The organism is Streptomyces sp. NPDC001348, assembly GCF_053597535.1.
On record NZ_JBSFIK010000039.1, the window covers coordinates 1 to 56463 of the forward strand.

The 56463-nt window shown below is 72.1% G+C and carries 54 protein-coding genes (1 of these 54 only partly in view); 29 read left to right on the forward strand and 25 right to left on the reverse strand.

Translation table 11 applies throughout. The annotated features are described in order from the left end of the window. Positions 1-207 precede the first annotated feature (207 nt). Positions 208-960, forward strand: coding sequence for a nucleotidyltransferase domain-containing protein (locus ACWC21_RS31710; protein ID WP_450886789.1), 753 nt, complete (start codon positions 208-210; stop codon positions 958-960). Here the strand turns inward: ACWC21_RS31710 and ACWC21_RS31715 are convergent. Together ACWC21_RS31715 and ACWC21_RS31720 are read right to left on the reverse strand one after the other, a co-directional pair. Further along, positions 886-1629 carry a nucleotidyltransferase domain-containing protein gene (locus ACWC21_RS31715; protein WP_450886791.1) on the reverse strand — a complete coding sequence of 248 codons (744 nt, stop codon included), beginning with the start codon at positions 1627-1629 and terminating at the stop codon, positions 886-888. The two genes, ACWC21_RS31710 and ACWC21_RS31715, sit on opposite strands and share 75 nt — an antisense overlap. Before the next feature lie 22 nt (positions 1630-1651). After that, a complete protein-coding gene (locus tag ACWC21_RS31720) occupies positions 1652-2056 on the reverse strand; it encodes a Rieske (2Fe-2S) protein (protein ID WP_450886792.1) in 405 nt (134 codons plus the stop codon). A gap of 217 nt (positions 2057-2273) precedes the next feature. On the opposite strand from ACWC21_RS31720, the gene aroH reads away from it, so the two are divergent. From aroH to der, 5 genes are all read left to right on the forward strand, one after another. Further along, a complete protein-coding gene (gene aroH / locus ACWC21_RS31725; RefSeq protein ID WP_450886794.1) occupies positions 2274-2636 on the forward strand; it encodes a chorismate mutase in 363 nt (120 codons plus the stop codon). Then, positions 2633-3718 (forward strand): prephenate dehydrogenase, encoded by a 1086-nt coding sequence (locus ACWC21_RS31730; RefSeq protein WP_450886795.1) that lies wholly within the window; start codon positions 2633-2635, stop codon positions 3716-3718. The genes aroH and ACWC21_RS31730 overlap by 4 nt, the downstream gene beginning before the upstream one ends. A 122-nt stretch (positions 3719-3840) precedes the next feature. Next, the gene (gene cmk, locus ACWC21_RS31735; RefSeq protein WP_450886797.1) at positions 3841-4527 is read left to right on the forward strand and encodes a (d)CMP kinase; all 687 of its coding nucleotides are present in this window, start codon (positions 3841-3843) and stop codon (positions 4525-4527) included. Then, positions 4485-5192: a lysophospholipid acyltransferase family protein gene (locus tag ACWC21_RS31740; protein ID WP_450886799.1), complete on the forward strand. Its 708-nt coding sequence runs from the start codon at positions 4485-4487 to the stop codon at positions 5190-5192. The genes cmk and ACWC21_RS31740 overlap by 43 nt, the downstream gene beginning before the upstream one ends. Positions 5193-5258: 66 nt before the next feature. After that, positions 5259-6740, forward strand: a complete 1482-nt coding sequence (gene der / locus ACWC21_RS31745) for a ribosome biogenesis GTPase Der (RefSeq protein ID WP_450886801.1) — start codon at positions 5259-5261, stop codon at positions 6738-6740. A 54-nt stretch (positions 6741-6794) separates the two neighbouring features. Here der and ACWC21_RS31750 read toward each other — a convergent pair whose 3' ends face one another. Next, positions 6795-7196, reverse strand: coding sequence for a hypothetical protein (locus ACWC21_RS31750; RefSeq protein ID WP_450886803.1), 402 nt, complete (start codon positions 7194-7196; stop codon positions 6795-6797). A 62-nt stretch (positions 7197-7258) separates the two neighbouring features. Continuing rightward, positions 7259-8044, reverse strand: coding sequence for a hypothetical protein (locus ACWC21_RS31755; RefSeq protein ID WP_450886805.1), 786 nt, complete (start codon positions 8042-8044; stop codon positions 7259-7261). Positions 8045-8582: 538 nt separating this feature from the next. On the opposite strand from ACWC21_RS31755, the gene ACWC21_RS31760 reads away from it, so the two are divergent. The 3 genes from ACWC21_RS31760 (at position 8583) to ACWC21_RS31770 (ending at position 10808) form a co-directional block, all read left to right on the forward strand. Continuing rightward, positions 8583-9275, forward strand: a complete 693-nt coding sequence (locus ACWC21_RS31760) for a LysM peptidoglycan-binding domain-containing protein (protein WP_450886807.1) — start codon at positions 8583-8585, stop codon at positions 9273-9275. 96 nt (positions 9276-9371) lie between these two features. Then, positions 9372-10367, forward strand: a complete 996-nt coding sequence (locus tag ACWC21_RS31765; protein ID WP_450886808.1) for a helix-turn-helix transcriptional regulator — start codon at positions 9372-9374, stop codon at positions 10365-10367. A gap of 225 nt (positions 10368-10592) precedes the next feature. Next, positions 10593-10808 (forward strand): I78 family peptidase inhibitor, encoded by a 216-nt coding sequence (locus ACWC21_RS31770; protein ID WP_389147513.1) that lies wholly within the window; start codon positions 10593-10595, stop codon positions 10806-10808. A gap of 109 nt (positions 10809-10917) precedes the next feature. On the opposite strand, the gene ACWC21_RS31775 is transcribed toward ACWC21_RS31770, so the two are convergent. Then, entirely contained in the window at positions 10918-11952 is a 1035-nt protein-coding gene (locus tag ACWC21_RS31775) for a phosphatase PAP2 family protein (protein WP_450886810.1), read from the reverse strand. A 238-nt stretch (positions 11953-12190) separates the two neighbouring features. Next, positions 12191-13435 (reverse strand): mannosyltransferase family protein, encoded by a 1245-nt coding sequence (locus tag ACWC21_RS31780; protein ID WP_450886812.1) that lies wholly within the window; start codon positions 13433-13435, stop codon positions 12191-12193. Between the two features lie 260 nt (positions 13436-13695). On the opposite strand from ACWC21_RS31780, the gene ACWC21_RS31785 reads away from it, so the two are divergent. Both ACWC21_RS31785 and ACWC21_RS31790 read left to right on the forward strand, forming a co-directional pair. Further along, positions 13696-15297 carry an MFS transporter gene (locus ACWC21_RS31785; RefSeq protein WP_450886814.1) on the forward strand — a complete coding sequence of 534 codons (1602 nt, stop codon included), beginning with the start codon at positions 13696-13698 and terminating at the stop codon, positions 15295-15297. Positions 15298-15527: 230 nt separating this feature from the next. Then, the gene (locus ACWC21_RS31790) at positions 15528-16712 is read left to right on the forward strand and encodes an acyl-CoA dehydrogenase family protein (protein ID WP_450886816.1); all 1185 of its coding nucleotides are present in this window, start codon (positions 15528-15530) and stop codon (positions 16710-16712) included. Positions 16713-16749: 37 nt separating this feature from the next. On the opposite strand, the gene ACWC21_RS31795 is transcribed toward ACWC21_RS31790, so the two are convergent. Next, on the reverse strand, positions 16750-17187 hold the full coding sequence (locus ACWC21_RS31795; RefSeq protein WP_450886817.1) for a cell division protein SepF: 438 nt from the start codon (positions 17185-17187) through the stop codon (positions 16750-16752). Positions 17188-17499: 312 nt separating this feature from the next. On the opposite strand from ACWC21_RS31795, the gene ACWC21_RS31800 reads away from it, so the two are divergent. The 6 genes from ACWC21_RS31800 to ACWC21_RS31825 all read left to right on the forward strand — a co-directional run bounded on the left by ACWC21_RS31800 (position 17500) and on the right by ACWC21_RS31825 (position 26319). Continuing rightward, complete coding sequence (locus ACWC21_RS31800; RefSeq protein ID WP_450886819.1) at positions 17500-18660, forward strand: DUF5685 family protein; 1161 nt, start codon at positions 17500-17502, stop codon at positions 18658-18660. A gap of 69 nt (positions 18661-18729) precedes the next feature. Beyond that, positions 18730-19134: a hypothetical protein gene (locus ACWC21_RS31805; protein ID WP_450886821.1), complete on the forward strand. Its 405-nt coding sequence runs from the start codon at positions 18730-18732 to the stop codon at positions 19132-19134. Positions 19135-19374: 240 nt separating this feature from the next. Continuing rightward, positions 19375-20274, forward strand: a complete 900-nt coding sequence (locus tag ACWC21_RS31810) for a S1 family peptidase (RefSeq protein ID WP_450886823.1) — start codon at positions 19375-19377, stop codon at positions 20272-20274. A gap of 318 nt (positions 20275-20592) precedes the next feature. Beyond that, a complete protein-coding gene (locus ACWC21_RS31815; RefSeq protein WP_450886824.1) occupies positions 20593-21672 on the forward strand; it encodes a S1 family peptidase in 1080 nt (359 codons plus the stop codon). A 133-nt stretch (positions 21673-21805) separates the two neighbouring features. Further along, on the forward strand, positions 21806-25312 hold the full coding sequence (locus tag ACWC21_RS31820; protein ID WP_450886826.1) for a DNA polymerase III subunit alpha: 3507 nt from the start codon (positions 21806-21808) through the stop codon (positions 25310-25312). After that, entirely contained in the window at positions 25309-26319 is a 1011-nt protein-coding gene (locus ACWC21_RS31825; protein WP_450886828.1) for a DNA polymerase Y family protein, read from the forward strand. The genes ACWC21_RS31820 and ACWC21_RS31825 overlap by 4 nt, the downstream gene beginning before the upstream one ends. Before the next feature lie 10 nt (positions 26320-26329). On the opposite strand, the gene ACWC21_RS31830 is transcribed toward ACWC21_RS31825, so the two are convergent. Genes ACWC21_RS31830 through ACWC21_RS31840 form a run of 3 tightly spaced genes read right to left on the reverse strand, consistent with a single transcriptional unit; the run spans position 26330 to position 29262 of the window. Beyond that, positions 26330-27433, reverse strand: coding sequence for an endonuclease/exonuclease/phosphatase family protein (locus ACWC21_RS31830; RefSeq protein WP_450886830.1), 1104 nt, complete (start codon positions 27431-27433; stop codon positions 26330-26332). Next, positions 27426-28562 carry a sensor histidine kinase gene (locus ACWC21_RS31835; protein WP_450886832.1) on the reverse strand — a complete coding sequence of 379 codons (1137 nt, stop codon included), beginning with the start codon at positions 28560-28562 and terminating at the stop codon, positions 27426-27428. The genes ACWC21_RS31830 and ACWC21_RS31835 overlap by 8 nt, the downstream gene beginning before the upstream one ends. After that, positions 28555-29262 carry a response regulator transcription factor gene (locus ACWC21_RS31840; RefSeq protein WP_450886834.1) on the reverse strand — a complete coding sequence of 236 codons (708 nt, stop codon included), beginning with the start codon at positions 29260-29262 and terminating at the stop codon, positions 28555-28557. Before ACWC21_RS31840 ends, ACWC21_RS31835 begins: the two co-directional genes overlap by 8 nt. A gap of 215 nt (positions 29263-29477) precedes the next feature. On the opposite strand from ACWC21_RS31840, the gene ACWC21_RS31845 reads away from it, so the two are divergent. Beyond that, complete coding sequence (locus ACWC21_RS31845) at positions 29478-30338, forward strand: esterase/lipase family protein (protein WP_450886836.1); 861 nt, start codon at positions 29478-29480, stop codon at positions 30336-30338. Between the two features lie 168 nt (positions 30339-30506). Here ACWC21_RS31845 and ACWC21_RS31850 read toward each other — a convergent pair whose 3' ends face one another. Beyond that, the gene (locus ACWC21_RS31850; protein WP_450886838.1) at positions 30507-30641 is read right to left on the reverse strand and encodes a hypothetical protein; all 135 of its coding nucleotides are present in this window, start codon (positions 30639-30641) and stop codon (positions 30507-30509) included. Positions 30642-30779: 138 nt separating this feature from the next. Here ACWC21_RS31850 and ACWC21_RS31855 point away from each other — a divergent pair, with 138 nt between their 5' ends. Beyond that, positions 30780-31394: a class I SAM-dependent methyltransferase gene (locus tag ACWC21_RS31855; protein WP_450886840.1), complete on the forward strand. Its 615-nt coding sequence runs from the start codon at positions 30780-30782 to the stop codon at positions 31392-31394. A 12-nt stretch (positions 31395-31406) separates the two neighbouring features. Here ACWC21_RS31855 and ACWC21_RS31860 read toward each other — a convergent pair whose 3' ends face one another. Together ACWC21_RS31860 and ACWC21_RS31865 are read right to left on the reverse strand one after the other, a co-directional pair. Further along, the gene (locus tag ACWC21_RS31860) at positions 31407-31907 is read right to left on the reverse strand and encodes a DUF402 domain-containing protein (RefSeq protein WP_450886841.1); all 501 of its coding nucleotides are present in this window, start codon (positions 31905-31907) and stop codon (positions 31407-31409) included. Continuing rightward, the gene (locus tag ACWC21_RS31865; RefSeq protein ID WP_450886843.1) at positions 31888-32817 is read right to left on the reverse strand and encodes an N-acetyltransferase family protein; all 930 of its coding nucleotides are present in this window, start codon (positions 32815-32817) and stop codon (positions 31888-31890) included. Before ACWC21_RS31865 ends, ACWC21_RS31860 begins: the two co-directional genes overlap by 20 nt. Positions 32818-32888: 71 nt before the next feature. Here ACWC21_RS31865 and ACWC21_RS31870 point away from each other — a divergent pair, with 71 nt between their 5' ends. Then, the gene (locus tag ACWC21_RS31870) at positions 32889-33260 is read left to right on the forward strand and encodes a GntR family transcriptional regulator (protein WP_450886845.1); all 372 of its coding nucleotides are present in this window, start codon (positions 32889-32891) and stop codon (positions 33258-33260) included. An 84-nt stretch (positions 33261-33344) separates the two neighbouring features. Here ACWC21_RS31870 and ACWC21_RS31875 read toward each other — a convergent pair whose 3' ends face one another. Then, positions 33345-34115 (reverse strand): DUF72 domain-containing protein, encoded by a 771-nt coding sequence (locus tag ACWC21_RS31875; RefSeq protein WP_450886847.1) that lies wholly within the window; start codon positions 34113-34115, stop codon positions 33345-33347. Between the two features lie 15 nt (positions 34116-34130). Next, entirely contained in the window at positions 34131-35240 is a 1110-nt protein-coding gene (locus tag ACWC21_RS31880; RefSeq protein WP_450886849.1) for a DUF5925 domain-containing protein, read from the reverse strand. A 197-nt stretch (positions 35241-35437) separates the two neighbouring features. Between ACWC21_RS31880 and ACWC21_RS31885 the strand changes: the two genes are divergently transcribed. After that, positions 35438-36244 carry an SGNH/GDSL hydrolase family protein gene (locus tag ACWC21_RS31885; RefSeq protein WP_450886851.1) on the forward strand — a complete coding sequence of 269 codons (807 nt, stop codon included), beginning with the start codon at positions 35438-35440 and terminating at the stop codon, positions 36242-36244. A gap of 3 nt (positions 36245-36247) precedes the next feature. On the opposite strand, the gene ACWC21_RS31890 is transcribed toward ACWC21_RS31885, so the two are convergent. The 4 genes from ACWC21_RS31890 to ACWC21_RS31905 form a co-directional block, all read right to left on the reverse strand. Further along, a complete protein-coding gene (locus ACWC21_RS31890; protein ID WP_450886853.1) occupies positions 36248-37834 on the reverse strand; it encodes a protein kinase domain-containing protein in 1587 nt (528 codons plus the stop codon). A 180-nt stretch (positions 37835-38014) separates the two neighbouring features. Next, positions 38015-39574 (reverse strand): HoxN/HupN/NixA family nickel/cobalt transporter, encoded by a 1560-nt coding sequence (locus ACWC21_RS31895; protein ID WP_450886855.1) that lies wholly within the window; start codon positions 39572-39574, stop codon positions 38015-38017. Further along, positions 39571-41091, reverse strand: a complete 1521-nt coding sequence (locus tag ACWC21_RS31900) for a tetratricopeptide repeat protein (RefSeq protein WP_450886856.1) — start codon at positions 41089-41091, stop codon at positions 39571-39573. Before ACWC21_RS31900 ends, ACWC21_RS31895 begins: the two co-directional genes overlap by 4 nt. A gap of 104 nt (positions 41092-41195) precedes the next feature. Further along, positions 41196-42734: a DUF4331 domain-containing protein gene (locus tag ACWC21_RS31905; protein ID WP_450886858.1), complete on the reverse strand. Its 1539-nt coding sequence runs from the start codon at positions 42732-42734 to the stop codon at positions 41196-41198. 221 nt (positions 42735-42955) lie between these two features. Between ACWC21_RS31905 and ACWC21_RS31910 the strand changes: the two genes are divergently transcribed. The 3 genes from ACWC21_RS31910 to ACWC21_RS31920 all read left to right on the forward strand — a co-directional run bounded on the left by ACWC21_RS31910 (position 42956) and on the right by ACWC21_RS31920 (position 44698). Next, complete coding sequence (locus ACWC21_RS31910) at positions 42956-43498, forward strand: sigma-70 family RNA polymerase sigma factor (RefSeq protein ID WP_450886859.1); 543 nt, start codon at positions 42956-42958, stop codon at positions 43496-43498. Further along, positions 43495-44307 (forward strand): anti-sigma factor, encoded by an 813-nt coding sequence (locus tag ACWC21_RS31915; RefSeq protein WP_450886861.1) that lies wholly within the window; start codon positions 43495-43497, stop codon positions 44305-44307. The genes ACWC21_RS31910 and ACWC21_RS31915 overlap by 4 nt, the downstream gene beginning before the upstream one ends. A 115-nt stretch (positions 44308-44422) precedes the next feature. Continuing rightward, a complete protein-coding gene (locus tag ACWC21_RS31920) occupies positions 44423-44698 on the forward strand; it encodes a hypothetical protein (protein ID WP_450886863.1) in 276 nt (91 codons plus the stop codon). A 34-nt stretch (positions 44699-44732) separates the two neighbouring features. On the opposite strand, the gene ACWC21_RS31925 is transcribed toward ACWC21_RS31920, so the two are convergent. The 3 genes from ACWC21_RS31925 to ACWC21_RS31935 are packed head-to-tail and all read right to left on the reverse strand — an operon-like array spanning position 44733 to position 47707. Further along, positions 44733-45929 (reverse strand): CaiB/BaiF CoA transferase family protein, encoded by a 1197-nt coding sequence (locus ACWC21_RS31925; protein ID WP_450886865.1) that lies wholly within the window; start codon positions 45927-45929, stop codon positions 44733-44735. Positions 45930-45962: 33 nt separating this feature from the next. Continuing rightward, positions 45963-46739, reverse strand: coding sequence for an ABC transporter permease (locus ACWC21_RS31930; protein ID WP_450886867.1), 777 nt, complete (start codon positions 46737-46739; stop codon positions 45963-45965). After that, complete coding sequence (locus ACWC21_RS31935; RefSeq protein ID WP_450886869.1) at positions 46736-47707, reverse strand: ATP-binding cassette domain-containing protein; 972 nt, start codon at positions 47705-47707, stop codon at positions 46736-46738. The genes ACWC21_RS31930 and ACWC21_RS31935 overlap by 4 nt, the downstream gene beginning before the upstream one ends. Positions 47708-47770: 63 nt before the next feature. Here ACWC21_RS31935 and ACWC21_RS31940 point away from each other — a divergent pair, with 63 nt between their 5' ends. Further along, a complete protein-coding gene (locus ACWC21_RS31940) occupies positions 47771-48490 on the forward strand; it encodes a TetR/AcrR family transcriptional regulator (RefSeq protein ID WP_450886871.1) in 720 nt (239 codons plus the stop codon). 260 nt (positions 48491-48750) lie between these two features. On the opposite strand, the gene ACWC21_RS31945 is transcribed toward ACWC21_RS31940, so the two are convergent. The 3 genes from ACWC21_RS31945 to hmgA all read right to left on the reverse strand — a co-directional run bounded on the left by ACWC21_RS31945 (position 48751) and on the right by hmgA (position 52467). Further along, positions 48751-49917 carry a type ISP restriction/modification enzyme gene (locus tag ACWC21_RS31945; RefSeq protein ID WP_450886872.1) on the reverse strand — a complete coding sequence of 389 codons (1167 nt, stop codon included), beginning with the start codon at positions 49915-49917 and terminating at the stop codon, positions 48751-48753. 449 nt (positions 49918-50366) lie between these two features. Continuing rightward, entirely contained in the window at positions 50367-51113 is a 747-nt protein-coding gene (locus ACWC21_RS31950; RefSeq protein WP_450886873.1) for a GntR family transcriptional regulator, read from the reverse strand. A gap of 28 nt (positions 51114-51141) precedes the next feature. Continuing rightward, positions 51142-52467 (reverse strand): homogentisate 1,2-dioxygenase, encoded by a 1326-nt coding sequence (gene hmgA, locus ACWC21_RS31955; RefSeq protein WP_450886875.1) that lies wholly within the window; start codon positions 52465-52467, stop codon positions 51142-51144. Between the two features lie 153 nt (positions 52468-52620). Here hmgA and ACWC21_RS31960 point away from each other — a divergent pair, with 153 nt between their 5' ends. The 4 genes from ACWC21_RS31960 to ACWC21_RS31975 form a co-directional block, all read left to right on the forward strand. Continuing rightward, positions 52621-53232, forward strand: coding sequence for a hypothetical protein (locus tag ACWC21_RS31960; protein WP_450886877.1), 612 nt, complete (start codon positions 52621-52623; stop codon positions 53230-53232). Positions 53233-53305: 73 nt separating this feature from the next. Further along, positions 53306-53926 (forward strand): TetR family transcriptional regulator, encoded by a 621-nt coding sequence (locus tag ACWC21_RS31965; RefSeq protein WP_450886878.1) that lies wholly within the window; start codon positions 53306-53308, stop codon positions 53924-53926. Between the two features lie 100 nt (positions 53927-54026). Beyond that, entirely contained in the window at positions 54027-56279 is a 2253-nt protein-coding gene (locus tag ACWC21_RS31970) for a molybdopterin oxidoreductase family protein (protein ID WP_450886880.1), read from the forward strand. 133 nt (positions 56280-56412) lie between these two features. After that, positions 56413-56463, forward strand: the beginning of a protein-coding gene (locus tag ACWC21_RS31975) for a CitMHS family transporter (RefSeq protein WP_450886881.1). 1365 nt of this gene lie beyond the right edge of the window; 51 of the gene's 1416 nt are visible here — the first part of the coding sequence; it begins with the start codon at positions 56413-56415; its stop codon lies off the right edge, out of view.

Genomic DNA, 56463 nt, shown 5'->3' on the forward strand with positions numbered 1-56463 from the left:
ACCCGCGTACTGGATGTACTCGGGTGGTGCGACAACGCGGCGAGGTGCCGTGCCGGGCGTCGCGAGCCGGTGAACCTTTCCGGTCGCAGCACTAGGGAGGTGTGTGGGCCTCCGGGCCGGTCTCCCGGGCGCTGCCGGGAGACCGTGGAGCGCGTCGAGTACCGGGGCGGGCCGGTGGAGCCGGGAGCACTCTGGGACGCTTGGGCCATGATCGACGACCTCGACATGGACCTGACGCCCGTCATAGCCGAGCAGCCCGACCCCCTGCTGTTCGCCACGGTGTCCGGCGCGCACCTGTACGGCTTCCCCTCGCAGGACTCCGACCTGGACCTGCGCGGTGTGCATCTGCTGCCCGCCGCGGACCTGGTCGGGCTGCGGGAGCCGGAGGAGACCCGGTCCCGGACCTGGGTGCGGTACGGCGTCGAGTTGGACCTCGTCACCCACGATCTGCGCAAGTTCGTACGGCTGATGCTGCGCCGCAACGGCTATGTGCTGGAGCAGCTGCTGTCGCCCCTGGTCGTGCACACCACGGACGCCCACCGGGAGCTGACCGCGCTCGCGCCCGGTGTGCTGACCGGTCACCACGCCCACCACTACCGCGGGTTCGCGGCGACGCAGCGGCGGCTGTTCCAGAAGACCGGCGAACTCAAGCCGCTGCTGTACACCTTCCGGGTCCTGCTCACCGGCATCCATCTGATGCGCACCGGCGAGGTGCAGGCCCATCTGCCGACCCTGCTCGGCATCTGCCCGGACGCGCCCGCGTACCTGACCGACCTGATCGCGGCGAAGGCGGAGCGCGAGCACGGCAGCGCCGAAGTGGACCACGCGCGCGTGGCCGCCGACATCGAGAGACTGCACGTGGTGCTCGACGAGGCCCAGGCCGCCTCAGAGTTGCCCGACACCCCCACCGCGTACGACGCCCTGCACGACTTCGTGGTCCGCGTCCGCCTGGACGGCTGAGGCGCGGCGGGCGCGGACCAGGAAGTCCTCCACCCGGCGGCGGTCCGGCTCGGCCGGCAGCGGAGTGCGGTGCGCCCACGCGTCCGTCTGAGCGGCCAGACGGGCCATCCGGGCCTCGATCTCCGGCCAGGCCACCTCGCCCCGCTTCACCGCGAGCAGCTCCGCGCGCCGGTCGCCGACGTCGACGGTCAGCTCGCCGGTGCGCAGCAGGTCGAGCGCGCTCGTCAGCAGCCGCAGCAGATGCATCGCGTGCTTCCAGCGCGGGGCGCCGTGGGTGCGGACGTCGGCTTCGAGCTTGCCGCGCTGCCCCAGGGCGTAGCGGGTGAACGATGCGTGGACCCGGCGGGAGAGGAACGCCCGGCGCAGGGACAGCAGTTCGCGTCCGGTGACGTCGACGTGCTCCACCAGGGGCGAGTGCAGGCACTCCAGGACGTTCGGGTTCGCCCGCAACGCCAGCTCGCAGAAGCGTTCCAGCTCCCAGCTGAACCGCTCCTCGCCCGGGCCGTCCACATGCGTCGGCGGCTTGTCGAACCGCCAGAACAGGGGGGTGGGGGCGAGGAAGACGCCCCTGCGGTCGGTGTCGCTGCCCTCCGTGGCCAGACCGAAGGCGCGCGACCCCATCACGCAGGAGTAGATCGTGTGGTCGCGTACCAGGTCCTCGGGGTGCATGCCGGGGAGGGTACGCGGATCCTCACGCCGGCCGGATGGATTTTCCGTCCACCGTGATGCTCTTGGCGGGCAGCGGCGTGGTGGCCGGGCCGCGGACCACGGAACCGTCGGTGATCTCGAACTGGCTGCCGTGGCAGGGGCAGTCGATCTTGCCGTCCACCACCTGGTTCACCGTGCAGCCCTGGTGGGTGCAGATCGCGGAGAAGGCCTTGAACTCGCCCTTCGTCGGCTGCGTGACCACGATCTTCCGGTCCGTGAACACCTTGCCGCCGCCCACGGGGATGTCGCCGGTCGACATCGGCTCCTGACCGCTGGAGCCACCGCCCTCGTTGCCGCCGCCGGTGTCTCCGCCGCACCCCACGCATCCCGCGGCCAGTGCCCCCGCGCCCGTCGCCAGAACCGTGCGCCGCGTCGCGCCGTGCGTCATGTGATCACTCCGAACGTAGGGGAGAGAAGTCGGACATAGCGGCATCTTGGCATCGAACCTGTCCAGGGCGAAGCAATACGGCAACGGCCGTCACCGCGTCGGCTTCCCGTCGCGCCGGCTCCCCGTCTCAGCGGGCGGGCGCCGGACGCCGGGACCGCCCGGCCTGACTACGCTGGGCGGACGAGAAGCAGGACGCACGTCAGCGAGGAGCAGCGCCGTGGCGGTACGAGCGGTCCGGGGGGCCGTCCAGCTGGAGAAGGACGAGGCCGGGCACATGGACGAGCGGGTGGGCGCACTGCTCACCGCCATCCTGGAGCGGAACGAGCTGACCGCCGACGACCTGATCAGCATCTGGTTCACGGCCACGCCCGACCTGCACAGCGACTTCCCGGCGGCCGCGGCCCGGGAGCTCGGCATCGTCGACGTGCCGCTGATCTGCGCGCAGGAACTGGACGTCGAGGGCGCCATGCCGCGCGTGGTCCGCGTACTCGCGCACATCGAGTCGGACCGGCCCCGAGCCGACATCGCCCATGTCTACCTCGGCGGCGCCGCCGCCCTGCGCAAGGACATCGCCCAGTGAGGAGCGCACTCGTCATCGGCAGCGGGCTGATCGGCACGTCCGCCGCGCTCGCCCTGGCCCAGCGGGGCGTCGTCGTCCACCTCGCCGACCACGACCCCGAACAGGCCCGCACGGCCGCCGCGCTGGGCGCCGGCACCGACGAGACCCCCTCCGGTCCGGTCGACCTGGCGATCGTGGCCGCCCCGCCCGCGTACGTCGCCGGCGTCCTCGCCGACGCCATGCGCCGCGGCCTGGCCCGCGGGTACGTCGACGTGGCCAGCGTCAAGGGCGGCCCGCGCCGTGAACTGGAGGCCCTCGGCCTGGACCTGTCGGCGTACATCGGCACGCATCCCATGTCCGGGCGCGAGAAGTCCGGGCCGCTCGCCGCGACCGGCGACCTGTTCGAGGGCCGCCCCTGGGTGCTGACGCCCAACCGGGACACGGACACCGAGGTGCTGAACCTCGCCCTGGAGCTGGTCTCGCACTGCCGTGCGGTGCCGGTCGTGATGGACGCCGACGCGCACGACCGCGCGGTGGCCCTGGTGTCGCACATGCCCCACCTGGTCTCCAGCATGGTCGCGGCCCGTCTGGAGCACGCGGAGGAGGCGGCCGTACGGCTGTGCGGGCAGGGCATCCGGGACGTGACCCGGATCGCCGCCTCCGACCCCCGGATGTGGATCGACATCCTGTCCGCGAACCCCGGGCCGGTCGCCGACCTGCTCACCGACGTCGCGGCCGACCTCGAGGAGACGGTGCGGGCCCTGCGCGCCCTGCAGTCCTCGGACGAGGTCAAGCGGCGCGAGGGCACGGCGGAGATCGAGGACGTGCTGCGGCGCGGCAACGCGGGCCAGGTCCGGGTGCCCGGCAAGCACGGCTCCGCTCCGCGGGCCTATGAGACCGTGGCGGTGCTCATCGACGACCAGCCCGGCCAGCTGGCCCGCATCTTCGCGGACGCGGGACGGGCCGGGATCAACATCGAGGACGTGCGCATCGAGCACGCGACGGGGCAGCAGGCCGGTCTCGTGCAGCTCATCGTGGAGCCGAAGGCGGCCGGGCCGCTGGCCACCGCGCTGCGGGAGCGAGGCTGGGCCCTGCGGCAGTAGGGCAGGTGCGGGCCGGTGCCGGGAGACGGCCGTCCACTCGGGTCACCCGCACCCAGTAACCTTGTGCGGGGCGCCTCGCGCCCCGCCCACCCCCGCCAGCCGCACCAGGAAGGTGTCCCCCCGTGGAAAACGGCGCCGCCCAGCCCGTGATTGTCGCCATCGACGGCCCCGCCGGCACGGGCAAGTCGAGCACGTCGAAGGCCGTGGCCGCGCAGCTCGGTCTGAGCTACCTGGACACCGGTGCCCAGTACCGGGCGATCACCTGGTGGATGGTGAACAACGGCATAGACCTGGACGACCCGTCGGCGATCGCCGCCGTGGCGGGCAAGCCGGAGATCATCTCGGGCACCGACCCGGCCAACCCGACGATCTCGGTCGACGGCGTGGACGTGGCCGGCCCGATCCGCACCCAGGAGGTCTCGTCCAAGGTCAGCGCGGTCAGCGCGGTGCCCGAGGTGCGGGCCCGGATCACCGAGCTGCAGCGCTCGCTGGCCGCCTCCGCCGAGACCGGCATCGTCGTCGAGGGCCGGGACATCGGAACGACCGTGCTGCCGGACGCCGACCTGAAGATCTTCCTCACGGCCTCCCCGGAGGCCCGTGCGGCCCGCCGCAGCGGCGAGCTGAAGGGCTCGGACGTCCACGCCACCCGTGAGGCGCTGATCAAGCGGGACGCGGCCGACTCCAGCCGCAAGGCCTCCCCGCTCGCCAAGGCGGACGACGCGGTCGAGGTGGACACCACTGAACTCACCCTCGCCCAGGTCATCGAGTGCGTCGTCACCCTGGTCGAGGAGAAGCGGGCGGGGAAGTGACCCAGCCGTCCGTTCCCTCCCCGAAGGGCGCCGAGGTCGGGCGGCGTATCGGCGTCGGCCTGATGTACGGGCTGTGGAAGCCCCGTGTGCTCGGCGCCTGGCGGATGCCCGCGGCCGGCCCGGTCATCCTGGCCGTCAACCACTCCCACAACATCGACGGTCCGATGGTCATGGGGGTGGCACCCCGGCCGACGCACTTCCTGATCAAGAAGGAGGCGTTCGTCGGCCCGCTCGACCCCTTCCTGCTGGGCATCGGCCAGCTCAAGGTGGATCGCGAGACCGTCGACCGCACGGCCATCACGCAGGCGCTCGGCGTGCTGGAGAGCGGCGGAGTACTGGGCATCTTCCCGGAGGGAACCCGAGGCGAGGGCGACTTCGCCTCACTGCGCGCCGGGCTGGCGTACTTCGCGGTGCGCAGCGGGGCGCCGATCGTGCCGGTCGCGGTGCTGGGAAGCACTGAGCGGCGCGGACGGTTGGTAAAGGGGCTGCCCCCCTTGCGTTCCCGTGTCGACGTCGTCTTCGGTGACCCGTTCGAGGCTGGCGACGGCAGCGGGCGGCGCACGCGCAAGGCGCTGGACGAGGCGACCGAGCGCATCCAGAAGCAGCTCACCGCGCACCTGGAAAACGCCAGGCGGCTGACCGGCCGCCAGGCCACACTTGAGTAGTGGATCAGCCGGGAGGAACCGGGCGATCCACCGATCACCACGAATGAACGACGAGGTACGGACTTCATGAACGACCAGATCCAGCCCGACGGCTCGGCCGAGCACGAGTACGAGCACGGGGCGCTCGGCGACGCCGAGTACGCGGAGTTCATGGAGCTCGCCGCGGAGGAGGGCTTCGACCTCCAGGACGTCGAGGGCGCCATCGAGGCGGCCGGGCACGGTCCGCTGCCCGTCCTCGCCGTCGTCGGCCGTCCCAATGTCGGCAAGTCGACTCTGGTGAACCGGATCATCGGCCGCCGTGAGGCCGTCGTCGAGGACAAGCCGGGAGTCACCCGCGACCGGGTCACCTACGAGGCCGAGTGGTCGGGCCGGCGCTTCAAGGTCGTCGACACCGGCGGCTGGGAGCAGGACGTCCTCGGCATCGACGCCTCTGTCGCCGCCCAGGCCGAGTACGCGATCGAGGCGGCCGACGCGGTGGTGTTCGTCGTCGACGCCAAGGTGGGTGCGACCGACACCGATGAGGCGGTCGTCCGGCTGCTGCGCAAGGCCGGCAAGCCCGTGGTGCTGTGCGCCAACAAGGTCGACGGCCCGAGCGGCGAGGCCGACGCGGCCTACCTGTGGTCCCTCGGTCTCGGCGAGCCGCACCCCGTCTCCGCCCTGCACGGTCGCGGCACCGGCGACATGCTGGACGCCGTTCTGGAGGCGCTGCCCGAGGCGCCCGAGCAGACCTTCGGCGCCGCCGTGGGCGGCCCGCGCCGAATCGCGCTGATCGGCCGCCCGAACGTCGGCAAGTCCTCGCTGCTCAACAAGGTCGCGGGCGAGGAGCGCGTCGTCGTCAACGAACTCGCGGGCACCACCCGTGACCCGGTCGACGAGCTGATCGAACTCGGCGGCGTGACCTGGAAGTTCGTCGACACCGCAGGCATCCGCAAGCGCGTCCACCTCCAGCAGGGCGCCGACTACTACGCCTCCCTGCGCACCGCGGCCGCCGTCGAGAAGGCCGAGGTCGCGGTCATCCTGATCGACGCGTCCGAGAGCATCTCCGTGCAGGACCAGCGCATCGTCACCATGGCGGTCGAGGCGGGCCGCGCGGTGGTGCTCGCCTTCAACAAGTGGGACACGCTCGACGAGGAGCGCCGCTACTACCTCGAGCGGGAGATCGAGACCGAGCTCGGCCAGGTCGCCTGGGCGCCGCGGGTCAACGTCTCCGCGCGCACCGGCCGCCACATGGAGAAACTGGTCCCGGCGATCGAGACGGCCCTGGCCGGCTGGGAGACCCGGGTTCCGACCGGCCGGCTCAACGCCTTCCTCGGCGAGCTGGTCTCCGCCCACCCGCACCCGGTGCGGGGCGGCAAGCAGCCGCGCATCCTCTTCGGCACGCAGGCCGGCACCAAGCCGCCGCGGTTCGTGCTCTTCGCCTCGGGATTCATCGAGGCGGGCTACCGGCGCTTCATCGAGCGGCGGCTGCGCGAGGAGTTCGGCTTCGAGGGCACGCCGATCCATATCTCGGTGCGGGTGCGCGAGAAGCGCGGCGCGAAGAAGAAGTAGCAGCGGAGGCTGCCGCATCATGCCGGGAGGCGTGATGCGGCAGCCTCTCGTACGTCAGACTCCGCGGCGCGGGCCGGGCGGCAGCGCCGCCGGGACGTGGTGCATGCCGGTGTCGTGCTGCCGTCCGAGCGGCCCGATCCGGTACCAGGGGGACGGCGGCTGCTGCTGCCCGGAGACGTGGCGGGCGTTGTAGGCGCCCGTGCTGTACGGGCTGTACGAGGCGGAGCCGTACGCCCCGGCGCCGGGGCCGTGCGGGGTGTGTCCGAAGGCGGTGAAGCCGAAGTCCTCCTCACCGGTGCGGTCGCCCGGCAGGGTCCGGAAGGACCTGACCCACTCCGCGTAGAGCGAGTCGTAGATCGGCGTGGCCGATGGCCTGCCGGGCGCCTCCTGCCCCGACCGGGCGGCCGGAATGGGGGAGAAGGGCGGGCGGCGGGGAGGAACGTCGTATGCGTGCACGTATGTCCAAACGACCCTGAGCCCTCGGAGATGCGGCTGGGAGACGCTCCGTGCGCATGCGCTCAGGTCCCGGCGAGCGGCAGCGCGGCCGCGACCAGCTTCCCGTTGGCCGCCGCCTTGTCCAGCGCGTCCCGCAGCAGGTCCTCCCGGGGCTGGCGCCCGATCGAACCGACCGGTGCCGCGAACATCAGCACCTGCTGCAGCTTGTTGGCGGCGGCCCGCCATCCGTCCGTGACCTGCAACGGCTGGTGCGCCTGCCACCAGGCGACCGGTTGGCCGCCCGCGCCCGGCTGGAGCACCGCGTGCAGCTGGCCGACGGCCAGGAGCACCGACCACCCGTGCAGCACCGGTGGCACCGAGCCCAGTTCGGTGACCGGCATGAACCCCTGCTCGATGAGCAGCGGCAGGAAGTCGTCGCCGGTAGCGGTGGCGCCCGGGCGGACGATCGGCGCGGTCGGCTCCACCACGAGCGCCGGGTGCAACTCCCCGGCGATCAGCACGAGCCCGCTGGTCACCCCGAGCACGGCCTGCTCGGGCACCGCCTGCTCCGGCCGGCCGCCGGAGCCGTGTGCGTCGCCGCTGATGGAGCGGACGGCGCCCTGCAGTTGTTCCTCGGTGACCTGGACGACCTGTGAGGGCAGGCAGCCGGCGTGGGCGAAGGCGAGGACGGCGGTCTCCTCGCCGACGAACAGGACGGTGCTGGTGCGCTCCTGCTCGGAGTCGCCCGGGGTGCGGCAGGACGTGCAGTCGTAACTGCCCGGGGCGTTCTCTCCGGCGAGCAGCCGGTCGGCTTCTTCGTCGCCGATCTCGGCGCGTACGGCGTCGCTGACGTCGAGCATGCGCGGCACGGGTGGCTCCCTCGGGATGCGGTGCTGGGTCGGCCGGGTGGCTCCCGGCCCATGAGCCCCGGGGCTCCGGGCTCATGAAAAGGACAACGGGCGATCTGTGGCGGGAGTCACGCCCCGACGAGAACGGAATCGAACCAACCACCGCACACGGTCACACCGGGTGCGGAATGGCCTACTCCCCGTCAACTCGGCGGGTTGTCAAGGAACTTGATCCGGTGAAGTGGGTCACAGATCGCCCGCCTCGCTGGTCGACAAATCAGGAAATCGGCGAATGAAGTGGGTGACTCAAAATCGCCGATACTCGCGGTAACAGTGAACTGGCCTGCGACAACGAGGAGTTGGTTGATGCCGACCGGTCGGGATCCTTACATTCCTCCGCCGAGTGCAACTAGCACCGCTCGGGAACGTCCGCCGGCCGCGCCGAACAGGCACCACCACGGCATCGGCCACGGCGGACGGGGCGGAGTGCGTGAACCGCGTCCATGCGCGGGAACGTGCCCCGCTCGGGGGGACCCCGGGTCCGTGGAGAGGGAAATACATGTCCGAATGTGCCGATACCACCCGTAGCACCGCCCGCAAGGACAGCGCCCGCAAGGGCCGTACGACGGCGGCCATCGCCGGGGCGGCACTGCTCGCCCCGCTCGGACTGCTGGCGGCGACCGGCAACGCCGAAGCGGCGGACAACGGAGTGTGGGACCGCATCGCCCAGTGCGAGAGCGGTGGCAACTGGCACATCAACACCGGCAACGGCTACTACGGCGGACTCCAGTTCTCCGCCTCGACCTGGCGCGCGTACGGCGGCTCGGCCTACGCGCCCACCGCCGACCAGGCCTCCAGGGAGGCGCAGATCGCCGTCGCCACCAAGGTCCAGGGCGCCCAGGGCTGGGGCGCCTGGCCGGTCTGTTCGGCCCGGGCCGGAGCCTCCGGCGCCGCACCGGCGGCCGCCACCTCCGGTACCACGGCCGCCCCGAAGCCGGCGACCGAGCAGTCGGCCGTCACGAAGGCCGCCCCGTCGAGGTCGTGGGAGGCGCCGCAGCGTTCGACGAGCCACGGCAACCGCAGCTCGGCCCGCAGCGCGTCGCACGGGAACTACACCGTCCGCGAGGGTGACACGCTGAGCACGATCGCCGAGCGGCACGGCACCACCTGGCAGCGGATCTACACCGCCAACAAGGCCGTCATCGGCGGCGACCCCGATCTGATCGTGCCCGGTCAGCACCTCACGATCTGAGCCGCGGCGGTCTCGCCCAGCCACTGTCCCCATGAGCTCCTCACGAGCTCCCCATGAGGACAGTGGCTGTCCGCATCCGCTGGCAGACTCGGCTCCATGTTGGAGACCTCGGCACGCCTGCTGCGTCTGCTCTCACTGCTCCAGGCCCACCGCGAGTGGTCGGGCGCCGAACTGGCCGACCGGCTCGGCGTCACTCCGCGCACGGTCCGCCGGGACGTGGACCGGCTGCGCGAGCTGGGCTATCCCGTCAACGCCAGCCCCGGTACCGGCGGCGGCTACCAGCTGGGGGCGGGGGCCGAGCTGCCGCCGCTGCTCCTGGACGACGAAGAGGCGGTCGCCGTCGCGGTCGGACTGCGCACCGCCGCGGGGCAGGGCATCGAGGGCATCGGCGAGACCTCCGTACGGGCCCTCGCCAAGCTGGAGCAGGTGCTGCCGCACCGGCTGCGCCGCCGGGTGGGCGCCCTCAACGCCTTCACCGTGCCGATGCTGCGCGCACCGCTGCCCTCCGCCGTCGACCCGGCCGTCCTGACCGAGCTGGCCAACCTGTGCCGGGACGCGGAACGGCTGCGTTTCGAGTACCGCTCCCACGACGGTGCCATCGGCCGCCGCACCGTGGAGCCGCACCGCCTGGTGTGCACCGAACGCCGCTGGTACCTGGTGGCGTGGGACCTGGACCGTGCCGACTGGCGGACCTTCCGCGTCGACCGCATCACGCCGCGGCCGCCCCACGGACCCCGCTTCATCCCGCGCGAGCCGCCCGCCGAGGATCTCGCCGCCTATGTTTCCCAGGGGGTCTCCACGCGCGTGTACGCCTCGCACGCCGCCGTCCGGCTGCTCGCTCCCCTGGCGGAGGCGGCCGAGCGGATCTCTCCGTCCGCCGGGACGCTGGAGCCCGACGGGCCGGATGCCTGCGTCCTGCGCGCCGGTGCCGCGAATCTGGACGTGATGGTGGTGCACGTGATGATGCTCGGCTTCGACTTCGAGGTGCTGGAACCCGCCGGGCTCACCGAGGCGATCAGGACGGCCCGCGACCGGCTCTCGCGCGCTCTGGGAGAGGTTCCTCCGCACGGGGATCCTGTGCCGGATCGGTGAATTTCCTATGCTGTGTCAGCTTCTGCGGCAGAGCCCGGATTCCGAATGCGGCGGCGCTTTACGTCGGCCTATTCGACCGGTCGGACCGGCTGCGGGAATTACGTTCGAATACCCCGGTAAGCCGCTCGGAAACCCACGTACGTGTGACAAAGTCCGGCCGAAACGCGTGTCGTGGGCCTGTGACAGAAGTGTGACGGGGAAGGAACGCCCGGCTAGCGTGGCCGTATGGCACCGATTCCCACTCCGTCAGCGGAGCCCCAGGACAGTCCGGAAGGGTACGTCGGTCTCGACGCGACGCGAGCCGAGCGGCTCGCCCGGGAGAGGGGGTGGTCGACGGTGCGGTCGCTGCCGCCCGGCGCGATCATCACCATGGAGTACCGGTCGGGGCGGTTGAACTTCGAGGTGCGCGACGGCCGGGTGGCCCGCGCCTGGAAGGGCTGACCCCCTCCGGGAAGCACGAGGAAGGCCCCGGTTCCCGTCCACGGGAACCGGGGCCTTCGCCCTGCGGGGTCGGGTTGTGCGTACCGGACCCCCGCCGTGTCGGTGACGGTCAGCCGCCCGTCACGGGACGGGCCGCCGGGGACGCGCCGCGCGGGACACGCTCCGGGTGCGGCGGGCGGCGGCTGCCCGCCGGGGTGACCGGGGTGCGCTCCGAACGGGCGGCGTGGGGGCTCGGCGCCCGGTGCGCCGATGCCCTGGGCGTGTGGACCGAGGAGACCGGCTCGCGGGCCGGGGCCATCTCCTCGGCGGGGACGGCGCGCGGCTTGAGCACCACCGGGGTGACCGGAACCGGTGCGGGCGCGGTGCGGTCGCGGTGGTCGCGGCGACGGGCGCGCAGACGGTCGCGCAGGTCGAGCAGGGCGACCTCGGCGCGGGCGATCAGCGGCTCGCACCACGGCAGCGCGAGCAGGATCAGCAGCCCCGCGGCCCAGCCGAGCAGTACGTCGCTCAGCCAGTGCGTACCGAGATAGACGGTGGCCATCCCGACGCCGAGCGAGGTCACGGCCGACACCGCGGACAGCCAGCGGCGGGCCCTCGGGGTGGAGGCCAGATACGCCAGGATTCCCCACGTCACCACCGCGTTGGCGGTGTGGCCGCTGGGAAATATATCGCCGCCCAGTCCCATCTCGTTGGAGCCGATGACGGTCGCGTAGTGCGGTCCGAGACGGCCCATGCCGTACTTGGCGGCGCCGACCGTGATGTTCAGCAGCAGCAGCGAGGCGCCGAGGGTCACCAGCGGGCGGAGCGTGTGCTGCCGCCACGAGCGCCAGCCCAGCCAGGCCGCGACCATCACGGCGGTGGGGCCGCGCTGGCCGAGCACCACGTAGTAGTCGACGAACCAGTGGATGCCCGCCCACTGCTGGTACGGCCTGAAGAACATGACCTGCCAGTCGAGCCGGACCAGCCAGGAGGTGGTCACCACGGCCCACACGATCGCCAGATAGAAGGCCAGGGTCGCCGAGAACAGCACGACCCGGTGCCGGCTCATCCTCGGCACATCGATGTGGGTCGGCCGTTCCGGCTCCCGGTCCAGTCTGGCGAACACCCGGTCCAGACGACGGGTGAGGTTTCGTTCGGTACGCACCCAATCGACGTTACAGCGAGTGAGCTCTGAACCCGGTCGAATCAGCGGCTTTGTGATGACGATGTGATGTGGGAAACCTCTCAGGAGGGCGGTTAATTACGAGGATTCGACAATCCTCTACGGGTGTTGCTTGCAATTCCTTTGATCATGCCGGGTGTTGCTTATATGGCACTTATAAATTCGTTCACCGAGGGGTGGGATGGAATTCTCCGGGTGCTCATCGACCGGACCGGATCGATCAAGGAGGACCCGAACCGTTCAGCCAGAACGCTCCGTACACCGCCGCGACCACCGCCAACAACCCTGTGACCAGGGCCGATCGGGACGCGCGCAGCCGGGCGAGGGCCAGGGCCAGGGGCAGCAGCAGCGGGAAGGCCGGCAGCAGCAGGCGCGGTTTGGAGCCGAAGTAGCTCGACGCACACAGGGCGAGCGCGACGACGACACCCGTGTACACCAGGAGGGGAAGCGGCTGCCGCTGCCGTACGCCGATCACGTACAGCCAGATCACCAGGGCCACCCCGGTGATCAGTCCCACCCCGGCCAGGGCCGACGGGAATGACGTGAACTTGTCGGCCACGAAGTGTGCGAAGGCGTATCCGCCGTCGAAGCCGTTGCGCCAGCCGGCCTGCACGTCCAGATAGCCGAGCGGGCCCTTGCCGGTGCGGTGATCGACCCAGAGGACGTAGGCGGCGGCGCCGAGGGGGGCGAGGAGCATGCCGAGGGCGCGGGATACGACGGATGCGCCGGTGGTGGGTCGAGGGGCGCGCGGAATGGTGGGTGCGCCGTCCGTTGATTCGGGCGCACTCCCGGTGGCCCGTGCGCCGGGTGCGGTGATCGTGCTCCGGTCCCGCACGAAAGAGACCACGCAGGCCGTCCACACCGCCGCGACCACCGCCAGTCCCACCGGCCGCGTCAGTCCTGCCAGTGCGGCCAGCGCGCCCGCGACCATCCATCGGCCGGTCAGCGCGGCATACAGCGACCAGGCCGCGAGGGCGGTGAACAGCGACTCGCTGTACGCCATCGACTGCACGATCCCGACCGGCAGCGCCGCCCACAGCAGCACCGCGCAGATCCCTGCGCGCCGGCCGTACCCGTGGTCCGCCACCGCGAAGATCCCCCAGGCCGCCGCGAGCGAGGCGAGCAGGCTGACGACGAAGCCGGCGTCGGCGTACGACAGCGGCGTCAGCGCGTGCAGCAGTCGTTCCAGCCAGGGCAGCAGCGGGAAGAAGGCCAGGTTGGAGTGGACGTCGCCGTTCGGCAGGCGTACCTCGTAGCCGTATCCCAGCTCGGCGACCCTCGTGTACCAGAGCGCGTCCCAGCGGGCCGTCAGCAGCGTGTACGCGCTCTTGCCGCGGGCCGCGCTCCACACCACGAGGACGAGCAGGCCCAGGGTGCGCACGGCGGCGTACCCGAGGAGGGCCGGGGCCGCCCGGCGCAGGGCCGTGACGCGGGGTGGTGCCACGCGCGTTGCAAGATCGGTCACGGGCTCGATTATCGACCGGGCGCGGAACCGGAATCCCCACCGGGACGTGGTCAGGAGAAGGAGAAGTGGCGTACACCACACGTTTCCGTGAACGGGGTGAGAGCTCCGCCACGCCTCACCGGAACGAACTCGCGTACGCTGGCGAGTCACTCGCGTTCGTATGCGCGGGCCGGAGACCTCACCGCTCCTCCGGCCGAAGTCGCGGGGCGTCCCCACCCCCGCGAGCCCGCCGAACCGAGGGGATTCTTGGAGGTACGTACATGTCCGGGACGACCACGGCCGCGTCCGCGCCGCGCCGTCGGGCGGCCGGGGCCGGTGCCAACCGCTGGGTCGTCCTCGTCGTGCTCTGCGTCAGCCTGCTCCTGGTCGCCGTCGACGCGACCGTGCTGCACGTGGCGGTGCCCGCGGTCACCGAGGACCTGAGGCCGGGCGCCATCGCCCTGCTCTGGATCGTCGACGTCTACCCGCTCGTCTGCGCCTCGCTCCTGATCCTCTTCGGCACGCTCGGCGACCGCGTCGGCCGACGGCGGATCCTGCTGCTCGGCTACGCGCTGTTCGGCGTCGCCTCCGCCGTCGCGGCCTTCGCGCCGAGCGTGCAGATGCTGATCCTCGCCCGGGCGCTGCTCGGTGTCGGCGGCGCGATGATCATGCCGGCCACCCTGTCCATACTCCGCCAGGTCTTCCCCGACCGGCGGGAGCGGGCGCTGGCGATCGGCGTCTGGAGCGCGGTGGCCGCGGTGGGGGCGGCGGTGGGACCGCTGCTCGGCGGTTTCCTGCTCGAGCACTTCTGGTGGGGCTCGGTGTTCCTGGTGAACATCCCCCTGATGCTGGTCAGCCTGCCGGTCGGGCGGATCCTCCTGCCCGAGTCGACGGGCGGGCGGGACGGCCCCTGGGACGTGGTCGGCGCGCTGATGGCGGCGGCCGGGCTGTTCGGTGTCGTGCTGGGGGTGAAGCGGCTCGGGGGCCGGGAGCCGGTGGCCGACGTGTTCACGTTGGTACCGCTGGTGGCGGGCGCCGTCCTGCTGTTCCTCTTCGTCCGGCGTCAGAGACGGCGGCCGTACCCGCTGGTGGACCTGCGGATGTTCGCGCGGCCCGCGTTCAGCACGGCGGTGGGGTGCATCGTGCTGGCGATGCTCGCGCTGGTGGGGCTGGAGCTGATCGCGGCGCAGTACCTGCAGCTGGTGCTGGGGCTGTCGCCGCTCGGGACCGGGCTCAGGCTGCTGCCGCTGACCGTCGCGGCGATGGCCGCCGGGCTGGCGGGGGCGCGGATGCTGCGGCGGTTCGGGCCGCGCCGCATGGTGTGCTCCGGGTTCTGCCTCACGGCGGTGGCCGTGCTGGCGCTGACCGGGATGGGCGGGCGCGACGACGCCGGGCTGCTGCTGTTCGGCTTCGTGCTGCTGGGGCTCGGCCTCGAGACGACGCTGTTCGGGGCGTACGAGTCGATGCTCAGCGAGGCGCCCGCCGAGCAGGCGGGCGGCGCGGCGGCGATCGGGGAGACCTCGTACCAGCTGGGAGCGGGGATCGGGATCGCGCTGCTCGGCAGCGTGATGAACGCGGCGTACGCGCCCGGGCTGGCGTCCGTTCCCGGGGTGCCGGAGCCGGCGCGGGCCTCGGCGGGGCATTCGCTGGGGGAGGCGTACGAGGTTGCCGCGCAGCTGGGCGGGGGAGCGGGGGGTGCGCTGCGGAGGGCGGCCCGGGATTCGTTCGTGCACGGGCTGCATGTCACCTTGCTGGTGAGCGCGGGGTTGCTGGTGCTCGGGGCGGTGATGGCGTTGCGGCTGCCGCGGGTGATGCAGTGCGAGGAGGGTGCCGGGGAGGTGCCCGCGCCCCGCGAGCCGGAGAGGTCCCGCGTCTCCGCCTGACGCCGGGCTCTCCCACCCACGCACCACCCGTGCGGGTCGGGAGAGAGGCCGGGCTCGCCCGCGGGGGTGCTCCGCCGTTGGCGACTGACGGTGCGCGGGTGTCCGACATCGCACCCGCAGGAAGCCGCCGACGGCGAGCAACCCCCACAGTGTGGGCTGGACGGGACCGGCGGTGCGTCGTAACGTCGGGGCCAAAGCTGACTAGCGGTGCTAGTTTTACCGGAGGGTCCATGTCCTCGAAGTTGCCCCCGTTCGACCCGGCCGACCCGCTCGGCATCGACGATCTGCTGGACCCCGAGGATCTGGCCGTCCGCCGGACCGTGCGGGCCTGGGCCGCCGACCGTGTGCTGCCGTACGTCGCCGAATGGTACGAGCGGGGCGAGCTGCCCGGTATCCGCGAGCTGGCCCGGGAGCTCGGCGGCATCGGGGCACTCGGCATGTCGCTCACCGGGTACGGGTGTGCCGGGGCGAGCGCCGTGCAGTACGGGCTGGCGTGCCTGGAGCTCGAGGCCGCCGACTCCGGAATCCGTTCCCTGGTCTCCGTGCAGGGGTCGCTCGCCATGTACGCCGTCCACCGCTTCGGCAGCGAGGAGCAGAAGCAGCAGTGGCTGCCCGGCATGGCCGCCGGCGAGGTGATCGGCTGCTTCGGGCTCACCGAGCCCGACCACGGCTCCGACCCCGCGTCCATGCGGACGTACGCCAAGCGGGACGGCGGGGACTGGCTGCTGAACGGCCGGAAGATGTGGATCACCAACGGCTCCGTGGCCGGAGTGGCCGTGGTGTGGGCGCGGACGGACGAGGGGATCCGCGGCTTCGTGGTGCCCACCGACGCCCCGGGTTTCTCGGCGCCCGAGATCAAGCACAAGTGGTCCCTGCGCGCCTCCGTCACCAGCGAGCTCGTCCTCGACGACGTACGCCTGCCGGCCGACGCCGTACTGCCGGAGGTCGTCGGTCTCAAGGGCCCGCTCAGCTGTCTCTCCCACGCCCGCTACGGCATCGTATGGGGGGCGATGGGCGCGGCGCGGTCCTGTTTCGAGGCCGCCGTCGACTACGCGAAGTCACGGGAGCAGTTCGGGCGGCCCATCGGGGGCTTCCAGCTCACCCAGGCCAAACTCGCCGACATGGCGGTCGAACTGCACAAGGGGATCCTGCTCGCCCACCATCTGGGGCGGCGCATGGACGCCGGCCGCCTGCGTCCCGAGCAGGTCAGCTTCGGCAAGCTCAACAACGTCCGCGAGGCCATCGACATCTGCCGTACGGCGCGGACCGTCCTCGGTGCCAACGGGATCTCCCTCGAATACCCCGTGATGCGGCACGCGACCAACCTCGAGTCGGTGCTCACCTACGAGGGCACCGTCGAGATGCACCAGCTGGTGCTGGGCAAGGCGCTCACCGGGCTCGACGCCTTCCGCTGATCCCGGGAGCGGGGCAGGGCCGGGGGACGGCCCTGCCTCAGCTCTGGTTGAAGAAGCCGTCCGAGCGGTGGGTCCCGGCCTCGCCGCTGATGATCTCGGTGTCGGCCGGCGTCAGCAGGAACACCCGGTTGGACACCCGGTCGATCGAGCCGCGCAGACCGAAGATGAGCCCGGCCGCGAAGTCGACCACGCGCTTGGCGTCGGCGGGCTCCATGGCCGTGAGGTTCATGATCACCGGGACCCCCTCCCGGAACAGCTCGCCGATGGCGCGCGCGTCCCGGAAGCTGTCCGGCGTGACCGTGCCGATCCGGCGGCCTCTCTCCTCGGCGACGTCCGTCGCCACCTTGACCCGCGGGTCGGTGACCCAGGCACTGCCGGGCTCGGTCCCCTCGGTGTAGTCGTCGTCGTAGTAACGCTCGTCATCGTTGTCGTCGACGAGGCCGAGCCACGCACTCGCCTTGCGTACCGATCCCATGGACGCCTCCTCTCACAGCGGTCCTTCTTGCTTTCCGCATCCCTATGGTCATCCATGATGCGGACGGCGCGCCAAGTGGATAGACGCCGCGCGGGGGGTTTGTGACGGTACTGGTGCACAGCAGATCCGTCGAGAGCCCGTGTGCCCCAAGGGTCGTGGTCTACACGGCTGCTGACTGAGAGTGAAATATGATTGTCGTCGGCGTATGGGTGACGTGTGGTGCATATGGGTGAGCCCGGCGGCTGCTACAAACCTACCGTCGGCCGATACGATGCCGCAGCTCAACGTCGCATCACGCCACGGGGGATCGTTGTGTTCGGAATCGTCAGGCCGTGCAGTCACCGGCTCGGTGAGGGCCTCAAGGCCCAGTGGATGGCCCATTTGTGCGGGCTGTGCCTCGCATTGCGCGGTGACCACGGGCAATTCGCGCGAATAGTGACGAATTATGACGGCTTGTTGATATCGGTTTTGACGGAGGCCCAGACCCGGCAGGACGGCAGCCTGCGGCGTACGGCCGGGCCGTGTCCGTTGCGCGGGATGCGCACCGCCTCCGTGGCACAGGGGGAGGGGGCGCGGCTCGCGGCAGCGGTCTCGCTGGTGCTGGCCTCGGCCAAGGTGCGCGACCATGTCGCGGACGGTGACGGGCTGCTCGCCCGGCGGCCGGTCGCGCTCGCCGCGCGCCGGGTCGCCGTCAACTGGGGGCGTGCGGGCGCCCGTACCGGCGTGGACATCGGCTTCGACACCGCCGTACTCGTCGACGCCGTCGACCGGCAGCTCGGCCTCGAGGCCCTCGCGGGTCCGGGCACGCCGATCCTGACGGTCACCGAGCCGACCGAGACGGCGACCGCCGCCGCCTTCGCCCACACCGCCGTCCTGGCCGGGCGGCCGGGGAACGCCGAGCCGCTCGCCGAGGCCGGACGGCTCTTCGGCCGGCTGGCCCACCTCCTGGACGCCGTGGAGGACCGCGCGTCCGACGAAGCGTCCGGCGCCTGGAACCCGCTCACCGCGACCGGCACCTCCCTCGACGAGGCCCGCCGGCTCGCCGACGACGCGCTGCACGGCATCCGGCTCGCCCTGCGCGAGGCCGAGTTCGACGACGGCAAGCTGGCACACCTGCTGCTCGTGCACGAACTGCGCCGCTCGGTGGACCGGGCGTTCGGCGCCCGGTCCTGCGGGCACGCGCCCGAGGCCTCCTTCGGCCCGCCCCCGGGGCAGCACGCGCCCCGGACGCCGGGAAACCCCTTCGGCGGTGAGCCGCCGCGCCCGGAGAAGCGGGGTTTCTGGGCGGGGTGCGCCGCCGCCATCGGGCTGTGCTGCACCTGCAAGGTCTGCTGCGCCGACGAGTACGAGGCGCCCTGGTCGCGGAAGAAGCGCGAGGGCTGCTGCAGCGACTGCGACTGCTGCGACTGCTGCGACGCCTGCCAGTGCTGCGAGGTGTGCGAATGCTGCTCCTGCTGCGACTGCGGACTGTGACGTCCTGACCCGGTATGGAATGGATGAACCCGTATGGAATTGTTGATCAGCTTATGGAAGGTTGATCACATGACGACGGACCCATCCTCCGGCTGGAGGCGGTGGCACGAGGACCGCGTGGAGACGGTGTCCGCGCCCTGCGGGCCGCTCGCGCCGACCGGCACCCACTGGATCGAGGACTATCCGGAGGGGCGACTTCCGGACATCCTCGGTACCTGGGCCGTGGACCGAGACGGAGTGGTGCTCACCGCCGCGGCGGCCGACGGCCTGGCCCTGGACGCCCGTCCCTTCTTCGGCGGGACGCGCCTGGCCGCCGACGCCACCCCGTACGACCCGCGCCGGTCGGTGCCGGGGCGCTGCGCACCGTACGAAGGGACGCGCACCGTCCGGGTCGGGGCCGCGGGCGGGGCCGAGCGCGGGCTGTGTGCGGTGTTCGCCGACCACTTCATATGCCCCGAGCACAGACTTCGCTGAACCCACCGGCTCGCGAGCGCCCCTGACAGGGTGCCAAAGCGCACGAATCACATCGAGAACGCACACACTCGCACGACCGAAAGGCCCTCTTGCGCCTACCGGCCGTTCGCTCGAATACTCCCCCACAGCGCTTGTCAGGGGCACGGCGTGTCCGGAATCCGCACGTTGACACCCTCTGGCTGCGCCTCACGGGCCCCGACCCCACGCGGGCCCCCGACTTCCCCTGGGAGGGAACGAAACGTGAGGATCAAGCGCAACATCCCCCGCAGCCCCATCGCGAGACGGACCCGGCTGACCGCCGTGGCCGGCGCACTGGTGGCCGCAGCCGCGTTCGCCGTCCCCACCGCGAACGCGAGTGACGCCCAGACCTTCAGCTCCGCCCAGCTCAGCACGGTGAGCAGTGCCGTGCTCAAGGCGGACGTCCCCGGCACGGCCTGGGCGGTCGACAGCAGGACCAACCGGGTCGTCGTCACCGTCGACAGCACGGTGTCGCCGGCCGAGATCGCCAGGATCAAGCGGCAGGCGGGCGCCGACTCCGGTGCCATCAGCGTCAGGCACACCCCCGGCAGGTTCAAGAAGCTGATCAGCGGCGGCGACGCCATCTACGGCGGCTCCTACCGCTGTTCGCTCGGTTTCAACGTGCACAAGGGGAGCACCTACTACTTCCTGACCGCCGGGCACTGCGGTCAGGTCGCCTCCACCTGGTACAGCAACTCCAGCCACAGCACGGTGCTGGGCACGAACGTGAGCTACAGCTTCCCGGGCAACGACTACGCGCTGGTCCGCTACACCAACTCCTCGATCGCGCACCCGAGCGCGGTCGGCAGCCAGACCATCTCCAGCGCGGCCACCCCGTCCGTGGGTACCACCGTGTACCGCAGGGGCTCCACCACCGGAACCCACAGCGGCCGGGTCACCGCGCTGAACGCCACGGTGAACTACGGCAGCGGTGATGTCGTCTCCGGTCTGATCCAGACCACGGTGTGCGCCGAGGGCGGTGACAGCGGTGGCCCGCTGTACGGCGGCTCGGTCGCCTACGGTCTGACCTCCGGTGGCAGCGGTGACTGCTCCTCCGGCGGTACGACCTTCTTCCAGCCGGTCACCGAGGCGCTGAGCGCGTACGGCGTGAGCGTCGGCTGACGATCTCTCCGGACCGGACCGGACCGGGCCGAGCCCCCGCGCGCGAAGCCGCGTGCGGGGGCTCTCCGTTGCCCTGTGAGTGGTTGCCCTGCGAGTGCCCCGCAGGGCGGAGAATGCGCATGGTGTTCGCACTGCGAATTTCCTCGAGTGACCGCGGAGGGTCGAACGCGGAGGGGCGTGCGGCGCCTCGGTGTGCGCTTCCCGAAGTCGACCTTGTGTGCTCCCTGTGCGGCTCGGAAGAGTGAGCGCCCGTGAACCGGCCTTCCGGTTCGCGTGTTCCCCACGGCTCCCGGGCCGCCCCCCACAGGAGGACGTGAGTTGAAGCATCGACGCACAGCCGCGCGGCGGGCAGCCGTGGCAGGCGCGGGTGTCGCCGCACTGTTCGCCTCCGGAGTCACGTTCCAGAGTGCGAACGCCGACGAGCCCGCGAGGACCGCGGCGCCGCAGCCCCTCTCGGCTCCGGCGGCCGGGAGACTCGCCACCACGCTCGTGGACCGCCTCGGCACCGATGCGGCGGGCACGTACTACGACGCGAGGGCGAGGAGCCTCGTCGTGAACGTGCTCGACGAGAGCGCCGCGAGGTCCGTCGAGGCGGCCGGGGCCAAGGCGAGAATCGTCGCCAACTCCCTCGCCGAACTCGACCGCGCCCGGGCGGTCCTGCGGCGGGACGCCACCATCCCCGGCACCTCGTGGGCCACCGACCCGGTCGGCGACAAGGTCGTCGTCACGGCCGACGGGACGGTCTCCGGGGCGGAGTGGGCCAGGCTCACCAAGGTGGTCGACGGACTCGGCGGCACGGCCGAGATCAAGCGCGGCGCGGGGAGGTTCACGCCCTTCCTCGCGGGTGGGGACGCGATCACCGGCCCGGGCGGGCGCTGCTCGCTCGGCTTCAACGTGGTCAAGGCCGGCCGGCCGTACTTCCTGACCGCCGGGCACTGCACCGAGGCCGTGTCCGGTTGGTCGGATGCCTCCGGAAACATGATCGGGAGGAGCGAGCGGTCCAGCTTCCCGGGCAACGACTACGGTCTGGTCCGGTACACCTCGGGCACCGGCCACCCGAGCGAGGTCGACCTCCACGACGGCTCCGCACAGCGGATCACCGGCACGGCCGAGGCCACCGTCGGCATGAAGGTCACCCGCAGCGGCTCGACCACCCGGGTGCACTCCGGCACGGTCACCGGTCTGAACGCCACCGTGAACTACGCGGAGGGCACGGTCGGCGGCCTGATCCAGACCGATCTGTGCGCCGAGCCCGGCGACAGCGGCGGCCCGCTCTTCTCGGGCGGCAATGCGATCGGTCTGACCTCCGGCGGCGACGGTGACTGCGCCTCGGGCGGTGAGACGTTCTTCCAGCCGGTCACGGAGGCTCTGTCGGCGACGGGCGCCAGGATCGGCTGACCGCCGCGTTTGCGCAGGTGGACGGGCCCGGATACATGTCGCACGCCTGTTCGGGGATGGGGGTATGGTGGGGGGAGGAGTAGGGAACTGATGTTCGAGAGTCGTTCGGGACTCACGAGAGCGGGAGGTGCGTGTGCCGGGTTTCACGCATCTGCACACCAGCTCCGGGTTCTCCCTGCGCTACGGCGCCTCGCACCCCGAGCGGCTGGCCGAGCGTGCCTCCGAGCGGGGCATGGACGCCCTCGCCCTCACCGACCGCGACACCCTCGCCGGTGCGGTCCGCTTCGCCAAGGCCTGTGCCGGGTCCGGCGTCCGTCCGCTGTTCGGGGTGGAGCTGGCGGTGGGGGGACCGGAGGGGCGGGGTGAAGCCGCCCGCCGGGACGCGGCCGTCTCGACGGAGCGGCGGCGTACCCCCGTCCGCGGCGGTGCGTTCATCGACGAGTCGACACCCCGCGTGACCTTCCTCGCCCGGGACGGGGCCCGCGGCTGGGCCGGCCTGTGCCGGCTGGTCACCGCCGCCCACTCCCCCAAGCTCACGGCTTCGCTCGCGCAGGGGGGACCCCCGGCCGAGGGCGTCCCGCTGCTGCCCTGGCCCGACAACCACGGCGACGGCCTGACCGTCCTGCTCGGGCCCGCCTCCGACGTCGGCCGCGCACTCGCCGCGGGCCGCCCCGACCGGGCCGCGAAGCTCCTCGTGCCCTGGCGCGAGGTCCACGGCGACGCCCTGCGCCTGGAGGCCGTCTGGCACGGCCGCAAGGGCACCGGCCCCGGCTCCCTGCGGCTGGCCGCCCGCACCGTCGGCTTCGCCGCCGAGCAGGGGATCCGGCCGGTGCTCAGCAACGCCGTCCGGTACGCCGACCCCGGCCTCGGTCCGGTCGCCGACGTCCTGGACGCCGCCCGCCGCCTGGTCCCCGTCGACCCCGCCAAGGAGCTGGACTCCGGTGAGGCCTGGCTGAAGGACGCGGAGGCGATGCTGCGGGTGGCCGAACGGGTCGTGGAGGCCGCGGGCTACCGGCGCGACACCGCCCACCGCCTGCTGGAGCAGACCCGGGCGACGGCCGCGGAGTGCCTGGTCGACCCCGAGGACGACCTCGGCATCGGCACCGTCCACTTCCCCGAGGCGCACCTGGTCGGCGCCGGCCGGCGCACCGCCCAGCGGACGCTGGCCTCCCGGGCGGTGGCCGGGATGGTGCTGCGCGGCCACTCCGGCGACCGCGCCTACTGGGAGCGGATGCACCGGGAGCTGGACATCATCGCCCACCACGGCTTCGCCTCGTACTTCCTGACCGTCGCCCAAGTGGTCGACGACGTAAGGGAGATGGGCATCCGGGTGGCTGCCCGGGGCTCCGGCGCGGGCAGCCTCGTGAACCACCTGCTCGGCATCGCGCACGCCGACCCGATCGAGCACGGGCTGCTGATGGAGCGGTTCCTGTCGAGGGAGCGGGTCGTGCTGCCCGACATCGACATCGACGTGGAGTCCGCGCGCCGTCTGGAGGTCTACCGGGCGATCATCGACCGGTTCGGCACCGAGCGGGTCGCGACGGTCGCGATGCCGGAGACGTACCGGGTCCGCCACGCGATCCGTGACGTGGGCGCGGCCCTTTCCATGGACCCCGCCGAGATCGACCGCGTCGCCAAGTCCTTCCCGCACATCCGGGCGCGCGACGCCCGCGCGGCTCTGGAGGAACTGCCCGAGCTGAAGGAACTCGCGGGGGAGAAGGAGCGGTACGGGAGGCTGTGGGAGCTGGTCGAGGCCCTCGACGCCCTCCCGCGCGGAGTCGCCATGCACCCCTGCGGAGTGCTCCTCTCCGACGCCTCCCTCCTGGCCCGTACGCCGGTCGTGCCGACCAGCGGAGAGGGGTTCCCCATGTCGCAGTTCGACAAGGACGACGTGGAGGATCTCGGCCTGCTCAAGCTGGACGTGCTGGGCGTGCGGATGCAGTCGGCGATGGCGCACGCGGTCGCGGAGGTGAAGCGGGCGACGGGTGCCGAGGTGGACCTGGACGGTCTGGCGCCCGGCGACCCGGCGACGTACCGGCTGATCCGGTCCACCGAGACGCTCGGCTGCTTCCAGATCGAGTCGCCGGGGCAGCGGGACCTGGTGGGGCGCCTGCAGCCGGCCACTTTCCACGATCTCGTCGTCGACATCTCCCTCTTCCGGCCCGGCCCGGTCGCCGCCGACATGGTGCGGCCGTTCATCGAGGCCCGGCACGGGCGGGCGCCGGTCCGGTATCCGCATCCGGATCTGGAGGGGCCGCTGAAGGAGACGTACGGCGTCGTCGTCTTCCACGAGCAGATCATCGACATCGTCGACATCATGACCGGCTGCGGGCGCGGTGAGGCGGACCGGGTGCGGCGCGGGCTGTCGGACCCGGAGTCGCAGGGGCGGATCAGGTTCTGGTTCGCGCAGCACGCGGCGGCGAACGGCTATGACGCGGAAACGATTCAGCGGACCTGGGAGATCATCGAGGCCTTCGGCTCCTACGGCTTCTGCAAGGCGCACGCGGTCGCCTTCGCCGTGCCGACGTACCAGTCCGCGTGGCTGAAGGCGCACCACCCGGCCGCCTTCTATGCGGGGTTGCTCACGCATGATCCCGGGATGTACCCCAAACGGCTGCTGCTCGCCGACGCGCGGCGGCGCGGGGTCCCGGTGCTGCCGTTGGATGTGAACGTGTCGGGGGTCGCGCACAGGATCGAACTGGTGTCTGAATCTGACCTGGTGTCCGCATCTGATGGAGTGTGGGGGCTGCGGCTCGCCCTTTCCGATGTGCACGGCATCAGCGAGGCCGAGGCGAAGCGGATCGCCGACGGGCAGCCGTACGCCTCGCTGCTGGACTTCTGGGAGCGGGCCCGGCCCAGTCGGCCGCTCGCTGGGCGGCTGGCCCAGGTCGGCGCGCTGGACGCCTTCGGCGCCAACCGCCGCGACCTGCAACTGCACCTGTCCGAGCTGCACCGGGGCGCCCGGGGTGCGGGCGGCGGACAGCTCCCCCTGGCCGGCGGACGCCGGACCGCCCCGGCCGGGCTGCCCGACCTCACCTCCCAGGAGCGGCTCAGCGCCGAGCTGGGCGTGCTGTCCATGGACGCCTCACGCAACCTGATGGACGACCACCGGGAGTTCCTCGACGAACTCGGCGTGATGTCCGCACGCCGGCTGCGCGCGGCCCGGCACGGCGAGACGGTCCTGGTCGCGGGCGCCAAGGCGGCCACCCAGACCCCGCCGATCCGGTCCGGCAAGCGGGTCGTCTTCACCACGCTGGACGACGGCACGGGCCTGGTCGACCTGGCCTTCTTCGACGACTCCCACGACGCCTGCGCGCACACCGTCTTCCACTCCTGGCTGCTGCTGGTGCGCGGGGTGGTGCAGCGGCGCGGCCCGCGCAGCCTCAGTGTGGTGGGCTCCGCGGCCTGGAACCTCGCCGAGCTGGTCGAACTGCGCGCCGAGGGCGGCCTCGACGAGGTGGCGGCACGGCTGGCGGAGCCCGTGCCGCACGGCAGCCCGAACGGCGGCCCGGGGGCCGGCCGGACGATCCGCATGCCCACGGGGTACGAGATGCACCCCTGGGCCGATCTGCGTCCCGCGGGCGAGGGCCCGGCGGGTGGGAAGAAGTTGTGGCACCAGAGTCCGGGGAGTGCGGGATGACCATTCTCTGCGTACGTTTCCAGCTGCCGCCGACGCACGAGGCGGCCCTGACCGGGTTGCTCGGGCTGCTGCAGGAGTTCACCCCGGTCGTCGAGGCGCTGCCCCCGGACGGGGCACTGGCCGATCTGCGGGGCGCGGAACGCTACTTCGGGCGCAGCGCGGCCGAACTGGCGGTGGTGATCCGGGTCCGCGCCCTCGCGCTGCACGGCGTCGACTGCGCGATCGGCGCGGGGCCGGGCCCGCTGCTGGCCCGCATGGCGCTGCGCGAGGCGCGGCCCGGGACGACCCGCGCCGTACCCGAGGACCCCGACGCCGTCAGGGAGTTCCTCGCCGACCGTCCCGTGGCCGCGCTCCCGGGCGTGGGCACCGCCACCGCCCGCACCCTGTGCGACTACGGACTCGACACCCTGGGCCGGGTCGCCGCGGCCCCCCTGTCCACGCTCCAGCGCCTGGTGGGCGCGAGGACGGGCCGCGAGCTGCACGAGAAGGCGAACGGCATCGACCGCGGCCGGGTGGTTCCGAACGCCGTCTCGCGCTCTGTCGCCGCCGAACGCCCCTTCGGCCTCGACGAACTGGACCCGGACCGCCACCGCAGGGCACTGCTGTCCGCCGCCGAGGAACTGGGCGCCAAGCTGCGCGCCCTGGAGAAGGTCTGCCGCACCCTGACCCTCACCGTGCGCTACGCCGACCTCCCCCACTCTCGAACAGGCTCGAGCGGGGGGACCCCCAGTTCGACGACCCGCAGCCGCACCCTGCAGGAGCCGACCGCGCACTCCGCGGCGCTGACCAGGACGGCGTACGGCATGTACGAGGCCCTCGGCCTCCAGCGCGCCCGGGTCCGCGCCCTCGCCCTGCGCGCCGAGGGACTCACCCCCGCCGACCAGGCCTCCCACCAGCTCACCTTCGACCCCGTGGACGAGAAGGCCCGCCGCATCGAGGAGGTCGCGGACCGCGCGCGGGCCAAGTTCGGACCGCGCGCGGTGATGCCGGGGCGGCTGGCCGCGTAGGCCCCCTCGGTCACCAGCTGACACGGGCCGCCACCGGCCGGTGGTCGCTCCCGGTGGCCGGCAGCACCCACGAACTGCGCGGCTCCACGCCCCGGGTGAGGATCTGGTCGATCCGTACCATCGGGAACTTCGCCGGCCAGCTGAAGCCGAAGCCGTTCCCGGCCGTGTCCTGGGCCGAGTGCAGTCGCGAGGTGATGCCGTCGAGGGCACGGTCGTCCGTGGTGCCGTTCAGGTCGCCGAGCAGCACCACCCGCTTGTTCCGCTCGGCGGCGACGGCCTTGGCGAGCGCCTCGGCGTTCCTGTCCCGGCTCGCCGTCCAGAAGCCTCCCCGGGGATTCACACGAACGGACCCCAGATGGGCCACGTACACGGCCAGCGGCCCGTGGCCGGTGGCCACCGTGGCACGCAGCGCCCGGCTGTCGGCCAGCTTGACGTCGGCCGGCTTGGCGTCCCCCAGCGGCCCGACGTCCTGCGCGATGTCGACCGTCCGGACGTCCGACAGCGGCAGCCTGCTCCACAGCCCGACCGTGCCCTGCACGGAGTGGTACGGATACGCCTTGGCCAGCCCCTTCTCGTACACCGGCTTCGCCTGTGCGGTGATCTCCTCCAGGGCCAGCAGGTCCGCGCCGGAGGCGGCCAGGTCGCGGGCGGTGTCGGCGGGATCGGGGTTGCCGGCGTCGACGTTGTGGCTGACCACGGTGAGGTCGCCGCCCGCGTGCGACTTGTCGACGAGCAGCCCGCCGAAGAGGCTCACCCACGTCACGACCGGCAGCAGCAGCGCGACCACCGCGGAGGCGGACCGACGCCACAGCGCTCCGGCGAGCAGCACCGGGACGAACACGCCCAACCACGGCAGAACGTTCTCCACCAGACTGCCGATGTTCCCGATCCGGTTCGGTATCCGCGCATGCAGCAGCAGGAGCAGACCGAGCAGCAGCGCGAGCGCCGCGAGCACCCGGCCACGCTTCCACGGCCCCGGCTGGGACAGGCCGCGGATCGCCCGGTGGGCGAACGAGCGCTTCACGGTGGTCCCGGCGGTTTCTCCGCTCACGGGGCGTCCCTCCGCTTGGAGTCGCTGCCGTGCGTCCGCAATGTCCTGTCCTGCTTCACTCATCGTCCGAGTTCCTGTACTTCCTGGCCGAATGCTGCGCCGCGGCGGGCAGTCGCACGGCGACACGCAGGCCGCCGCCGGCACGTGGGGTGAGGGTGAGGGATCCGTCGTGCACGTGGACGATCCGCTGGACGATGGCCAGGCCGAGGCCGACCCCGGCGTGGTCGTCGTGGATGCGTTCGGTGCCGCGCTGAAACGGTTCGGTCAGGGTCGAGACCAACTCCGGGGAGAGCGTCTCGCCGCTGTTCTCGACCGTGAGCACGGCGCTCCCGGAGCGGACGCCGGTGCGGACCCGCACCGAACCGTGTGCGGGCAGGTTGTGCACGATGGCGTTGTGCACGAGGTTCGTCGTCACCTGCAGCAGCAGCGCCGGCGACCCGGGAGCCGTGGCGGCGTCGCAGGAGGTGTCGACGGCGACCCCACGCCGCTCGGCGAGCGGGAGCAGTGTCTCGGTGGCCTCTTCCACGAGCAGGGTCAGGTCGACGGGCTCCCGGGTGAAGGACTGCTTGTCGGCGCGGCTGAGCACGAGCAGCGCCTCGGTGAGGTCGATCGCCCGGGCGTTGACGACGCGGAGGCGCTCGACGAGCTCGTCGATGTCGCGGTGCGGATCGCCCCGCGCCACGTCGAGAAGAGCCTGCGTGGTCGCCAGCGGAGTGCGCAGTTCGTGCGAGGCGTTGGCGGCGAATCTCTGCTGCTCGGCGACGTGTGCTTCGAGCCGCTCCAGCATGGTGTCGAAGGCGTCGGCGAGTTCGCGGAACTCGTCCCCGCGACCCGGCAGCCGGATGCGGTGGGAGAGCGATCCGTCGGTGGCCCTGCGGGTGGCGTCCGTGATGCGGGTCAGCGGAGCGAGCATGCGGCCGGCGAGGATCCACCCTCCCACGAGGCCGAACACCAGCAGGAACGTCAGTACTGCGGCGGCCCTCGGAGCGAAGACGTCCAGAAGAGCGGACCGGACGGGGAAAACACCGCCACTGGGCCTGTCATCGGGGTTGTAGAGCATCGCACGGTTGGGGACGTACCTCAGGAGGAACAGCCACACCGCCCCCAGCAGCAGGGCGCCGGCCAGCATGAGGAACCCGGCGTAGCTGAGGGTGAGCTTGACGCGCACGCTCACACCGGACTGCCTATCCACGGCTTCGCCCCTCGCGTCCGGTGCCGGGTGCGCTGTCGGGTGCGCTGCCGATGCGGTAGCCGACTCCCGGCACGGTGACGATGATCCAGGGTTCGCCGAGCCTTTTGCGCAGGGCTGAGACGGTGATCCGTACGGCGTTGGTGAACGGGTCGGCGTTCTCGTCCCAGGCCCGCTCCAGCAGTTCCTCGGCGCTGACGACACCGCCTTCGGCGGCGACGAGGACTTCCAGTACGGCGAACTGCTTCCTCGTCAGCGCGACGTGGCGGCCGTCACGGTGGACCTCCCGGCGGAACGGGTCGAGCCGCAGACCTGCGATCTCCCGCACGGGCGGCCTGCTGTGCGCACGCCTGCGGTCGAGCGCCCTGAGCCTGAGGACGAGTTCCCGGAGTTCGAACGGCTTGGTGAGGTAGTCGTCGGCGCCGAGCGCGAACCCGGTGGCCTTGTCGTCGAGGCGGTCGGCGGCGGTGAGTATGAGGATCGGCATGCCGCTGCCGGAGGCGACGATGCTCTTGGCGACCTCGTCACCGCTGGGCCCGGGAATGTCCCGGTCGAGGACGGCGATGTCGTACGTATTGATGCTCAGCAGCTCCAGCGCGGTGTCGCCGTCACCCGCGATGTCCGCCGCGATGGCTTCAAGGCGCAGGCCGTCGCAGATGGCCTCTGCCAGGTAGGGCTCGTCCTCGACGATCAACACACGCATGCTCCGAGGCTACGAGCCCGGACATATCGCCGGTGTATCGAAAACCGTGCACGCCGGCCGTCGACGGCACGCCGGTTATCACTGGAAGTTTTTACTGACGCGTAACTTCACATAACTGCTACTCATCCGTAACTTGACGAATGAACAGCATCCCGTGATCCGGATCACAGGGCGTATGGCCGTCGAACTCCCTTGAGCCGCGAGGAGATCACCCGATGCTGCCCTGGAAGAGAGTGCTCAGACCCCTGGCCGCGCTGCTCCTGACCGCCGCCGTAGCCGCCGTCCCCGCCGCCACCGCCCATGCCTCCACCGCGAGTTCCAGCGGATGGAACGACTACTCCTGCAAGCCCTCCGCCGCCCATCCCCGCCCCGTCGTCCTGGTGCACGGCACGCTGGGCAACTCCGTCGACAACTGGCTGTCCCTCGCGCCGTACCTGAAGGACCGCGGGTACTGCGTCTACTCCCTCGACTACGGCCAGCTGTCCGGCGTCCCCGTCTTCTACGGCCTCGGTCCCATCGACAAGTCGGCGCAGCAGCTGTCCGCGTTCGTGGACAAGGTGCTCGCCGCCACCGGCGCCGCCAAGGCCGACCTGGTCGGCCACTCGCAGGGCGGCATGATGCCCCGCTACTACCTGAAGTTCCTCGGCGGTGCCGCCAAGGTGAACGCCCTCGTCGGCATCGCCCCCGACAACCACGGCACCACGCTGAGCGGTCTGACGAACCTGCTGCCGTACTTCCCCGGCGCCGAGGACCTGCTCAAGGCCACCACCCCCGGCCTCGCCGACCAGATCGCCGGGTCCGACTTCCTCACCAAGCTCAACGCGGGCGGTGACACCGTCCCCGGAGTGCGGTACACGGTGCTCGCCACCAAGTACGACGAGGTGGCCACTCCTTGGCGCACCCAGTATCTGACCGGGTCGGACGTCACCAACGTCCTGCTGCAGGACCTGTGCCCGCTCGACCTCTCCGAGCACGTGGCGATCGGGCTCTTCGACCGCATCGCCTTCCACGAGGTGGCCAACGCCCTCGACCCGGCCCACGCCACCGCAACCACCTGCGCGTCGGCGTTCAGCTGACCGTCGCCGGGGCCCGTCCGGCCTGAGCCGCCGGACAGGCCCCGTCAGGGACCTGACCAGCACCAGGAAACCGTGGAACCGCCGGCTCGGGGCGGTTCCCGGGGATCTTTATGGCGGAGTTAAGGGAGGGATCAGACCGGGATCAGGTATCCGGCGCGCTCACGCCGGTCAGCCGTTCGGCCACCATGTCCGCGCGATGTCCTTGCGCACCTCCGGGCGGCCCGCGGGGAGTTCTTCGCTCTCCTCGCGGACGCGGCGGGCGTCCGTCCTCTTCAGGGGCTTGTGCACGGTTACGCGGCGCATGGCTGCCTCCTTCAGTGTCTACCGGATTCCCTGATGTCAGGGAGGCAGACGCTTTCGGCGAGAGTTCCTCATCGGTTCGGGTCTGTCAGTGGCGGTTGTCACGATTCGGATGTCAGTGGCGGGTGTCACTCTTGGGGCATGCCAAACAGCAGTGACCACGGGACAGCGGAGAGTGTCGACTGGGATGCCGAGGCCGCGGGCTTCGACGAGGAGCCGGACCACGGTCTGCGCGACCCGCGGGTCCGCGCGGCCTGGGCGGCCAGACTCGAGGCGTGGCTGCCGGCCCGCCCCGCCGACGTCCTCGACCTCGGCTGCGGCACCGGCAGCCTGGCGCTCCTCGCCGCCGAGCGGGGACACCGCGTCACGGGAGTCGACCTGTCCGGGCCGATGGTGGAACTGGCCCGGGCCAAACTCGCCGGCCGCGACGCGGTCTTCCTGGTGGGCGACGCGGCGGCACCCCCGGTGGGGGAGCAGCGCTTCGACGTCGTGCTGGTACGGCACGTGCTGTGGGCGCTGCCCGACCCGGCCCGCGTGCTGCGCGACTGGCGCGGACTGCTGCGGCCGGGAGGGCGGTTCGTGCTGGTGGAGGGCGTGTGGGGGACGGTCTCACCGGTGGGCATGGCCGCGGACCGGCTTGTCGGCCTCCTGGAGTCGGTCGCCGGGCACGTGCGCGTGGAGCGGCTGTCGGACGACACGGCGCTGTGGGGCAAGACCGTGGACGACGAGCGGTACGCGGTGACGGCGAGGGTCTGAGTGAGGCCCACGTCAGGTCAGCAGGGGGCCGAAGCCGTCACCGCGGGCCAGGGCCTCCAGTTCGCCGAGCGCCGCCCAGGCCGCCGCGGCCGCCCACGGATCGCTCTCCGCCAGGCCGCTCTCGGCGAACTCGTCCTCGTCCAGACGTCGTACGTCGCTGCCGTCGGCGGAGCGCCACAGGTCCAGGTCGAGGTCCTCGACGACCAGCTCCGTGCCGGTCAGCACCGCCGGGCGGGTGATGTCGCAGTACCAGCCCTTCAGGGTGCCGTCGGCGGCACGGACCTCCTTCACGGAGTACCACCGGTCGCGCCAGTAGTGCTCGGTGAACGTGTCGCCCGGCTCGAAGCGTACGAAGCCGAAGTCGCGGACCCCGGCGCCGGCCCAGGGGGCCCGTACGGTGATGCGGGAGTCGTCGTCCTCCAAGAGCTCGCTCTCGTAACGGATCTTCGTCCGGCCTCCCTTGACGAGGACGACCTCCACCGCGGTCGCCCCGTCAGCCGAGTTCGCGGACATGGCGCACCTCCGTCGCGCAGACCTCGTACCCGAACCACTTGTTGATCGCCAGCATCGGGCCGTTGCCCGCGTCGTTCCCGGTGAACGCCTCGGTGAATCCGGCCGCGCGGGCCCGGTGCAGGGAGTCGTTCTTGGCCAGCTTGGCCAGGCCCCGGCCGCGGAACGCGCGCGCGGTGCCGGTCATGACGGTGCCGTACCAGGTGCCGTCATGTGTGCGGGCCACGCTGAAGGCGGCGGGGCGGCCCTCCACCACGGCCACCGAGGTCAGTTCGTGGCTGACCAGCGGGTGGTTCCAGGTTTCGGCGAGCCAGGCCTCGTAGTCCGTGAACTCGTAGGCGATGTCACTCGGCTCGTCGGACATCGTCGCGGCGTCCAGCTCGAACAGCGGGCGCGGATCGGCCGCGAAGTCGGCCCCGGTACGCAGCTCCACTCCGGGCGGGATCTCCCCGAGCGGCGGCAGGGTGCCGTTCGCCAGGTCCAGCCGGAGGAAGTGGGCAGAGCGACTGGACCGGTAGCCGTGCCGCTCGGCGAAGAGGCGGTTGCCGGGCTCGTCCAGCACCCAGGCGAACACCTTCTTCGCCCCGTGCTCGGCCAGGTGCTGCTCGGCGGCGCGGACCAGGAGCGAACCGGCACCGCGGCGGGTCCGCTCGGGGTGGATGTACACGTTCAGGTAGCCCATGCCGGGATCAGGGCTGTCGTGGACGATGCCGAGCTGCGCCGAGCCGATGATCTCGCCGTCCTCCTCGGCGACGAGGGGGCGGTAATGGCTCTCGGGGTGCGCGTGGGTGAGGTCGTGGACCAGGGAGTCGGGGGTGATCAGGAAGAAGGGGAGTGCGAGCATCCGGACGCGGGCGAAGCCCTCCACGTCGGTCCGGGCGTCCGGAAGCAGGTCGCGCACGATCACTGTCATGGAGCCGCACGGTATGCGGCCACCGCGCCCTGATGCCTCTTATTTTCCGGCGGGTACGGGACAATCGGCCCGTGACCTTGAAGATCCACATCGATGACAGCGCGCCGCCGTACGAGCAGGTGCGGGCGCAGATCTCCGAACAGGCCCGGTCCGGTGAACTACCGGTGGGATACCGGCTGCCGACCGTGCGCGGACTGGCCGAGTCGCTGGGGCTCGCGGTGAACACGGTGGCCAAGGCGTACCGGGCGTTGGAGACGGACGGGGTGATCGAGACGCGGGGCCGCAACGGAACGTTCGTCGCCGCCGCGGGCTCGGCGGCGGTTCGTGAGGCGGCGGCCGCGGCTCAGGCCTATGCCGAGCGGGTGCGGCGGCTCGGGCTGGACGAAGGGGCGGCGCTCGGCGCCGTGCGGGACGCACTGCGTGCGGCTTACGGGGAAGGGTGAGGGGAGGGGTCTGAGGAGAGTTCGGCACCGCCGGGACACATCGTCGTGGCTGAGCGCCGTCGCGGCGGAGAGGAAACGAACCCCTCAGCGGCGTGCCGCCGGCTCCGGCGTACGGGTCACCGTCAGGCCCGCTCTCGCCGCCGCTCTGCCGAAGGCCGTCGCGTCCGCGACCGCCGCGCCGCCCGGGTCGTTGTTGAAGTAGGCGTAGACGTCCAGGACATCGGGCCAGGTGGTCGCGATGCGGTCCACCCATGTCTCCAGTGCGCGCCGGCCGTAGCGCGGCCACGGCCGGGCGCGGCCCTGGTGGAAGCGCACGTACCCCCAGTCGGCGGTACGCCAGAGCGGGGCCACCGGGCGGGCCAGGACGTCCGCCCAGCACAGGGCGGCACCCCGGGACTCCAGGACCCTGCGCGTCTCGGGCGTCCACCAGGAGTCGTGGCGTGGCTCGACCGCGACCCTCGTGGTGGACGGAAAGCAGGCCAGGCAGGCGTCGAGCAGGGGCGGGTCCGCGCGCAGGGTCGGCGGGAGCTGGAGCAGGACCGGGCCCAGGCGGGCGCCGAGGCCCGCCGCGTGGGTCATCAGCCGGTGGACCGGTTCCTCCGGGTCCTTGAGGCGCTTGATGTGGGTCAGGTAGCGGCTGGCCTTGACCGCCACCACGAAGTCCGGCGGGACCCGCACCCGCCAGGAGGCGAAGGTGTCGTACGACGGCAGCCGGTAGAACGCGTTGTTGATCTCCACCGTGGCGAAGAGCCGCGTGTACTCCTCCAGCCACAGCCGCGCCGGCACCCCGGCCGGGTACACGAGCTCCCGCCAGTCCTTGTACTGCCATCCCGAGGTGCCGACGAACAGGGTCATACCCTCATCAAAGCACTACAGGTACAGCCCCGCGTCCGCCCCGTCCCGCGCCTCCGGCACCGACGTCGGCGACGTGCCCCGGCGCAGTGCGTACAGCTCCGCCAGTGTCGCCCCCTCGCGGCCCACCGCGTCCTCCCGGTCGCCGTCCTCCCTGCCCAGCCATGCCACCGCCTCGTCCCGGGTGAGCCTGCCGACCTCGATGCGGGCCAGGCAGCGGCCGGGCCGGACCACCGCGGGGTGCAGTCGCTCCAGGTCCTCGTTGGTGGTGACACCGACCAGGACGTTGCGGCCCTGGCCGAGCAGGCCGTCGGTCAGGTTCAGCAGGCGGGACAGGGCCTGGCCGGCGGTGTGCTTGGCCTCGCCGCGGATCAGTTCGTCGCAGTCCTCCAGCAGGAGCAGCCGCCAACGGCCCTTGCCCGCCGCGTCCTCCTCGCCGATCGCGATGTCCATCAGATAGCCGACGTCGGAGAAGAGCCGCTCGGGGTCGAGCACGCAGTCCACCTGGCACCAGTCCCGCCAGGAACGGGCCAGCGTCCGCAGCGCCGAGGTCTTCCCGGTGCCGGGCGGGCCGTGGAGCAGCAGCAGGCGGCCCGAGATGTCCTCGGGGGTGGTCTTCATCAGGCGGTCCATGGCCTCCGCCACCGGTGCGGTGTAGTTGACCCGGACCTCCTCCCAGGTGCCCGCGGAGATCTGACGGGTGGTCCGGTGCGGGCCCCGCCTCGGGGAGACGTACCAGAAGCCCATCGTCACGTTCTCCGGCTGCGGCTCGGGTTCGTCGGCCGCGCCGTCCGTCGCCTCGTTCAGTACCCGCGTGGCCAGTTCCGCCGTGGTCGCGGTGACGGTGACGTCCGCGCCCCGGTTCCAGCGGGAGACCAGCAGGGTCCAGCCGTCACCCTCGGCGAGGGTCGCGCTGCGGTCGTCGTCCCGGGCGACGCGCAGGACACGGGCGCCGCGCGGCAGCAGGCTCACGCCGGAGCGGACCCGGTCGATGTTGGCCGCGTGCGCGTACGGCTGCTCGCCCGTCGCGAAGCGGCCGAGGAACAGCGCGTCGACGACGTCGGACGGCGAGTCGGAGTCGTCGACGTTGAGCCGGATCGGCAGAGCGTCGTGTGGGTTCGCAGACATGCCGCCATGATCCGGCACGTGAGCGCCCGGCGCACCCGGTTTCCGCCGCGCCGCCCCGTTCCGCACCTGAGGTGACGGCCGGTCGGCCGAAATGGCATGCGCATGAAAAGCGAACATATTTTTGGCATGGACACTTCCCGTCAACACGCGTAGTTGCTACGACAGTTACGGCAGAGATCCTGCTAAAGGGAGGTTCCATGAGACGTTCCCGATTCACGGCATTCGCGACCTCACTCCTCCTCGCCACCGGCCTCGCCCTCACCGGGGCCGCCACGGCGCAGGCGTCCCCCCTGGCCGGAACCGGCGGCTACGTGGCGCTCGGCGACTCCTACTCCTCCGGAGTGGGTTCGGGCAGCTACATCAGTTCCAGCGGCAGTTGCGACCGCAGCACCAAGGCGTACCCGTACCTGTGGAACGCCGCGCACGCCCCGTCCTCGTTCGCCTTCAACGCCTGTTCGGGAGCCAAGACGGGCGACGTCCTGAGCAACCAGCTGGGCTCGCTCGACTCCTCCACCAGCCTCGTCTCCATCACCATCGGCGGCAACGACGCGGGATTCGCCGACGTCATGACGACCTGTGTGACCGGGTCCGACAGCACCTGCCTGGCCAAGCTGAACTCCGCGAAGGCGTACGTCGACTCGACGCTGCCCGGCAAGCTCGACAGCGTCTACTCCGCGATCAGCGCCAAGGCCCCGTCCGCCCATGTGGTCGTGCTCGGCTACCCGCGCTTCTACAAGCTCGGGACGACGTGCGTCGGCCTCTCCGACACCAAGCGCGCCGCGATCAACGACGCGTCCGACTACCTGAACAGCGCCGTCCAGAAGCGCGCCCTGGACCACGGCTTCGTCTACGGCGACGTCCGCACCGCGTTCACCGGCCACGAGATCTGCTCCGGCAGCTCCTGGCTGCACAGCCTCGACTGGCTGGACATCGGTGAGTCGTACCACCCGACCGCGTCCGGCCAGTCCGGCGGTTACCTGCCCGTGCTCACGGGTGCCGCCTGACCGTCAGGGAGAGGCCGAAGGCGAGGAGGAGGCCCCGTCCGACGGGGTCTCCGTCGTCGCGCAGGTCACCGAGAACGGCACCTGGCCGGACGTCGTACGCACCGGGCCGCGCACCTCGACGCCGATCGCGTTCTCGGTCGTCCCGCTCTCCTTGTAGGTCGTCACGACGACCCTGTCCTGCTTGGACTTCTCCCCGCCCGCCGGGAACGACAGCGTCTTCCAGCCCGAGTCGGAGACCGAACCGTTCTTCGCCACCCACCGGTACTCGACCTGCGCGGGCAGCCGGCCCACCGTGAACGTCGCCGTGAAGGCGGGCGCCTGCGCGCTCGGCGGCGGACAGCTCCCGGAGTACTCCGTGTGTGCCCCCGTCAGGGTGACGTGCACGGACTGGGCGGGGGCCGAACTCGCCGGGCTGCTGCCCCGCGAGGGCGGCGGTGCGCCCGTGTGCGAACCGGTGCTGCGGGTCGGAGCCGGCGAACTGAGGCTGCTCGCCCGGTCGGTGCTCGCGCCGCCGCTGCTCTCGTCCTTCGCGGTGTGGTGGTTGAGCAGTGCGTACGTCAGCCCGGCCAGCGCGAGCGCCACGGCGACCAGGCCCGCCACCAGGACGACGCCGGCACGCCGGTTGCGGTCCGGCTCCGGCTGGGGTGCCGTGGTGGCGGACGAGGGCATGGCCATCGGCGGCGTCGGGGACACCGGCCGCTGCGGACGGGTCGGGGCCGTCGGCGCGTACGACCCCATGGCCACGGAGTCCGCACGCGGCGTACCGCCCGCCGCGATCAGCCGCAGGTCCTGCTCGGCCGTTTCGGCGGCCGGCCGCTCGGCCGGATCCTTGCGCAGCAGCCCCTCGATGACGGGGGCGAGCGGCCCGGCCCGGCGCGGTGGCGGCAACTCCTCGTCGACGACCGCGCGCAGGGTGCTCAGCGGCGTGTCCTGACGGAACGGCGAACTGCCCTCGACGGCCGCGTACAGCAGCACGCCCAGGGACCACAGGTCCGACTCGGGGCCGGGCGTCCGCCCCAGCGCCCGCTCGGGGGCGAGGTACTCGGGCGAGCCGATCACCTCGCCGGTCATGGTCAGCGCGGAGCTGCCCTCGACCGTGGCGATGCCGAAGTCGGTGAGCACCACCCGGCCGTCGTTCGCCAGGAGCACGTTGGCGGGCTTCACGTCCCGGTGCAGCACCCCGGCCGCGTGGGCGGAGCGCAGCGCGGCCAGCACCTCGGCGCCGATGTGCGCGGCGCGCTGCGGGGGCAGCGGTCCCTCCGCCTCCAGCTGGTCGGCGAGGGACAGCCCGCGCACCAGCTCCATGACGATCCAGGGCCGGCCGCCCTCCATCGCCACGTCGTACACCGTGACCACGTTGCGGTTCGCGACCCGCGCCGCCGCCCAGGCCTCGCGCTCCAGCCGGGCGTACAGCCGCTCGACGTCCGCACCGGGCAGCCCGGCCGGGGCCCGCACCTCCTTGACGGCGACCTCGCGGTTCAGCACCTCGTCGCGGGCCCGCCACACCGTTCCCATGCCGCCCTCGCCGAGCGGCGCCAGCAGACGGTAGCGGCCGGCGATCACACGTTCACTGCCGGATTGTCCGGACACGGGCTCCCTCCATCGCATCGGCACGATTTCAGAACTTACGTACCCTGCTGCTACTTTGCTCACGTCGCGGCAGGACATGCCGGAGGGACAACACCGTGTGAGCGGTCGAGTGTCCGTGAACCTCAACCCATTGGGTTGGAATCCCCCTCTTCCGGAGGAGGAGGATGTCAAAAAAGTAGCTCAGCCGAGCGCGGATGCCGCCCCCCTGAGTACCAATCCGGCCCCGAGGGCCAGGACAACCAGCGCAGACCCCAGGGGGGCGGCCCGGCGGGCCAGGGCGGCGACCGGGTGAGCGGTCAAGCGGGGGCGCCGGTTCAGCACCCGGTTCATTCCGCTACCCAGCTTGACGACGGCGAACCCGGCCGCGGTGAGCGTGAGCGCCAGCCCCACGCCGTACGCGACGACCAGCAGCAGACCGAACCACGCCTGCCCGAGGGCCGCGGCACCCACCAGCACGACGACCGCGGAGGGGCTGGGCACCAGCCCGCCCGCGAAGCCGAGCAGGATCGTGCCGCGCAGGGTGGGGGCGGTGGCGTGGGTGTGGGTGAAGCCACCGTGGGTGTGCTCGACGGCGCCGTCGTGATGGTGGTGGTCGTGGTCGTGTGTGTGGCCGTGGCCGTGGCCGTGGCCGTGGCCGTGCTGGTGGTCGTGGTCGTGCCCGTGGTGGTGCTCATGGGTGTGGTCGTGGTCGTGCGTGTGCCCGTGGCCGTGCCCCTGCTGCCGGTTGCGCAGTGCCCGGCGTACGAGGTTCGCCCCCGCGCCGGTCACCAGGAGGCCGCTCGCGATGCCCAGCCAGGCGATCACCGACGGGGTCGCGGCCGAACCGGCGGTGACGAGGAGTCCGAGGGCCACCACGCCCAGGGTGTGGGTGACCGTGACCGAGGCGGCCAGCGGGAGCACGTCCCGCATACGGGCCCGGCCGCCCCGGGCCGCCGCCGTCGCGGCCATCAGGGTCTTGCCGTGGCCCGGGGCGAGGGCGTGCATCGCGCCGAGCCCGATCGAGATGAGCAGGGCGAGGGCGGCGAAGCCGACGGTGAGGTCGTGGTGGGCGACGAGGTTGTCCAGGGCGCGGGTCCACCGGTCGGCGCCACGGGGCAGGATGGCGGAGGCGGGGGCGTCCTGGCGCTCCTCCGACAGGGCCGGTCCGCCGGGGCGCGCGTGCACGGATGCGGTGACGGTGTCGGCCGGCGAGGAGAGCAGGTCCTTCGGGTACACCGTGAGTTCGTGGGAGACCGAGGTCTTCGGCACGTCCGACGCGGTGAGCGTCATCCGGTCACCGCGCGCGGTGATCTCCCGCCAGCCGGGTCCCGTGGTGACGCCCGCGCTGTGGAAGCCGAGGGCCACGGTGTCGCCCTTGGGGAGCGGGGCGGTGAACCGGCACTCCACCCGCAGGGTGTTGAGCCCGGCCTGGCCGGGGCGCAGCTTGGCGTGCGCGGTGCCGGCCGACAGGGCGGTCCGGTGGCCGTCGACGGTCAGCCTGCTGCCCTCGGCGGCCGTGGCGCACCGCTGCCGCGCCCACTCGGTCAGTCCCAGCTTCCTGATGTCGGGCTTGGCCTGGGTGGCCGGGATCTCGGCGAGGTCCTCGACGTGGTCGACGCGGAGCTGTCCGGGGGCGGCGACGAGACCGTCGTAGCGGTTGACGGTGAAGTTGCCGAGCGGATGGGCGCTCGCGGCCGTGGCGGGCAGGAGCACGAGCGCGCCGGCGGCCAGGGCGGCGGCGAGGAGGCGGCGGGGATTCACTTGGCCGCCTCCAGCGCCTTGCGGGCCTCCCGGGCACCCAGCGGGGAGAAGCCGGAGTTCAGTTTCAGGGCGGCGGTCAGGGAGGCGCGGCCGTCCTTCCGGTGGCCGGTGGCCAGCTCGATCATGCCCCGGTGGTAGAGGAAGGAGGCGTTGCGGTAGCCGGTGGCGGTGGCCTGGCGGGCGTGGTCGAGGGCCTCCTGGTCCTTGCCGTTCACGTGCAGGGCCCAGGCGAGGGCGTCCGCGGTGTGCACGGTGTGACGGCGGGCCCACTCGGCTCGTGCGGCACGCAGGGCGGCGGCCTTGTCGCCGTGGTCGGCGGCGGCCAGCGCGGTGTCGAGGTCGGCGTTGACGCCGTTGGCCCTCGCCAGGGCGATCCAGGCGTCGACGAGGGAGTACTGGTCCCGGGCCTTCGCCTTGTCGCCGGCCTGGCCGCGCGCCTCGTACAGCTCACCGAGCTCGACGAGAGGGCCGGGCAGCGGGTATCGCGCGACGACGAGCTCCATGCCCTTGATCGCGGCGGCCCGGTCACCGCTCGCCGCCTGTGCGCGGGCGCGGCCCTCGAGGGCGGGGAGGTAGTTCTCGTCGGCGGCCAGGGCGCGGGCGTAGTGGTGCAGGGCCGTCTTGTAGTCGCCCTGGTTCCAGGCGAGCAGGCCGAGCTGGGCGGAGACGTAGGCGATGTCGCCGCGGGAGGTGGCGGTGGACAGTGCCTGCTGGAGCACACGGCGAGCCGTCTTCACGTCGCCGCGCAGCTCGTGCACGTACGCGTACCGGGTGAACACGGGGACGCCGGGCTTGCGCGCGTCCGCGGTGTCGGCGGCCTTCGACGCCTCGTCGTACCGGCCGAGTTCGACCAGGGCGTCGATACGGGAGGACAGGGCGCGCTCGCTGTACGGGTTCTGCTTCAGGGCCCGGTCGGCGTAGGTGAGGGCCTGCGCGAACTGGTGCCGGGCGGCGGCGAGCGCGGCGAGTCCCGCCAGGGCCTGGTCGTTGTCCGGGGACAGCCGCAGCGAGCGCTTCAGGGCCTTCTCGGCCTGCGGGTACCGGGACGGGTCACCCTTGGTCCGCGCCTGCTCGTCGTAGGCCAGCCCGAGGGTGGCCCAGCTGCCGTAGTCCTTCGGCTGGACACGCAGATGGGCCTGGAGTGCGGCGATGGTCGAGTCGAGGTCACCGCCTGCCAGCAGCCCCGGAGGGACCGCGCTGGAGGCGGCGGCCACGGTCGCGGGCGAGCCGTCCCGCGCGGCACCGAAGGCGATCGCCCCGCCGGTCAGCGCGACCGCCAGCAGCGCCGCGCACCCCGCGAGCCGAGCCGCCCGCCACTTCCGCCCGGCGGCCCCGATCCGCCGCACGGCGACGACACGCTCATCGTCCTCGGAGCCGGGCTGCGTGATCGGGGGTTCCGGGGCCGTGGGTTCCGGGGCCGTCGGTTCCGTCGCGGCGGCGGGGAGTTCCGGCATGTCGCCCTCGGGTGTGTCCACCGGCCGGCCGGCGGGCTCGTTGTCGTTCGTGCGCGGGGACATGCCCTCTCCTGGGTCGCCTGGTCGTTTGCTGGGAAGTCAGGGGCGGCGCGGCCCGCGCCGTGGGGGAATGGATGCGCGGGCCGCGCCAGTCGGTGGGGGTGGGATCAGTACCCGCGCGACATACGCCGGCGCCACCACGAGAAGCCCGTGCCGAGGAGCAGGACTCCGGCCGCGCCCGCGGCAGCCGATCCGGCGATCAGGACCGTGTTGTCGGTGCCGCCGGAGGAACCCGCCGGCTGGAGCGCGTCACCGAGCTGGCTGCGCACGTCAGCGCCGCTGGTCGTGCCCTTGGCGAGCTTGCCGCGCGAACCCGGGGTCGGCTCCGCCACGTACGGGAAGTACTTCTCGAACTTCTTGTCGTTCTCGTTGACCGCGTCGCTCAGGTCGTTCTTCGAACCGACCAGCTCGCCCTCCATGACCTGCAGCGCCTCGTCGACCACGTCGTCCGTGAGGCGACGGCCGTTCGGGAAGCCCGCGTTGTCGCCGTCCAGGACGCCGAGCCGCTTGGGGTGCATGGCCGGCTTGATCGAGGTGTTGAGGCGCAGTTCCTCCGAAGGCTTCACGTACGGGGGCTGGTTGAGGCCCTTGACGCCCTTCAGGAACACGTCGACGAGGTCGTTGCGCGGCTCGCTCGGAGCCTTGATCTTGTAGATCGACTCGATGAGCTTCGGCAGCTCGGGGTTGGTCACGTTCTTCAGGAACTGACCGTCGTACGCCGGCGAGGACGCGTTGAACTTGTCCTTGTCCTTCAGCGGGTTGACGACCTCGTTGACCAGCGGGTTGCCCAGGCGCGAGACCTGCGAGTAGTAGCCCTGCGCGTTCCGGCGCTGCGTCGTGGACCAGATGCCGACGATCGGCTGCTTGTCCGACTCGCGGATCAGGTCGTTGGGCACCTGCAGGGCGATCGTGTTGACGTTGTAGCCCTTGAGCGTGTCCCGGCCGACCTCGCTGAGGTTCCCGCCGTACAGCAGGTCGAAGACGCGCAGGTCCAGGAAGAACGGGTCGTCCGCCTGGCCGGCGAAGGTCGCGCCGCCGTTCGCCGTCTTGTAGATGGCCTGCGAGCGCAGCTTCGCGTAGTCCGGCATCGACGCCTTGCCGACGTCCGACGGGGCCACCGGGACCCCGCTCGCGACCCTCGTCTTGTACACCTGCTTGCCGTGCTTCAGCCGGATCAGGTCGATGTTGTACGACTGCGTGACGTTGAGGTCGGGGTCGTTCAGGCTGTCGACCACACCGGTGTTGTAGAGGAACGTGTTGTCGTTCTTCCGGTGCGTCTTGAAGGTGTAACGGAAGAGGAGGTCGTCCTGCGCGTCACCGTTGTTGTCGACGTGGAGGTCGTACTGGGCGTCGTCCGCGAACGTGAAGAAGTTCGGGCCGCCGGCCGGGTCCTCCATCGGGATCCAGTTCGCGATGATCGTCGTCGTGTCGGGCTTGTCGGGGCTGACGAACGCGTACACGTCGGTGTTGTCGTACTGCGGGGTCCCCGAGATCAGCGGGGCCTCCCGGTGGCTGGAGGCGAAGGCCGCCCCGGGTGCCAGTGCGGCGGCGCCGGCGGCTGCGAGCCCACCGGCGGCCAGCGCACCACAGACGAGAGTGACAAGGCCCTTGCGCCCCGCACCGCTCCTGGAAAAGTGAGGTGTCATGCCGTCCGTCCTCAGTCCCAACTTGCTTGACGGACGGGTATACGGAGCGGAGGGCGGGTTCGGTTTGGTCTCCGAGAAAATTTCTTTTTCTCGTTCCTGACCCGCGTTTTCGGCTCCCGCATCCGTAAGCCCTGCTGGAGGTGTGTCCGTTGGGCAGAACCGGTGCGACGGGAGCTGGCGTGGCGGGATGGGGGCGGTGCGGCCGCGGAGAGGGAGACCGGGTGGAGGCGGACCAACTCCTGGTGCGCGTGGCGGGCGGTGACCAGACGGCGTTCGAGCAGCTGTACGGCATGGTGTCCGGCCCGGTGTTCGGGCTCGTGCGCCGCGTGGTGCGCGACCCGGCCCAGTCGGAGGAGGTGGCCCAGGAGGTGCTGCTGGAACTCTGGCGTTCCGCGGCCCGGTTCGACCCCGCCCGGGGCAGCGCCCTGTCCTGGGTCCTGACCCTCGCCCACCGCCGCGCCGTCGACCGGGTGCGCAGCGCCCGCGCGGCCGGGGAACGCGAGCAGCGCGAGGCACTGCGGGCCGCCGAGCCCGCCTTCGACCACGTCGCCGAGGAGGTCGAGGCGGGACTGGAGCGCGAGTGGGTACGGCGCTGCCTGGGCCGTCTCACCACCCTGCAGCGGCAGTCCGTCACCCTCGCCTACTACGACGGCTACACCTACCGCGAGGTGGCCGAACGGCTCTCCCTGCCGCTGGGTACGGTGAAGACGCGGATGCGTGACGGACTCACCCGGCTGCGCCAGTGCCTCGGAGGTGCCGCATGAGTCTGCTCGACCGTCTCCTCGGCCGCGAGGCACTCCACTCGCTGGCCGCGCCGTACGCCCTCGACGCCCTGGAGCCGGCCGAGCGCGTCCGTTTCGAGAAGCACCTGCGGACCTGCGACCGCTGCAGCGCCGAGGTCCGCCAACTGGCCGAGGACGCCGTACGTCTGGCCTGGTCCGCCGCCGCCCCACCGCCGGCCGCGATGCGCGACCGGGTGCTCGCGGCCGTACGGGCCACGCCGCAGGACCCGGCCCCGGCCCGGGAGCGCGCCTCCCAGCTCCCGCCGCACGTCTGGGGCGGCCAGCCCCCTCCGGCCCGCGCCCGTGCCCCCCGCGCGCGCCCCCTCTTCGCCCCCTTCGCCACGGCCACGGCCGCCGCGGCGCTCGTCGTCGCCGGACTCTTCGCCGTCGAGGCCAACCGGACCCAGGACCAACTGGACACCGCGCGCGCCCAGTCACGTGAGATCGCCCACGTTCTGTCCGCCTCCGACACCCGTGCGACCAGCGGGAAGGACGAGCAGGGCCGAACCATCGGAGTGATCGCTTCCGCTTCCCGGGGTCAGGCCGTCGTCACGCTCAGCGGATACGGCACCCCGCCCAGCGGACGAGTACGTCAGCTCTGGCTCATGCGCCCCGGGACACAGCCGCGCTCCCTCGGGCTCTTCGACGGCGACACGCCCTTGATCGCGTCAGGTCTGGCCAAGTCGGCGGCATCACTCGCCGTAACCGTGGAACCCGATGGGGGATCAGTGCAGCCCACCACCCAGCCAATTGCCCAACTCGCGTTGAAATCGGTCGGATTCGGAGAGTAATCGTCAACCTCCTTGCGGGGTAGGTGAATACTGCGACCGTGATACACGGGTGCCTCGCCGGGGCGATAGGGTTACCCTGCCCGGGCCGGGTGGACTCGTACGGGTGGGGAGTGACATGGAGCAGATAACAGTGCGAAGCAGGGCGCGGATCCCCGCGATCACCTGCGGCAGCAGTGCGACCAGTTCGCGTCTGGACCGCCATCTGTCGGTTCTGGGTGGTCCCGCCATACCGCAGCGGGAGACGGTCGAGGCGACCTCGCTCATGCGTGAGCTGACCGCACGTGAACCCGCCCACAAGCGCAGCGGCAGGGGCGCCCGGGTCAGCCGGGTCTCGCTCTTCGCCCCCCTGCGCCGACTGCGCCGTTCACTGTTCGGCGGCAACAAGCACTGAGCCCGGCCCGCGCTCAGGGCCTGCCCGGCAGGCCCTAGGCGATCACACCGTCCCGGCGCAACGCTGCGATCTCGTCGTCCGTCATCCCCACGGCACGCAGCAGCGCCCCGGTGTGCTGCCCGAGCGCGGGCACCTCACCCATCCGTGCCTCGTCCCCGCCCGGCAGCGTGATGGGCGGCAGCAGCGCCCGCAGCGGCCCGGCCGGCGAATCCACCTCGCGCCAGCGCTCCCGGGCCGCCAGCTGCGGATGCTCCGCGACCTCCCGCAGGTCCCTCAGCCGTGCGCAGGCGATGCCGGCCGCCTCCAGTCGTGTCACGGCCTCGTCCGCCGTCAGCGCGCCCAGCGCCCCGCCGACCAGCTCGTCGGTGCGCGCCCGGTTGGCCACCCGGGCCGCGTTCGTCGCGAAACCCGGGTCGGTGGCCAACTCGGGCCGCCGGACGACCTGTTCGGCCAGCCGCCGCCACTCCCGGTCGTTCTGCACCGACAGCAGCACCCGCCCGCCGTCCGCCGTCGGATAGGCGTCGTACGGGGCGATGACGGCGTGTGCGAGCCCGGTGCGCGCCGGGGGAGTGCCGCCGTGCATCGAGTGGTGCAGCGGGTGCCCCATCCACTCGGCGAGCGCGTCCAGCATCGACACCTCCACCGGCCCGCCGCGCCCGGTGGCCCCTCGCCGTACCAGCGCCGCGAGTACCCCCGAGAAGGCGTACATGGCCGCCGCGATGTCCGCGGCCGGAATGCCGGCCTTCACCGGCTGCTCCGGTGTCCCCGTCACCGACACCAGCCCCGCCTCGCACTGCACGAGCATGTCGTACGCCCGCTTGTCCGCGTACGGCCCGGACGCCCCGTACCCCGAGACGTCGACCGCGACCAGCCGCGGATGGGCCGCGCACAGGGTGGCCGCGTCGAGACCGAGGCGGGCCGCCGCGCCCTGGGCGAGGTTCTGCACGAACACGTCCGCGTCCGCGACGAGCCGCCGTACGAGGTCCAGGCCGCGCGGGTCCTTCAGGTCCAGCGCGATGGACTCCTTGCCGCGGTTGCACCACACGAAGTGCGAGGCCAGCCCGCGTGCCGCGGTGTCGTAACCGCGCGCGAAGTCGCCGCCGTCGACCCGCTCCACCTTGATGACCCGGGCGCCCAGGTCGGCGAGCTGCCGGGTCGCGAAGGGTGCGGCCACGGCCTGTTCGACGGCGACGACGGTGATGCCCTCCAGGGGCGGGGGGAGACGGTCCATGGGGTGGATCATCGCCCCTGACCGGCGCCTTTGTCAGCCGTGCGCGTAGCGGCGGACCGCGAGGGGCGCGAAGAGGGCGAGCAGTACGGCGCACCACATGAGTGACCCGGCGACCGGATGCGCCACCGGCCAGGCCGCTCCCGCGGGCACGGGCGCGTTGCCGAACAGGTCCCGCAGCGCCGTGGTCACCGCGCTGATCGGGTTCCACTCGGCGAGCGTGCGCAGCCAGCCGGGAAGATTACCGGTCGGGATGTAGGCGTTGGAGAGGAGCGGCAGCATGAAGGTGGCGCCGCCCAGCTGGCCGGCCGCGTCCTCGCTGCGGGTGAGCAGCCCGAGGAAGATCCCCACCCAGGTGCAGGCGAACCGGAACAGCAGCAACAGCGCCATCGCGGTCACCGCGTCGAGCACCGATCCCTCGACCCGCCACCCCATGGCGAGTCCGACCAGCAGGAACGGCACCGTCCCGGCGGCCGTGACCACGAGGTCGGCCAGGGTCAGCCCCAGCGGGACGGCGGCCCGGCTCATCGGCAGTGAGCGGAAGCGGTCCGTCACGCCCCGGTGGATGTCGGCGGCCGCCTGGAACATGCCCATCATGACCCCGCCGGCGGCGGTCGCCACCAGCAGCCCGGGGACGAGGAAGGAGCGGTACTCCCGGCCCGGCATCGCCAGCGCGCTGCCGAAGACGTAGCCGAAGAACAGCAGCATGCTGATCGGCATCGTCTGGGTGAGGATCAGCAGCCCCGGGTTGTTACGGACCCGGAGCAGCTGGCGCCCCAGTATCGCGGTGCCGTCGTACGCCAACATGGTCATGCCGCGGGCTCCTTGGTGCGGGTGCCGTCGATGTCGGGGGTGCCGTCGGTCAGACGCAGGAACACGTCGTCGAGGGTCGGTGGCCGCAGGCTCGCGTCGAGCAACGGCAGGCCGGACGCGTCCATTTCGCGGACCAGGCGGGGGAGGGTGAGTGTCGGGTCGGTGGTGACGGCGCCGACGCTGTGCCGCTCGTGGTCGCTCACCGGCTGCCCGCCGGTGAGCCGGCCGAGCACGGCCGCGGCCTTCTCCAGGCTGCCGGCGTCCGCGACGACGACCTCCGCGTGCGTTCCGATGAGCGCCTTGAGCTGGGCCGGTGAGCCGCGGTGCGCGACCTGTCCCTGATCCACCAGGGCGATGTCGTCGGCCAGTCGGTCGGCCTCCTCCAGGTACTGGGTGGTGAGCAGCACGGTGGTGCCGTCCGCCTTGAGCTCGCCCACGGCGTCCCAGATGCGGTTGCGGCTGGCGGGGTCGAGTCCGGTCGTCGGCTCGTCGAGGAACAGCACGTCCGGCCGGCGTATCAGGCTGGCCGCGAGGTCCAGGCGCCTGCGCATCCCGCCGGAGTAGGTGGACGCGGGCCGGTCGGCGGCCTCGGTCAGGCCGAAGCGCTCCAGGAGCTCCGCGGCGCGGTCGGCGGGCCCCCGCACCCGGTGCAGCCGGGCGAACAGCCGCAGGTTCTGCCGCCCGGTGAGGTCTCCGTCGACCGAGGCGTACTGCCCGGTGACGCCGATCCGCCTCCGCACGGCCGCCGCCTCCCGTACGAGGTCGTGCCCGGCGATCCGCGCCGAGCCCGCGTCGGGTGTGAGCAGCGTGGTCAGCAGTCGCACGGCCGTCGTCTTCCCCGCCCCGTTCGGGCCGAGCAGCCCGCAGACGGTGCCCTCCGCCACGGCCAGATCCAGCCCGCGCAGGGCGTGCACGGTGCCGAAGCGCTTCTCCAGACCCTCACTAAGTACAGCGTACGTAGTAGTCATGAGGTGACCATAGCGCACTACGTACGGTGTACGTAACTACGATGGTGGGCGAGGTGATGACCGATGGCAGGCCAAGGGGGCCGAGGGGCCGTACCCGAAGTGATCTGGGCGCGCCCCGAGCGCGCCGGGCGAGGTCCGCGGCCGGCGTACAGCCGCGCGGACATCGCGGCCGCCGCCGTGCGGATCGCCGACGACCGGGGGCTGGACGCGGTGTCGATGCGGCACGTCGCGGCGGAGCTGGGCTGCGGCACGATGTCGCTGTACAACTACGTCCCCCGCAAGGAGGACCTGTACGAGCTGATGGTGGACGCGGTCAGCGGCGAGCACGAGCTGTGGGAGCCGGCCGGCGACTGGCGGGCCGACATGCTCCGGGTCGCCCACCAGACCCGCGGTCTGCTGCACCGCCACCCCTGGATGCCGCGTCTGATGTCCCCCGTCTACGGCTTCAGCCCGAACGCCCTGCGCTACATCGAGCACTGCCTGGCCTGCCTCGACCCGCTGGAGGCCTCCTACGGCACGAAGGTCGAGCTCGTCGCGATGCTGAACGGTGTGGTGACCACGTACGTCCGCAACGAACTCGACACGGCCGAGCGGGTACGCTCCCTGCCCTGGTCCGAGGACGAGGAGAACGCGGCCCGCATCGCCTACCTCGGCAGCCGGATCGCCTCCGGCGCCTATCCGCGCATGGCGGCGGCGTTCGGGGCGGACCCGGGGCCGATCGACCCGGAGGTGGTGTTCCGGCGGGCGCTGGAACGGGTGCTGGACGCGTTCGCGCAGCGTTAGTGCTGCGACCGAAAAGGTTCACCGGCTCGCGACGCCCGGCACGGCACCTCGCCGCGTTGTCGCACCACCCGAGTGCATCCAGTACGCGGGTGATGCTCCGCCTTGCGAGGCACCGCACCGGACGCCGCGAGCTTCCCGGCAAACCTTTCCGGTCGCAGCACTGGCTCGGGGAGTTCGGCAGGTGCGGGATCGTCGTGGCCGGTCGCGCAGTTCTTCCCGCGCCCCATCGGGGCGCGGCTGTGCCCCCACCCCTCGTCCGCCTAAAGCAGCGCGAACTGGCCTTCCGGGCCCTCCTCATGGTGGTCGAGGACGGAGGCGGGACGGCGGGACCACTCCGGGGGCGGGAGGACGCCGGCCTTGCGGAGGTCGGTGGCTGTGACGGGTGCCGTCGGCACCAACTCCTCCTGCCGGGGCTTCAGTTCCGCCAGCAGCGCGAGCACCGTGATCAGTTCCAGCAGCTCCGACGTCCAGGTCTGCGGCCAGGTACGGGGGCGGATCGCGGAGAGGGTACCGGGCTCCGCGGGTGCGGTCCGGGCCGCGAACCACCCCTCGACGACCCGGACCCCGGACACCTCGAAGTCCCAGGCGTCCGGCGGCACCGGCGCGATGCGGCCCTCGTCGAGGTGGAGGGCCTCCTCCTCGCGGTCGTAGTGGAGGGTGAGGGGGAGGGAGGGCAGGGGAGCGCGGACGTAGGGGCGGCGGCCGCCGGGGAGTTTGGGGCGTTCGCCGTCGCGGCGCATCAGCCAGAGCATGCGGTGGCCCAGCCGCACGCCCCGGGACCAGAGTTCGGCGTCGCCGGTGAGCGGGACGGTGAGGTCCGGGCGGGTCGAGGCCAGGATCCAGGCGAGGACGTCCAGCGGGGCGGGGGACAGGCCCAGGCGGGCGGCCAGGAGGTCCCGCAAACCCGGCGCGAGGTTGGGCTCCTCGCCGCCGGGGCGCCGGTACAGGGGGCGGATGCGGCCGGGGCGCAGCAGGGGCAGGTGCGCGGTCGCCAGGAGGGGCGAGCCCAGGGCGGGGGAGTCCCCGGCCGTCTCCACCGTGAACACCTGAGGGGAGTCCGCCACCCGCCACAGTTCGGGGCGGGCCGTGTCCAGCAGGCGGTGGTCGGGGATCAGCCACTGCTCGTCGAACGGGGCCGCCAGCACACGAACCGGCTCCGGGCACGGGCCCGAGGCCCGCACCAGCTTCTCCGTGCCGCTCGACTGGCCGGGCAACTGCCCCACCGCCGAGTGCGGCGTCCGCGAGCGCGTCGGTTCGAACAGCGCCTCCCGGTCCGCGCCCTCGGCCTTCAGCAGGGTCTCCCAGCGGGACTTCAAGGAGGCCGGGTCGGGCGCCGTCGGCCAGGCGCGGCCCGGCCGCAGCGGTGCGACGGACCACGGCATGAGGTCCGCCAGCAGCGGAGCGTCGTCGTGCGTCACGCTGGGCATCGTACGGCAGCGCACCAGAGCGGCGCGGGCCTGCACCAGCCCGGCGGCGCCGGCAGCGCGGCGGCACGAAGCGACCGGCCGGGCACGGAACACGCGGGGTGCGACCCGCCCCACGGACGGCCCGGCCAGGACGAACCGGCAGGGTGTCGTGCGGGTGCGACGGCCACGACGAACCGGCAGGCAGCCGTCGGACCCCGGGTCCCCCGCCGCTCGGGCGGCGCTGTCATGCGAGTGCGACGGTTTCGGTGCACCGGCAGGCGCCCGGCTGCCCCTCGCGCCCTTCTCGTGCGGGCGGAGACGGTCGCCGCGCATCGGCAGGCGCTGTCGGCCCCTGACGGCCGTGGCACGCAGGTCTGCCCGGCGTGGTGCACGGGCGGTCGGCCGGGCGGTCCCGTTCCGGCGAATCCGCGGGCGGCCGCCGGCCCGTCGCGGCCCCGTCGGCGGAGCCCCTACGCGTCCAGGGTGACCGTGAAGGAGAAGCGGTCGCCGCGGTAGTGGATGACCGCCACGTCCAGTACCCGGCCCGTGGCGTCATAGGTCACGCCCGTGTAGTGCAGTATCGGGCTGAGCAGCGGCACTTGGAGCAGTCGTGCCGTCTCGGGGTCGGCCAGCCGCGCCTCGACGGTGTCCGTGATGCGGCTGATGTCCGCGCCGACCACGTCCCGCAGCACCTTCGTCATCGGCCAGCGGACCAGGTCCTCCGGGTCGATGCGGCCGGCCAGTTCGGGGCGGACGTGGTTGTACGCGTGGTTCGTCGGCTCGCCGGTCTTCTCGTCGCCGCGCAGCCGGTGGTACGTCGCCACCTCCGCCAGGTCCGGGAAGTACTGGGCGAGTTCACCCGTCACCGGCGCGCGGCCGTGGTCCAGCAGTTCGGTCGTCATGCCGGACTGCTGGGCCACGATCGCGTCCACCGAACCGAGCAGCCGCACCGGAGCGCTCCGTCTCGCGTCCGGCTCGATGAACGTGCCGCGCCGGCGGTGCCGGGTGATCAGTCCCTCGTCCTCCAGTTCCTTCAGCGCCTGCCGCATGGTGAGCACGCTCACCCCGTAGTGCTCCGCCAGCCGTTCCTCGGTGGGCAGGCGCAGCGGGTCCCGGGCCGAGCGGCCGAGGATCGAGGCGCGCAGCGACTGCGACACCTGGTACCACAGCGGCAGCTTGCGGTTCAGGACGATGGAGTCCGGGGCGAAGGAGGTCACGGGGCTATCCGTACCGGTCGGGAGCCGTTCAGCGCAACGGACGGAAGTGCCGCTCCAGGCCCCGCCAGACGTCGTCGTAGCCCTGCTGGAGATGGCCGGCCCGCGCCGCGTGCGGGGCGAGCGTCACCGGCCAGCGCGTCTCGAACATGAACGCCAGCCCGTCGTCGACCTTCCGCGGCTCCAGCTCGGCCGCGCTCGCCCGGTCGAAGGTCTCCCGGTCCGGGCCGTGCGCCGACATCATGTTGTGCAGCGAGCCGCCGCCCGGCACGAACCCCCCCTCCCCGGCCGTCTTCGCGTCGTACGCGCCCTCGATCAGCCCCATGTACTCGCTCATCACGTTCCGGTGGAAGTACGGCGGCCGGAAGGTGTCCTCGCCCACCAGCCAGCGCGGCGCGAAGACCACGAAGTCGACGCCCGCGAGACCGGGGGTGTCGGACGGCGAGGTGAGCACCGTGAAGACGGACGGGTCGGGATGGTCGTACGAGATCGAGCCGATCACGTTGAAGCGGCGCAGGTCGTACACGTAGGGCACGTGGTTGCCGTGCCAGGCGACGACGTCCAGCGGTGAGTGGTCGTAGGTCGCCCGCCAGAGGTTGCCGCAGAACTTGTTCACCACCTCCACCGGGCCCTCCACGTCCTCGTACGCGGCGACCGGCGCGCGGAAGTCGCGGGGGTTGGCGAGGCCGTTCGCGCCGATCGGGCCGAGGTCGGGCAGACGGAAGGGGGCGCCGTAGTTCTCGCACACGTAACCCCGGGCGGAGGCGTCCAGCAGCTCCACACGGAACCGCACGCCCCGTGGCACCAGCGCCACATGGCCCGGCTCCGCGTGCAGCAGCCCGAACTCCGTGCGCAGCAGCAGCCCGCCGCGTTCCGGCACGATCAGCAGTTCCCCGTCGGCGTCGCTGAAGACCCGGTCCATCGAGGAGTCGGCGTGGTACAGGTGCACGGCCATACCGGTGCGCTGGGTCGCGTCCCCGTTGCCGCCGAGCGTCCACAGGCCCGCCAGGAAGTCGGTCCCTGCGGTCGGCTCGGGCAACGGGTTCCAGCGGAGCCGGTTCGGGTCCGGCACGCTCTCGGTGAAGGGCGCCGTGCGGACAGCGCCGTTGTCGATCCGGGTGAAGGCGGGGTGTGCGGCCGAAGGGCGGATGCGGTACAGCCAGGAGCGGCGGTTGTGCGCCCTGGGCTCGGTGAACGCCGTACCGCTGAGCTGCTCCGCGTACAGCCCGAGCGGTGCGCGCTGCGGTGAGTTGCGGCCCTCGGGCAGGGCTCCCGGCACCGCCTCCGAGACGTGCTCGTTGCCGAATCCGGACAGGTAGGCCAGTGCTTCCGCGGTCTTCCGCGCGTCCCCGCTCATGATCGCTCCCTTGCGGACCATATTCCTATGTATCACCGTAGGATTGCGGTTTCACGGGCGCAAGAGGGAGCGGGTCTCCTACGGGAGAGGTATGGCCGGAACCAGACTTCAGAAGGATCCGGGGCCTGGTGCGGTTGTTCTACAGTCGCGCACATGTCGTGGAAGCGGGGACTGCTCGCCACGCTCGTCGTCTGCGTTCCGCTGCTGCTCGGACCGGCGGGCTGCGGCACGAGCGACGCGAACAGACGCAAGGACGGGGAATCGCCCTCACCGGTGGGGAAGGTCCTCGACGAGACGGACCGGGAAGGACGGCACTACCGTGAGGTCGGCAAGGACGGGGCCCCCGACGTGGGTGTCGAGGTGGCACCGGACGCCGGCGGGAGCTGGGACGTACGGCTGACCGTCCACCACTTCCGCTTCTCCGCGCCGGGCGCGCGGGCGCGCGCGGTCGCCGGCCGGGGCCTGGCCTACCTCTTCGTCGACGGCGGCCAGGTCACCCGGCTGCGCGGCCCCGACTACCGCCTCGCCGCCCGCCTCGTGCCGCGCGGCACCCACCACGTCACCGCCCGCCTGTACGCCGACGACGGCACGGTGTGGGCGGTGCACGGCAAGCCGGTCGAGAGCACGGCCGACATCACGGTGTCCGGAACCGAGGCGGAGCCGGCGGGGGAGTCGGCGCCGGAGTCAGCGCCGGAGACGGCACCGGAGCCGACGCCGGCCGCGAGCGCCGCCCGCGCGACGGGCACCGCGCCCGCGGCGGGGTGACCCAGGTGAGTGTAGTAGCCATCCGTCTCCGTGCCGGGGGGCGAGGTTCACCGGACGCCCCCGGAGAGGCATCATGAAGCCCGTGCCCCATGACGCGACATCGCTGCGCCGTGCGCCCGTGCAGCGGCGCAGCGCGGAACGGCTGACCAGGATCCTCGACGCCTGCGCCGACCTCCTCGACGAGGTCGGCTACGACTCGCTCAGCACCCGGGCCGTGGCCCTGCGCGCCGGTGTGCCGATCGGCTCGGTCTACCGCTTCTTCGGCAACAAACGGCAGATGGCCGACGCGCTCGCGCAGCGCAACCTCGAGCGGTACTCCGAACGTGTCACCGGGCGCCTGAAGGACGCACCGGTGGGCGACTGGCGGGCGGCCATGGACGCCGTCCTGGACGAGTACCTGGCCATGAAGCGCACCGCCCCCGGCTTCTCCCTGGTGGACTTCGGCAACCAGATCCCGGTCGGCGCCCGACACGCCGAACCCAACCGCCGTGTCGCCGACCGCCTCACCGACCTCCTCTCCGGCTACCTGGACCGCGAACCCGACGACGACCTGCGCCGTACCTTCCTGGTGGCCGTCGAGGCCTCCGACACCCTGGTGCAACTGGCCTTCCGGGTCGACCCGGAAGGCGACGAGGCGATCATCGGCGAGACCCGCGAGCTCCTGAGGGCGTATCTGAGCCGGGTGCTCGACTGAGGGTCGCCGGCTTTCCGTACGCGGATGCGGTGACCCCTCCCGCTCGTGCATACCGGTCGGTATGCTCGGCGCAGTCGCCGCCACCCCACCGGGAGGACCCGTGTCCCGCACCGCCCTGCGAATCTGCCCCCTGTGCGAGGCCACCTGCGGCCTGACGCTCACCATCGACGGGACCCGGGTCACCGGTGCCCGGGGCGACCGCGACGACGTTTTCAGCAAGGGGTTCATCTGCCCGAAGGGCGCCTCCTTCGGCGCCGTCGACGGCGACCCGGACCGGCTGCGCACACCACTGGTACGCCGGGACGGCGAACTGCGCGAGGCGAGCTGGGAGGAGGCCTTCGACGCCGTGGCCGCGGGGATCCGGCCCGTCGTCGAGCGGTACGGTGCGGACTCCGTCGGCGTGGTCCTCGGCAACCCGAACGTGCACACCATGGCCGGCGCCCTCTACCCGCCCGTCCTGCTCGCCGCGCTGCGCACCCGCAGCCTGTTCACCGCCTCCACGGTCGACCAGATGCCCAAGCACGTCTCGAGCGGGCTGCTGTTCGGCGACGCCAACGCCATCCCCGTACCGGACCTCGACCACACCGACCACCTGCTGCTGATAGGCGCCAACCCGCTCGAGTCGAACGGCAGCCTGTGCACGGCCCCCGACTTCCCCGGCAAACTGAAGGCGCTCAAGGCGCGCGGCGGCACCCTCACCGTCATCGACCCGCGCCGCACCCGCACCGCCAAGCTCGCCGACCGGCACATCGCCATCCGCCCCGGCACCGACGCGCTGCTGCTGGCGGCGATGGCGTACGTCCTCTTCGAGGAAAAACTGGTCGACCTGGGCGAGTTGACGCCGCACGTCCAGGGCGTCGCCGAACTCGAGGCCGCCGTCGCGGACTTCCGCCCGGACGCGGTGGCCGGCGCCTGCGACGTGCCGGCCGCCGAGATCCGTGCCCTCGCCCGCGAACTCGCCGCCGCCCCCACCGCCGCCGTCTACGGCCGCATCGGCAGCTGCACCGTCCCGCACGGCACCCTCGCCAGCTGGCTCGTGGACGTCCTCAACATTCTCACCGGCAACCTCGACCGCCCCGGCGGCGCCCTCTTCCCGCAGGCGGCCACCGACAAGACCCCCCGGCCGGCCGGACCCGGACGCGGGTTCGCGCTCGGCCGCTGGTCCTCGCGGGTGAGCCGACACCCGGAGGCCAAGGGCGAGTTGCCGCTCTCCGCGCTCGCCGAGGAGATCGACACCGCCACCGGGGAAGGGGAGCCGATCCGGGCCCTCGTCGCCGTCGCCGCCAACCCGGTGCTGTCGGCCCCGGACGGCGACCGGCTCGACAAGGCCCTGGGCTCCCTCGACTTCATGGTCAGCGTCGACCCCTACCTGAACGAGACCTCGCGCCACGCGCACGTCGTGCTGCCCCCGCCGCCGCCCTCGCAGAGCCCGCACCACGACTTCGCCTTCAACACCCTCGCCGTGCGCAACCAGGTCCGCTACACCCGCCCCGCCGTCTCCCTCGAGCCCGGCCGGATGGCCGAGACCGAGATCCTCGCCCGGCTGGTACTCGCCGCGACCGGCATGCACGGCGCCGACCCGGCGGCCGTCGACGCCATGGTGATCGACCAGACCCTCGGCAAGGCCGTGCGGGACCCGCACTCCCCGGTGCACGGCCGCGACCCGAAGGAGCTCGCCGCACAGCTCACCGGCGTGAGCGGCCCGGAGCGGCGACTGGACATGATGCTGCGCCTCGGCCCCTACGGCGACGGCTTCGGCGTACGGCCGGACGGGCTGAGCCTGGCCCGGCTCCTCGAGCACCCGCACGGCATCGACCTCGGCCCGCTGCGCCCGCGCCTGCCGCAGCCGCTGAAGACCAGGAGCGGCAAGGTCGAACTGCTGCCCCGGCCCATCGCCGACGATCTGCCCCGCCTGCGCGAGGCCGTCCGCGAACGCGCCGACGGGCTGGTCCTGGTCGGCCGCCGCCATCTGCGGTCCAACAACAGCTGGATGCACAACGTGCCCGCCCTGACGGGTGGCACCAACCGCTGCACGCTCCACATCCACCCCGCGGACGCCGAACGACTCGGCGTGCGGGACGGGGCGGCGGTCCGCGTCAAGGGCGCCGGGGGAGAGGTGACCGCCCCGGCCGAGGTCACCGAGGAGGTGCGGCCGGGTGTGGTGAGCCTGCCGCACGGCTGGGGCCACGACCGGCCCGGCACCCGGCTCAGTCACGCCGCCACCGACCCCGGCGTCAACGTCAACCAGCTCCTCGACGGCAGTCTGCTCGACCCGCTGTCCGGCAACGCGGTCCTGAACGGCGTGCCCGTGGAGGTCGCCGCCGTGACCGAAAAACTCGAGCCTGTGACCTGAGCAAAGCTGTGACCTGGACTTTCGCGCTTATTGCTCGCAGGTCAACGTCTTGTTAACACCGTTTGAACGGACCTAACGTCGTCGCACCGCCTGCCCGGTGGGATGTTCAAGGGCGAACGTTAGGTATCCATTCATGCTGACCATCCTCGGCTTCGCCATGATCGCGACCTTCCTGGTCCTGATC

Bases quoted from the DNA above. Each gene is read 5' to 3' on its own strand.
- ACWC21_RS31710 (WP_450886789.1), top strand. From the start codon at position 208: ATGATCGACGACCTCGACATGGACCTGACGCCCGTCATAGCCGAGCAG.
- ACWC21_RS31715 (WP_450886791.1), bottom strand. From the start codon at position 1,629: ATGCACCCCGAGGACCTGGTACGCGACCACACGATCTACTCCTGCGTG.
- ACWC21_RS31720 (WP_450886792.1), bottom strand. From the start codon at position 2,056: ATGACGCACGGCGCGACGCGGCGCACGGTTCTGGCGACGGGCGCGGGG.
- der (WP_450886801.1), top strand. From the start codon at position 5,259: ATGAACGACCAGATCCAGCCCGACGGCTCGGCCGAGCACGAGTACGAG.
- ACWC21_RS31760 (WP_450886807.1), top strand. From the start codon at position 8,583: ATGTCCGAATGTGCCGATACCACCCGTAGCACCGCCCGCAAGGACAGC.
- ACWC21_RS31765 (WP_450886808.1), top strand. From the start codon at position 9,372: ATGTTGGAGACCTCGGCACGCCTGCTGCGTCTGCTCTCACTGCTCCAG.
- ACWC21_RS31770 (WP_389147513.1), top strand. From the start codon at position 10,593: ATGGCACCGATTCCCACTCCGTCAGCGGAGCCCCAGGACAGTCCGGAA.
- ACWC21_RS31785 (WP_450886814.1), top strand. From the start codon at position 13,696: ATGTCCGGGACGACCACGGCCGCGTCCGCGCCGCGCCGTCGGGCGGCC.
- ACWC21_RS31790 (WP_450886816.1), top strand. From the start codon at position 15,528: ATGTCCTCGAAGTTGCCCCCGTTCGACCCGGCCGACCCGCTCGGCATC.
- ACWC21_RS31795 (WP_450886817.1), bottom strand. From the start codon at position 17,187: ATGGGATCGGTACGCAAGGCGAGTGCGTGGCTCGGCCTCGTCGACGAC.
- ACWC21_RS31805 (WP_450886821.1), top strand. From the start codon at position 18,730: ATGACGACGGACCCATCCTCCGGCTGGAGGCGGTGGCACGAGGACCGC.
- ACWC21_RS31825 (WP_450886828.1), top strand. From the start codon at position 25,309: ATGACCATTCTCTGCGTACGTTTCCAGCTGCCGCCGACGCACGAGGCG.
- ACWC21_RS31830 (WP_450886830.1), bottom strand. From the start codon at position 27,433: ATGAGTGAAGCAGGACAGGACATTGCGGACGCACGGCAGCGACTCCAA.
- ACWC21_RS31840 (WP_450886834.1), bottom strand. From the start codon at position 29,262: ATGCGTGTGTTGATCGTCGAGGACGAGCCCTACCTGGCAGAGGCCATC.
- ACWC21_RS31845 (WP_450886836.1), top strand. From the start codon at position 29,478: ATGCTGCCCTGGAAGAGAGTGCTCAGACCCCTGGCCGCGCTGCTCCTG.
- ACWC21_RS31850 (WP_450886838.1), bottom strand. From the start codon at position 30,641: ATGCGCCGCGTAACCGTGCACAAGCCCCTGAAGAGGACGGACGCCCGC.
- ACWC21_RS31855 (WP_450886840.1), top strand. From the start codon at position 30,780: ATGCCAAACAGCAGTGACCACGGGACAGCGGAGAGTGTCGACTGGGAT.
- ACWC21_RS31860 (WP_450886841.1), bottom strand. From the start codon at position 31,907: ATGTCCGCGAACTCGGCTGACGGGGCGACCGCGGTGGAGGTCGTCCTC.
- ACWC21_RS31865 (WP_450886843.1), bottom strand. From the start codon at position 32,817: ATGACAGTGATCGTGCGCGACCTGCTTCCGGACGCCCGGACCGACGTG.
- ACWC21_RS31875 (WP_450886847.1), bottom strand. From the start codon at position 34,115: ATGACCCTGTTCGTCGGCACCTCGGGATGGCAGTACAAGGACTGGCGG.
- ACWC21_RS31880 (WP_450886849.1), bottom strand. From the start codon at position 35,240: ATGTCTGCGAACCCACACGACGCTCTGCCGATCCGGCTCAACGTCGAC.
- ACWC21_RS31885 (WP_450886851.1), top strand. From the start codon at position 35,438: ATGAGACGTTCCCGATTCACGGCATTCGCGACCTCACTCCTCCTCGCC.
- ACWC21_RS31900 (WP_450886856.1), bottom strand. From the start codon at position 41,091: ATGTCCCCGCGCACGAACGACAACGAGCCCGCCGGCCGGCCGGTGGAC.
- ACWC21_RS31905 (WP_450886858.1), bottom strand. From the start codon at position 42,734: ATGACACCTCACTTTTCCAGGAGCGGTGCGGGGCGCAAGGGCCTTGTC.
- ACWC21_RS31915 (WP_450886861.1), top strand. From the start codon at position 43,495: ATGAGTCTGCTCGACCGTCTCCTCGGCCGCGAGGCACTCCACTCGCTG.
- ACWC21_RS31920 (WP_450886863.1), top strand. From the start codon at position 44,423: ATGGAGCAGATAACAGTGCGAAGCAGGGCGCGGATCCCCGCGATCACC.
- ACWC21_RS31925 (WP_450886865.1), bottom strand. From the start codon at position 45,929: ATGGACCGTCTCCCCCCGCCCCTGGAGGGCATCACCGTCGTCGCCGTC.
- ACWC21_RS31930 (WP_450886867.1), bottom strand. From the start codon at position 46,739: ATGACCATGTTGGCGTACGACGGCACCGCGATACTGGGGCGCCAGCTG.
- ACWC21_RS31935 (WP_450886869.1), bottom strand. From the start codon at position 47,707: ATGACTACTACGTACGCTGTACTTAGTGAGGGTCTGGAGAAGCGCTTC.
- ACWC21_RS31940 (WP_450886871.1), top strand. From the start codon at position 47,771: ATGGCAGGCCAAGGGGGCCGAGGGGCCGTACCCGAAGTGATCTGGGCG.
- ACWC21_RS31945 (WP_450886872.1), bottom strand. From the start codon at position 49,917: ATGCCCAGCGTGACGCACGACGACGCTCCGCTGCTGGCGGACCTCATG.
- hmgA (WP_450886875.1), bottom strand. From the start codon at position 52,467: ATGAGCGGGGACGCGCGGAAGACCGCGGAAGCACTGGCCTACCTGTCC.
- ACWC21_RS31960 (WP_450886877.1), top strand. From the start codon at position 52,621: ATGTCGTGGAAGCGGGGACTGCTCGCCACGCTCGTCGTCTGCGTTCCG.
- ACWC21_RS31965 (WP_450886878.1), top strand. From the start codon at position 53,306: ATGAAGCCCGTGCCCCATGACGCGACATCGCTGCGCCGTGCGCCCGTG.